Below are 57671 nucleotides of genomic sequence, written 5' to 3'. Positions count from 1 at the left end.
ATAATCGTATTTATTTAACGCGATATTTCGTGTGATCCTCCCCAGAAAAGATGATAGCTTTGCAGGTGATTTCGGCGGTATCGCTTCCCACGCCCCTAAAAAAGTATCGTTCACGCATTCTTCCGAATCTTCAATATTAGATAAAATGTTATGAGCGATCTTAATACAATAGTTCCTATATTTTCGGGAGGTTTCTTCTATTGCTGATTCCTTGCGCGCAAAGTACAATTGTATGATTTCACTATCTTCCACTCCATCACTTCCGTTCAGTTTATTAAGGCCTCACTTATAAAGTAAGGAAAGAAGGGTTTAGGTTGCAAAAAAGTTTATTTTCTTAAGTAATCAAAGCAAGAAAACATTTTGGGTCTTCATAAGCTTCGACATTCCATGCTAAAAATATGACGCGTGAAAAAAAGCCGGTTTACCCTTTAATAGGCAACACCGGCTAATCTATTAAATTTTCCCTTTTTTATTTATAGTTGTTTTACAAACCAGGGCTTAATCAATGGTAACACCACGGCTGGCTGCATAGCTTTGGTATGATCCATTTGGGTTCCCCTTAGAATTTCAACATCCCAGCCTAAATCAGTCAATTGTTCTTTATTCTTTTTTAATATCCCGCCGATGTCCACAGTAACATTCCCAAAATTCTCACCATATACGATAGTATCATTTTCTCCTGCAAAAGCTAATTTTGGGAGACTCAGCAAATGGTGAATACTACGATCATCAAAAGCGGTAAGGCTCTCGTATAAGGCAACAAATTGAGCTGTTACACGGGTATCCATTGATACTTTGATGTTGTCCCAGTCTATCTCATCAAGATTCTCTGTTTCGATAGAGCTTTTTTCAGCTGCCTCATTTTGATTATTCAAAGCTTGGGTATGTGTTTTCTGAGTTACAATCAGCATCTCTTGATAGGGACCCTTATAAGGCGGAAAACCTCCCATGACCAAGCTTTCCAGACGATTTGTTCTGATACCCAATTGTAGACCAATTAAAGCTAACCATGAATATCCGTAGTAGCTAAAGCTCTTAACGTTCATTTCATCAGCAATGAGGAGCAGATCCTTCACAATATGGTCTACAGTTAAGTTGTCCACTGGATGTTGAAAGAGATGACCTTCATAATCAAAGTAAAGCACTTGAAAGGTATCCGAAAGACCTTCAACAAAATGTTTACCTATTTCAGGATCTACGCCCCAAAGCTTTAGATTTTCTGCTTCCTGATTGTACACGGATTTTTTAGCGATAGGTAACATGATGGTTGGACGATCTGATCCTCCTGTTAATCCTACTTCTATTGCTGAATGGTTGTTTAATCGTATGATTTTTTTCAAACAATCCTCTCCTTAGTGTTTTATAGAAATATCATATAACATTCATGCAATCTTTCGGTTTATCCCATTCTAAACCTTGATATATGTCGTTAAATTAGATTTAATATTGTTGTAGCACTTGAAGGTTTAACTTTAATGTTTTGGGGGCGATGGCCATTATGGGAGATATTTATACACCAACAATGATAGCTAAGAAATTAAATGTAAGTACCACTACTTTAAGAAGATATGAAGATCAAGGCTTAATTCCCGAAGTCCCGAGGACTGCTAGCAATCGTCGATGTTATACAGACATTCATATTCAAGCTTTTATTACGATTCGGACACTTTTACAAGGATATGAGATTCCAGTTGTGTACGATGTGATGAGAAAGATTAAAGCCCGGCAAATGGAGTATGTACTTTGGTCAATCAATCAGGAACAGTATAATACACAAACGGAAAAACATAGGTTAGAGGATGTATTAAGCATGTTCCGAAACGCAGATATATCAAAATACAATGATTTAGAGGAAATAAACGCAATGACAATTGGTGAAGTTGCACAAATAGCAGGCGTTAAGCCATCAGCCATTCGACATTGGGAACAAGAAGGACTAGTTACCTCGAATAGAAACAAAGACAACGGCTATAGAGTTTATACGCTAACGGAATTAAGAAAGATTATCCTCATCAGCAGTTTAAGGAAGACCGTGTATTATATCGAGAATATGAAACAACTCCTGAATGAAATAGAGACACAAAACTACAAGAAAGTTGAATTGTCTTTCGAGCTTGCGTTACAAAAATTAAATAGTCAATTAATGAAGCAGTTTTTAGGAATTTCTGAGCTTATGAAATATATGAAATACTATTGAGTGAGCATAGATTTTTGGAGGACCTAATCACGCTTCCTTAAAATCATTTATAAGAACGCAAAAAACTCCGTCCCTAAAAGGACGGAATTGATTCCGATAGATTAACAATCTAGATCTCTGCACGATGTGACCGTTTATCTAATGTCCATGAGCAAGGATGTTGATAAGTTTGCCAAATGGGTCGCGTACATAGAATCGCCGGACTCCCCAAGGCTCATCAACAGGTCCATATTCTATCGTGTATCCAGCATTCTTCATACGTTCAAACACCGCATCGACATCATCAACTTCAATTGATAGATCTGGAGTTGGCGTATTGGAGCCGCCCTGTGAGGCGAAGCTTATTTGAATGTTCTCCTTCCCTAGTAAGCCGTATGTTTCGATCCAACCATGATCCATCAATAAATCAAGCTCGAGGACGTCCTGGTAAAAGCTTTTTGCTGCTGAAGCATTCTGTGTTTTAATATTGGTTACAATTCGCTTTACTCTCATTCTCAGACCTCAATTCCAATGGTATACTTTTTTAATTTTATTCAATTATCCTGTCCGTGAGCGGAATATTTGATTTTTATATCCAATCTTCGAAATGATCTGTTACAAAACGTATCTCACTCTCATAGTGGGCTAAGTGACCCTCGTCAACCATTTTCTGAAAGGCAGGATTCCCTTCGGCGGCACCATTTCGTAGCGTATCACACAGTACTATCAAACGTTGTATAATCCACTGTCGCAGATTATTTGGGACGGGAATTCCATAAGCTTCAAAAAACAAATGAATTCGCCGACGTCGCTCTACGGCATGGATTTCAAATTGATATGCTTCTGTGGTTCCAGAAGTATGGTTAGGTGCGAAACTCGCAAGAGGAACAGAAGTGTAAAGGGTGTACGCAATGTCCCACATCCGCGGACCTGGACCTGCCATGTCAAAATCAATCAACGCCACAGGAGCCTCCTTTTGAAAGACAACATTATACAACGCTGCGTCATTATGACAGATCACTTCGTGTTCGGCATCATCGGCATAGCTAAGCTGCCATCTGTCCTCCATATTGGGCCGGAACACTATAGTCACATCATGGAAACGACGCATAAGATGTGCCAAACCGGCAAGCGTTTCGTCCGTCCACATATACGGTTCAAGGTTTGGATAATTATTCCCTGGAACTTCTCCGGAAATAAATGTCAATATTTCACGGCCAGAATCATCGATTCCGAGAAATTTTGGTGCTCCCTCATAGCCCTGATGTTCCAAATGTTTGAGTAGTTTATGAACATTTGGACTCCAATAACCTATAGGGCGGCGAACAGTGTCCGCCATACGGACTATATGATTTACATTACCGCCTTTTAACACTTCTTCCTTAGGCATTCGGTTCATTCCTTTTCTTTTCAGTGCATTACCTATTGCAGATTTTTGAAAACTCCCTCTCTAATAATAACAATATTTACAAGTTATTGTTTATAAAGAACAATTATAACTATACTGGCCGTTAAGATCATGCTGGTATTTGCTCATCTTAGATTAATAAATCCATTTTAGATTCTAAATTAGAATTATTTGCTATAATGTTCTCATGAAAAATAATACTATCTTAAACAAATTAGCAATCATTCTACTTTTTATCAGCATTCTCTTTGGCCTACGCTGCATTTGGTTCAACATATTTAAGGTTTCCAACAATGTACCTATGATTAGAAACGGTGTACTGGATTTACGTGGCCAGGATCTGGAGAAGGCGAACTTATTCAGGCTAGATGGTGAATGGAGCTTCTATCCTTCGCAATTTGTTTCGTCCAAGACTTCCACTATCCCAAGGCAATCCCAAGCGCTTCAAGTTCCTGGGAATTGGAGCAATGCTATCGGAACTGATCACACAACATCATATGGATATGGGACGTACCGCCTGCGTATTTTGGTAGAACCGCTTCAGCAGCCTATCTCGTTCTGGATCAAACAAATTTATTCCGCCTCCAGTGTGGAAATTAACGGCAGCCCTATTCACAATAATGGGATAATTTCTCTCGATACCAATACATATGCACCAAAAACCACCTCATTTACAGCATCATATTTTTCGGAAAATATGACAGAAATAGATGTACTTATTCAGGTAGTAAACTTTGATCACCCCTATAAAGGCGGTATTAGCGGGCCTATTTTATTTGGCTCTCAGGAAGTGGTTAACCGGACAAATTTTTATACCGTTGGATTTCAAATGCTTACTGCAATCATCCTGCTACTACATGGGCTGTATGCCTGTATTCTGTATTTATTTAATCCTAAAGAACGTGCCCTGTTCCTTGTAGGGCTAATGACATTATCTGTAGCCGTCATCCTTTTGGCCCGAAATGACAATTTAGTTCTAGTATTACTGCCGATTAATTACACTTGGTCTTTAAAAATCCGTTTAATCGCCTTCTTATGGCAGAACCTTTTTATTCTGCTTGTTTTCAGGAAATTCACCTCAGGTGCCGAAGTCAACAAGTGGTTACGCGCTTACACGTGGTGTCTTTTCCTTTATACCTTATTTATATTTATCGTTCCTGCTTATTTGGTCAGTACATCGATTCACTGGGGTATCATTCAAGTGTTTCAGTATATTCCCTTTATCTGGTTGATCTATAGCTTGGGACGCTTATTGTTCAAAAGGCAAGATGATAAAGATATTGTTTTTCTACTGATATCAGGTGCGGCCATCATCTCTAATTTGTTATGGAACTTGTGGGATAGTAACGGCCACTATTCAATTGTCTACTATCCTGTGGATATTATTGCCGCCATCGTAGGCTTCTCAGCTTATTGGTTTAAAAAGTATTTTCAGAATGCCAAAGAGAACATGGAGTTAAATGAGCAGCTGAAAAAAGCAGATAAACTTAAGGATCAGTTTCTTGCCAATACCTCTCACGAGCTGCGAACACCAGTTCATGGAATTATGAATATCGCGCAAAATATAATAACGAAGGAAAAGGACAGGCTCAACGAGAGTAGTCGGCAAGATATGGAGTTACTGATTACCATCAGCCGCCGTATGTCCCATATGCTTGGTGATCTACTGGATGTAGTACGTCTTCAAGAGCATCGCGTTATTTTGCATCAGGAGCCTATTTTAGTTCAATCGGTGGTTCCCGGAGTCATCAATATGCTTCAATATATGATTGAAGGTAAACCGGTACGGTTATCCATGAACATACCAGAATCTATACCTCCTATTCTTGCGGATGAGAAACGACTAGTACAAGTATTATTAAATCTAGTGCACAACGCGCTCAAATACACCGAGCAAGGACTTGTTTCTGTTTCAGCTGAGGAAAAAGACGCTCATATCTTTATTTATGTAACAGATACCGGAGTAGGCATGACCGAAGAGACCATGGCGCGGGTATTCCTCCCCTATGAGCAAGGCCCTCACGGAATAAATGACGGGCGTGGAATTGGACTGGGACTTAGCATTAGCAGGCAGCTGGTAGAACTGCATGGTGGCAGCTTGAGCATCCTTTCTGAATTCGGCAAAGGTTCAACTTTCAGTTTTGCACTCCCCCTTGCTGATCCCTATAGCGAACAGATAGTAAGAGAGGCTGCACCTATAACAACGTATACACCAGATGAGATTTATAAGCAGATGGCTAAATGGGGGATTTCCGAACAAACTAATCAACATACTGACAAAATCCCGCCACTCTTTACAGACGCCAAGGTGAATCTCTTGGTGGTAGATGACGACCCTGTTAATCTGAATGTGCTAAAGGGCATTCTTGAAAACGAACCTTATCTCATTACGACGGTGAACTCAGCGCAAGAAGCACTGGATTGGCTAGATAAAAAGCGTTGGGATTTACTGATTAGTGATGTAATGATGCCGCATATGTCAGGATATGAATTAACGCAAAAGGTTCGCGCGCGTTATTCGTTATATGAGCTCCCAGTAATATTGCTGACTGCCCGCAGTCAACCTGAGGATATCTACACAGGATTCTACTCCGGCGCAAATGATTATGTTACCAAACCTGTGGATGCAGTTGAACTCAAATATCGCATTCGAGCCTTAACAGCGATGAAAATTTCTTTTAATGAACGGGTGCGTATTGAAGCGGCTTATCTACAGGCACAGATTCAACCCCATTTCTTGTTCAATACATTGAACTCTATTGCGGCACTCAGTGATATGGATACTAAAAAGATGCAAGAGCTCATTACTGCATTTACTTCCTTTTTGCGAATCAGCTTTGACTTTTTAAATATCGGAGAACTCGTGAACCTTTCTCATGAACTAGAGCTGGTAGAATCTTATTTGTATATTGAACAAACACGATTCGCAGAACGAATTTCTGTTGTTTGGGAGGTGGATCCAGACATTAATATCCTGTTACCCCCTCTATCCATCCAGCCCTTGGTAGAAAATGCTATTAAGCATGGTCTGCTCAAGCGTCAGCAGGGTGGTACCGTTTATATTCGGGCCACACGTCTGAACAATGCTATAAAGATCGAAGTGGAGGATAATGGGTTAGGTATGGATCATAGAACGCTTGCGTTGTTGCTGGAACCGACCATGAAAGCTAAAAGCGGCATCGGACTGGCTAACACCCATCGAAGACTGATGCAATTGTATGGTCAGGGTCTTTTTATTCAAAGTAAACAAGGTGAAGGTACTTTGGTATCCTTTGTTATACCGGAGGACAGTGAATAATATATCAAAAAAAGCCATTCCATAAGGCGTGGCTTTTTTTGTATCGATACTACATTTAGAAAATAGTAGGTACCATGCCCCCATCCATCCGGATCGGAGAGCCTTTAAATGCAGAGGCATAGGGACTGCTCATAAATGCTGCTAGTCTACCTATTTCATTAGGTTTAATAAATCGCTGTATTTCAGATTGCGGTAAGTTTGCAGCCATGAATTTTTTCTCTTTTTCTGAAAAAGTCAACGCTTCATCTGAATACATTCCATCAATGATTTGGTGCACATTTTCAGAGAGTGTTGGTCCTGGCATGATAGTATTGACGGTAACTTCTGTTCCGATTGTTAATTTAGATAAGCTTTTTGCCAACGATAATAGCATTGATTTTGTCATTGCATACTGTGGCATTTGAGCTGACGGCATTATTGCTTCTTCACTAGCGATGAAGATCACGCGTCCAAAATTGTTTTCTAACATTTTTGGCATATAAAATTTCGTTAATCCATTTGCAGCAAGAACATTCGTACGGATGTATTTTTCAAATATTTCATCATCAACGTCGTCATAGCTCATCAGTTCATAAATCCCCATATTATTAACTAAAATATCGATATGGGGGTATTTTTCAAGTAAAGCTTCTCTCTGTCCCATATCTACAATATCGGCAGCAGCATTCTGAGGAGAAGTTTCCGGAAATTTTGCTTTAATTTCATTTACTGTTTGTTCTACCTTTTCATAATTCCGTCCATTTATTAGTACATTAACGCCTTCGTTGGCAAGTTCAAAGGCGATAGCTTTACCAATACCTTTTGTTGATCCTGTAATTAAAGCTATCTTATTGTTTAATCCCATATCCATATTTCATTTCTCCTTTTATCATGGCGAGTTAATTAGCAGTTTCCCAAGCGCTGTACTGTGTACCGGCTAGTAATTATACTATCTTACCGGGATTATTCAGTAACTAGCGTCTTGCGCCAAACTTCTTGTTTAACACGCCAATTTGAAGGAGTATCTCCTTCCCAAAGTCGGAAGGCACGGTAGAACGAGTTCTGATCTTCATATCCGATCAAGAAAGCCACCTCTTTAACATCGAGGGAAGGATCTGCTAAATACGCTCGCGCCTGCTCATGTCTAGCTTGTGCCAGCAAATGCTTGAAGCTCGTATTTTCTTCAGTAAGCCTCCGTTGTAAGGTACGAGCACTCATCCTTAGCTCATTTGCAACGGTTTGAATCTCGGGTTTCCCTCCGCTAAGACTGCGTTTCATAATCCATTTGACCCTTTCCGTAATGGAGTGACTGCCCTGTTGTTCAGCAAGTGTCTGATCCAAAACGGGAGTCAGAATCTCTAGCAACTCTTCGTTATACGAGATAAAGGGCAGATCCAAATCACTTCGGCATAGTGTTAAACGGTTAGTCTCAGCACCGATCTGAATTCGACAGCCGAAATAAGCTTCAAGAACCTGTAAATCCCCTATGGGTTGTGAAAATTCTACAAACTGTGCTGTCATAGGTATACCTGTTCCCCGCCGCCCAAGCTCCAGTAAAAACGCCAGGGTAAGGCCAAGCAGCAGCGGTGGACCGGAATACTCGGGATGCTGCCAATTCAATTCGATTGTACATAGCTCTCCCTCCTCGAGAATATGCAAGCTTTCTGGAGGACACATTCGTTTATAGCGCACCATTCGGTTTAGAGCGTCACGATAATCTTTAGCATGATAAGTAGCTAAGACGGTCGGCGGATATTGTGTAGTTTCAAAAACGGTTGCTAGCTTGATGATTCCCTCAGCAGTATCTCCAACGAGATCCGAATATGCCTGCCAGATAGCGAAATATTGGGCTGTGCTGACTACTGACTCCGTGATAAGGTTCAGGGGAAGACCTGCTTTACTGGCTATATCTTGAGCGGTTATCCCTAATTGAATTAATCCAGCCCAAAATCCGGGAGGGATTTTAATGGAGTCAGAGGGATTAGTCTGCATCTATGTGGACCTCCTTAATTGCATGAAGAAAGGGCTAGTTAGAATCCAAGCAAGCACGGGCAAGCAACTCAAACGAATGCAGCCGTTTCTCATAGTCTGGAATCATAGTAACGATAATGAATTCTTCAACTCCATACAAGTGAGATAACTGTTCCAGCTTTTTTTTAATGCTTTTGGGTGTGCCTATCAGCAGTTTGCGTTCCAAAAGTTTGGATTTTTCTTCGGCTGAGCCTTCTTGTTGAAATAATGTCATACTGGAAGAGGCTAGCTGCATTGCTTCTTCCTCTGTCTCGGCGCAAATGACGCCAACTGCTACGATGGCCCGAGGCATAGCATTAACTGAAGAAGGCGCAAAGGCTTCTCGATAAGCTTGCAAAATTTCTTCCCCGGCTACATCGCTCATGAATTGACCAAACACATAGCCTGCACCAAACTCGGCAGCATATGCTGCACTCTTCTTGTTAGTGCCCAGCATCCACAACTCTGGCGATTCGGGTGGAGTCGGACGGGCGGTTATCTGACGTCCTTCATATGAATAGTTCCCCTGCAACAATTCGGTAACTCCCTTAAGCAGCTCTGGCATTTTCCAAACATTTTCGAGAAAATTCCCGCTCAGCGCTAAACTTACTTCAGCAGCACCACCAGGAGCCCGGCCTAATCCAAGGTCGATACGTCCAGGATATAAACTTGCCAGCAAATGAAATGATTCTACCACTTTTAACGGCTTATAGTGCGGCAGCAATAAAGCTCCCGACCCGATGCGGATATGCTGTGTTCTCGCTCCAATATGCGATAAAAACACCTCTGTGGAGGTACACGCTAAGCCCGGCATATCATGATGTTCGGCAACCCAATAACGAGTATATCCCAGTCTTTCAGCTGTTTGAGCCAGTTCCACTGCTTGTCCTAAAGCAAAGCTTGCATCCACATCATCAAATACAGGCACAAGGTCCAATACACTAAGCTTAATGGCTGTCATGGTCATAGCTACGTCCTACTCGAGGGTTTCGGTAAAATTCAATCATATCAATAAAAGTAACCATGTAATGGCCAGCAACCGCTGCCAGATTATACATTCGTCCATGGCCGTCTTCTTTGGACGCGAACACAACATCGTGCCGCAGCTTATCCATAATCACTTTGCCGATGAACTGGTGCTCGTATTCCGCATATTTCTTTTTAAACGCTTCGTTAAATTCCAGCAGGTCCTGGTAAGAACGCTCAAGCATTGCATTTACCAAGGTCAGTTCATTGTCCTCTTTGTGTACCGCTACGTAATAATTCCCACGTTCATCCTTGATCAAATCCTTATACAACTCAATGTTCAAAGTTTATTTCTCCTCTCTGATTCCTAAGGGATAACTACTGCTTTAGAACCTATCCTTACATACTTGATGTCAGCACTGTTGGCTGTGTAGTAATTTGTACGTTTCCTGCTACAGCTCTGGAGATCATGCAAGAGCCTTCCGCTTTATGGGCAATATGGATAGCTTTATCGATATCGACTTGTGACGCGTCTTTAGAAAGTGTGATTACAGGTGAATGTTTGATGGCTTCATATGTAAAAATATTATTTGTTACATCCACCGTCGCCTCTGATGTTAAGGTCAGATTTGAAGTTATAAGCTCGGATCGCTCCAGCATGGCTGCAAGTGTAATGAGATAGCAGGTTGCTGCTGCACCCAGAAGCATCTCATCTGGATTCGTTCCAATTCCGGGCCCGCCCATTTCCTTCGGAATGGAAATTTGTGTCTTGAGCTGTCCGGCTTCAATCGTTCCATCACTATTACGTCCGCCGTTCCATACGGCATTTAATATAAATGGGTGTTTCATTTCTAGATGCCCTCCCTATCTTGAAATTGCATGACATATTTTTAATCGAATACTTTACATGCTAACATAGAAGAATGCGGGGAACAAACAGGCTCTGGCCTGCTGTTCGTGAGATTTATCTATTAATCAAATTTCAGGAGGCCTGATATCAAACATCTTCAGCGTTGTATTGAACTTACCCGAATTGTACTTGACGAGGGTAAGGATTCGACAAGATCAAGAAAGCAACATCTAAACTTTGTGGGGTATAAACTATAGTTGCTATATATACAGAGCCTTAAAGTTCTTATACCATTAGCATTGTAAGCGATTAACTTTATAGGAGGAAATGACTTGACAAAGCCTGCGCAACCCAATGTGCCTCTCGTAACTCATATTTATACTGCGGATCCTTCCGCTCATGTATTTGAAGGTAAAATTTATATTTATCCCTCTCATGACCTGGATCACGATATGATCTCTAATGACAACGGTGACCAATATAATATGGAGGATTACCATGTTCTATCTATTGATGGAGAGGGCTCCCCTTGTATCGACCACGGTGAAGTGCTTCATGTGAAGGATGTCCCATGGGCCAAGCAGCAAATGTGGGCTCCGGATGCAGCATACAAAAACAATACCTACTATTTGTTTTTCCCAGCCAGAGACCATGACGATATTTTCCGAATCGGGGTTGCTACCTCAGCTTCACCTTCCGGACCGTTTACACCTGAACCAAACTATATTCCCGGCAGTTATAGCATTGATCCTACTGTTTTCGTTGATGATGATGGCAAATCATATATTTATTTTGGTGGTCTTTGGGGCGGTCAACTTGAAAAATGGCAAACTGGCTCATTTGTTGCGGATGCCGAAGGCCCGGCTGAGACGGCGCCAGCACTTGGACCTATCGTGGCGGAGCTGAGCGAGGACATGATGAGCTTTGAAGGTGAACCTAGAGAAATATCCATCATCGATTCGAACGGAAATCCGATTCTTGCTGGAGATGAAGAGAGAAGATATTTTGAAGGTCCATGGGTACATAAATATAACGGATATTATTATCTTTCTTATTCCACGGGAACTACCCATAATATTGTATACGCTATCAGTAAAGATCCGTTTGGGCCTTATGTATATCAAGGAATAATACTTTCACCCGTCCTGGGCTGGACAACACACCATTCTATTGTTCAGTTTAAAGAGAAATGGTATCTATTTTATCATGACAGTTCTTTGTCTGGTGGAGCTGACAATAAGCGTTCTGTAAAATATACGGAGCTGAAATACAACGATGACGGCACTATTCAAACTATCCATCCTTAGTTTTTTAATGAAATAGGCGGCATGCTGTAGTTCACTGGAGGGGATTCTGATGTCAATAACACAACAAGGTGCTTTTTATACGGGGGAATATCGAAATTTATTTAAGGAGCTTGGCTTCTCTGAAGATGAAATCAACGCTAAAATTGATATAACTTGGAATGATTTATTTTATGGAGATCCGAACGTACGAATCTACTATCCGCAGGACGAGAATAAAAGCTATATTCTGGATACAGGTAATCTAGACGTACGGTCAGAAGGAATGTCGTACGGGATGATGATGGCCGTTCAAATGAATAAAAAAGATGAGTTTGATCGTTTATGGAACTTCTCAAAGACGTTTATGCAGCACAAAGAAGGTCGTTATGCCAATTACTTTGCTTGGCACTGCAAGCCTGACGGTACAAGGATCTCTCATGGACCTGCACCGGACGGGGAAGAGTTTTTCGCCATGGCCCTGTTTTTTGCCTCAAAACGTTGGGGGAACGGTCTGGAACCATATAATTATTCTGAGCAGGCCCGAACGATATTGCGTGCTTGTGTACATAAAACTGAAATAGGCGCTGGTGACTCAATGTGGGATGCGGAAACGAAATTGATTAAATTCGTACCGGAAGCCACCTTCAGTGATCCATCTTACCATCTCCCCCATTTCTATGATTTGTTCGCATTGTGGGCGGATGAAGATGACCATATGTTTTGGCGAGAAGCGGCGGAAGCCAGCCGCACATATCTACACACTACATGCCATCCTATAACTGGCCTTGCTCCCGAATATGCTAATTTTAACGGAACCCCGGCAGAACCCCAGCCGCATGGTGATTTCAGCCATTTTTTCAGTGATGCCTACAGGGTAGCGGCTAATATCGGTTTAGACTGGGCTTGGTTCCAAAAAGACAGCTGGCAGGTCGATCAATGTAACCGGATTCAAGCTTTTTTTAGGAATATCGAAGTTTCCGATTACCGGCGGTATACCATTGAGGGACAGCCCTTCGACGAACTGGCGCTGCATCCGGTAGGTCTTTTGGCGACCAACGCCATGGCTTCCCTTGCTTCTAATGCCCCGGAGGCAGAGCATTTTGTCCGTTTGTTTTGGAATACGCCTTTGCGCACCGGACAACGTCGTTATTATGATAACTGTCTGTACTTCTTTAGTTTACTGGCCCTTAGTGGAAATTATCGCATTTATTGAAAGAATGATAAGTTGATTTTCACGTAAAAAAAGAACCTTTTGATAAGGTTCTTTTTTTTACTATTTTAAGATACATAGAGCTTTATTATTATTTAATAACTACATATTCCAAGTTAACAAGTTTTGCGTAAGCAATAATTTGGTCTGTTGTAAGAGTTAATGATACAACGGTGTGATGACCGCCACCATTTTCGATCCATGCTTTAACCCCGTCTTGGAAGTTTGGTTTAACATTCCAAAGGACACGAGCTACTGGAAGGTTTGGAGCTGGAACAGTTGGTTCAAAAGCAGTAACTTCATTGATCAAAAGTTTGTAATGAGTACCGAAGTCAGCCATGGAAACTACGACACCGTCTCCTGCTTTACCATCAAATACTAAACGTGCTGGATCGTCTTTACCACCAATACCTAGCGGTGATACGATGATTTTTGGTTTGTTGCTTGCCAAAGTAGGGTCTACTTCAAGCATGTGGGATTGAAGGATCGATTCTTGTCCAACCGTCAATTCATATGTGTAATCTTCCATAAAGCCGGTGGATTGATTATGACTCATCACTTTAAGCAAACGATCAAGTGCTGCAGTCTTCCAATCGCCTTCCCCAGCAAAACCATAGCCTTGTGCCATTAGACGTTGAACAGCAAGTCCAGGAAGTTGTTTCATGCCATGCAAATCTTCGAAGTTTGACGTGAAGGCATTATAACCACCTTGGTCTAGGAAACGTTTAATAGCGATTTCATAGCTTGCTTGAACTCTTACGCTAGCTTCCCAAGCTTCTTTGCTGTTAGTACCATAATCAAACTCATACAGCTCCGCATATTCAGCGAACAAAGCGTCGATTTCTTCTTCTTTAACATCATTAATAATTTGCACTAGATCGCCAATACCAAAATAGTCCACAGTCCATCCAAATTGAATTTGGGCTTCAACCTTATCTCCTTCGGTTACGCCAACGTTACGCATGTTATCACCAAAGCGAGCGACTTTGATATTGAAGCTTTCATTATAAGCAACCGCTACGTCCATCCATTCTGCAATTTGCTTTTGGACTTCAGGACGTTCCCAGTAACCTACTACCACTTTGTTTTGTTTGTTCAACCGTGCATTTATGAAACCATATTCACGGTCACCATGTGCCGCTTGGTTTAGATTCATGAAGTCCATATCAATTGTTGCCCAAGGAATACTTTCATTATATTGCGTAGCTAGATGAAGCAAAGGCTTTTGCAGCATCTTAGTTCCGCGGATCCACATTTTTGCAGGTGAGAACGTATGCATCCAAGTGATGACACCGGCAACTTCGTCACGGTAGTTAACTTCTTTCATGATGTTGGTGATTTTATCTGCGCTGATAGCCAAATCCTGTAATACTAGTGGGTAAGGCAAAACTCCGCTTTTATTCAAAGCATCTGTCATCGTTTGTGCGTGTGCTTTAACTTCAGCCAATGCTTCTTCCCCATAAAGATGTTGCGAACCTACGACAAACCAAAATTCTTTTGCTACCGCTGTTGACATATTCATCCTCTTTTCGTCATTTTGTAGTTTTATTATTTTTGTCCGTAATAAGCGCCTTTTCCATGTTTGCGCAAGTAATGTTTATCTAGAATACGTTGTGGCAATTCCTCTGCAAAATGGTTCAGTTCTCTTGCATATAAATTCATTTTGGATACTTCATCCAAAACTACGCTGTTCATTACCGCCGATTTCGCATTTTTTCCCCACGTAAAGGGTCCGTGGCCTTTTAACAAAACACCAGGAACCGCCATAATATCTATCCCGCGTTGTTCAAAAGTCTCGATGATGACATTACCCGTTTCCGCTTCGTAACCACGATCGACTTCTTCTTGCGTCAAGAAACGCGCACAAGGAATGGAACCATAGAAGGTATCTGCATGCGTCGTTCCCATGACAGGAACATCTAGTCCTGCTTGAGCCCAGATGGTCGCCCAAGTAGAATGCGTGTGCACGATTCCGCCGATTTCAGAGTAATGCTTATAAAGCACTGCGTGAGTAGGTGTATCAGATGAAGGCCTCATATCCCCTTCAACCACATTCCCATCGAGATCAACAACAACAATGTCGCTGGCTTTCATTGTTTCATAGTCTACACCACTAGGTTTGATTACGAATAATCCACTTTCACGATCAATCGCACTTACATTTCCCCATGTATACTTAATAAGTCCTTGTTTCGGCAATTCCAGATTGGCTTGAAAAACCTCTTCTTTAAGTTGTTCTAACATCTTGCCACCTCCATTTTCACACTAAATTGTCAACAGCGGACTGCTCGATCGCCAGACCCTTTTTATAACGTTCGATAAAGGTTTCAAATCCTTTAATGTCGGTTTCCTCTGGATGAATTTCTTCACCCTTAACATCTTTGAACACTTTTTGATCGAGGAAGTCTTCTAAACTTTCTTCCTGATTGTTATTCATCATGTAAGCGGCAAGAATAGCCATTCCCCATGCACCGCCTTCACCGGCTGTCGACATTACGGATACAGGAACATTCATTGAAGCTGCCATTATTTTTTGACCCACTACCGGAGTCTTAAATAAGCCGCCGTGGCCTAAAATACTATCAATGGCTACATTCTCTTCCTTCGTCAAAATGTCCATTCCAATTTTCAAAGCACCAAAGGCGCTGAATAGATGCGTACGCATAAAGTTGGACAGATTGAATTTGCTCTCCGGCGAGCGGACAAATAGCGGACGACCTTGTTCTAACCCAGTAATATTCTCTCCTGAGAGATAACCATAGCTTAGTAAGCCTCCGGCATCAGGATCTGCATCCAAAGCTTTATTTAAAAGCACGTTGTACAATTTATTTGCATCCACTTTGTGTCCCATGGCTTCATAGAACTCGCGGAATAACCCGAGCCAGGCGTTGAGGTCACTTGAACAGTTATTCGCATGAACCATGCCCACTGGACTTCCGTTCGGAGTAGTAACCATATCGATTTCCGGATAAACTTTGGAAAGTTCTTTTTCTAACACAATCATGGCAAAAACAGAGGTTCCTACAGAAACATTTCCGGTGCGTTTTCTTACGCTATTCGTTGCCACCATCCCGGTTCCGGCATCTCCTTCTGGAGGACTGAGCGGAATGCCTGCCTGTAAATGTAACAATGGATCTAGAATTTTAGCTCCCGCTTCGGTTAATACACCTGCTTGCTCCCCTGCAACATACACCTTAGGAAACAGATCACTGGTCTTCCACGGATAACCTTTGCTTGCAACAAGCTCATCGAACTGCTGTATCATCGATTCATTATAATTTCGTGTGGATTCATCAATAGGGAACATGCCCGAAGCATCCCCAACACCAAGTGCTTTATTTCCAGTCAATAGCCAATGAATATATCCTGATAATGTCGTAACAAAACGGATCTGTGGCACATGTTCTTCTTTATTCAAAATCGCCTGATAAAGATGAGCAATGCTCCAGCGTTCTGGAATATTAAACCCAAACAGATCAGTCAATGCATTGGCAGCCTTACCTGTTGTTGCATTACGCCAAGTCCGGAATGGAACAAGAAGTTCATTGTGCTCGTCGAAAGCCATGTATCCATGCATCATTGCAGAAAAACCGATTGAGCCAACCGTTTGAAGGGTGATTCCGTAGTTTTGTGCAACTTCTTCCTTCATCTCGCGATATGCGTCTTGCAGACCTTTGATAATATCTTCCAAGTTGTACGTCCAAAAACCGTCCTTCAACTGATTTTCCCATTCGTAACTTCCAGAAGCGATCGTTTGAAAGCAATGATCAATAAGTACAACTTTGATGCGCGTGGACCCAAATTCAATACCAAGCGAAGTTTCTCCCTTATTAATCGCTTGTTCGATGCTTAATCGATTCGATATCACGTTTGTCACCTCTCTGAGAGCGCTTTTTTAAACGGTCAGGATAAGAATTAACTTTCTTAATTGACAGCTACAGTATAATTTTTTGTACGTACATTTGTCAATTAAATTGTTATATATACATACAAATGTGGAGATAATAATGATTTAACTGTATAAAAAAAGAGCCCCTTTCTATTTTTTTCGCAGTCATGCTATAATTTGTACATACAAATTCACCAAATACACGAATAACTTAGCGAACAAGTATGGAAAGAGGAATTACATGAAACCAAAGTATCAATTGATATTAGATGACATAAAAAGCAAAATCCTTTCGGGAGATTACAATGTTGGTGAACAAATCCCTACTGAGTCTGCTTTACAGTCCATGTATGAAGTTAGCCGGCAGACTGTTCGAAAAGCAATTTTAGAACTTTCCAATGAAGGCTTCCTGCGAAGCGAAAAAGGGTCTGGTACTTATGTTAGCAACCACTATCGTTCGAAGACCGGCGGGAGTTCCCATAAGAAGACAATCGGTGTAATCACGACCTACATTTCCGACTATATCTTTCCTTCCATTATCCGTGGGATCGAGAGTCGGCTAAATGAGGATAATTATTCTTTACTATTAGCTAGTACCAATAACGATGTTGCTCAAGAAAAAAAGGCGCTGGAAATGATGCTGTCCTACGGTGTAGATGGTTTAATTATTGAACCGACGAAAAGCAATCTATATAACCCCAATATTGCTTACTACCTCTCTTTTAAGGAACAGGATATTCCGATAGTAATGATTAATGCCTTTTATGAAGAAATAGAACTGCCGTACCTTTGTCTTGATGACGTGCAGTCCAGCTATTTGGCAACAAAAGAGTTGATAACCAAAGGCCACACCCAAATAGGACTCATTGCAAAAATGGATGATTTACAAGGAAAGTATCGGATGAAGGGGTATATTAAAGCGCTCGGAGAATCCAAATTACGATTTTATCCTGAGCAGATTTTTTCATTCAACACGGAGACAAAACAGACGTTATCTACAGACTTGAAGGATTTTCTGAATAAAAATAGAGATACGCTCACTGCTATTGTTTGTTATAACGACGAGGTTGGATTGGAAGTGGTCCATGCCTGCAGACAGCTGGAAATCACTATTCCGGAGGAATTATCGATTATTGGACAAGACAATTCTTATATTGCCAAAAACGCGAACATCAAACTAACCACCTTGACACACCCACAAGAAGCCATGGGACGAGATGCAGCAGATTGGGTCATTAAGAAACTACAAGGAAAAAAAGACCTGCCCAACAACACTTATTATCAGCCTGTGTTAATTGAAGGTGAGACTGTAGTTGAGAGATAGATTACATTTGCAACCCACCAGTCATGGCTGGCAGGTTGCTTTTTTCATTTTGTCTCTACATTAAGCAGTCCGTCTCCAACTTTCATGTGTGAAATATTTACTGGATTTCCAGATAATCAAGGTAAGCATCCCATGTTCCGTTATCAGCTGTTACGACGAGCTGGATCTCTTGATTTCCGGTTCCATGACTGACATTGTTTAGCGTATAAACGGCTGGAATGCTTCCCCCGAAGTAAAAGGTACCCTTGGTTACTCCCCCAATTTTCAAATCGACCCTCGCCATAGTGGAGTTATTCGAAGCCCCGCGTAGTGAAAAATTATGGGTACCGCTCGAGAAATTTTGTGTGTATTTCACTAAATCATTGTTGGCGTATAAAGCAACTCCGGAGAACGGTGAGCTTATATTGGCAGTATACTGACCACCTTTGGTCATGTTTTCAGCTTCAATCTTTGTGCTTGTGCCAGGACTTGGTGTAGATGATGGCGTTGGTGTTGGAGTAGGTGTCGTACCTCCGCTATCAGGTGCGACTGCCCGGCCTGTGCTCGTCGAGATCATACCAGAGCATAGACCGCGGTTCTTGAGATTCTGTGCAATCTGTGGAATCGCTTGAACCGTAGTTTGGTACTGATCGTGCATAAGGATCACGTCGCCATTTTGCATTGTACCTACAGCATTTAAAATCTGAGCGGTACTGGCTCCATTCCAGTCCTGGGAGTCAACGTTCCATAACACTTCAGTGAGACCATTTTGGGCCTCAATGGACTTTAAAGTTGCGTTAGTCTCACCATATGGCGGACGAAACAACTTCGGAGCCGTGCCCGTTATAGACTGTAGTGTCGTTTGCGTGTTTGTAACCTCTGATGACATTTGTGAGGTGGTCAGTTGGGTCAAATGCGGATGAGACCAGGAATGATTCCCAATCCACATGCCTGCTGCCTTCTGCTGGTTTACTAGGGACGGATTATTTTGGGCATTCTGTCCAAGGTTGAAGAACGTTGCACGCAAGCCGTTTTGTTGTAGTGCATTAAGTAGTGTTACAGTGTTGTTAGGGTTCGGACCATCGTCATAGGTTAATGCTACATAGCCGTTCGAACAATCGGCTGCGAGAGCCTTGTCACCAGTCATCGTCAGTGAGCCTGTAAATAAGAATACGACTAGCGACGCAATGGCCGTCCATTTTATTACGTTGGCTCTAATCATCTTTTCATCCCTCCTAGCAACTTTACCTCTTCAAATCTTTCCATTAAATAAACGCATTCTCTTTGGTCTCATTTGCTTTCCTCCTCTTGGTTGTACTGCAACTAGTCTTACTAAGATGCTGTGCAACCCGTTTGACCAACCTCCTTTTTATTCCATATTTATAAATGTAAGCGGAAACAATAAAATCTAACATTGTCCCAATTTTTTCATATGCATAAACTAAAGCTTATATCGTGAAAAGTTTAGATCTTTTGTAGTTGGAAATACACGAAATTAAATAAGCTGCTTCCGGTTGAGTACCGGAAACAGCTTATTGGTAAGAACATTTTAATCACTGTCATGGAGTCCAAACTTAAAAGAAAATAACCTTCCCGCCGTTTACTCACCACGACTCACACGAAAACCTTGATCAGGTCCCATGCCATTTGCCTCAAACTTGCCCTGAAAAGATATCTCGTTGTTTGTGATGTTGCCGATCCAACCACCACCCTTTACAACCCGGAAAGAACCGATATCACTTCCCATGTCCCCGTACCAGTTCCAACACCATTCCCTGACATTTCCAGACATATCATAAAGTCCTAACTCATTGGGCTTTTTGACACCGACGGATTTTGTTTTATTATTGTTGTTTTCAATGATAGGCCAGTTCCATTCACCCGTTAAGTATTTATCTCCAGCATTTTTCCAATACCAAGCTACCTCATCTGCATTATTGCTTCCACTGTATGTGTAACTCTTGCTTAATTGACCTCCACCTGCAGCATACTCCCACTCTGCTTCTGTCGGTAAGCGATAACCATTAGCTCCCACATTGATCGTTACGGTCCATTTTATAATATCATTATCGCTCTTATTATTTGTGTCTTTCTTATTCTTATCTATATTGTAATAGGGTTTTAAAGCCTCTTTTATACTCCGCTTATTACAGTACTCAACAACGTCATACCAGCTAACCATTTCAACCGGCAAATTGTCGCCCTTGAATTCTGAAGGATTGCTTCCCATTACCTCGATCCATTCTTTTTGAGTTACCTCATATTTACCAATATAAAAGTTGGATAAGGTTTCACCTCCCTCTACAAATACATTGTCATTACTCGTTTCAGGCTTTTCTTGTGAGCAAGCGCTGATAACAACTACTGTTGCTATGAATAGGAAGCTCAATAGTTTTCTCATTGATTTATCTCCTTTGAACGGATAGGAAAATAATAAGTCGTGACGATGATCTTAGTAGTATGTAAGTAATCTTTTGGAATAAATAAGGCCGCCGGTTGTGAGACCGGCAGTCCTTATTACTTTCATCGATTAAGAGCCTGCTGTTTATTGGTTACCACACGGTTACGTTAGAGCTCCCACTACTTTGATATCCCTCAGTAGCTAACACTTGGTAAGCCCAACTACTACCCAAATTCATTCCATAATTCTTCCATGCATTAACGTGGTTGCTAAAAGTGATAGCGGCATTGCTTCCAGTTGCTCTCTTCGACTGTCTTACACTCCAGAACTGGGTGAATGTAGCAGTGCCGTCAATGGAAGGTGCGTTGGTTCGCGTAGTGGTATAAATATCATAGGTGCCTCCATCACTGGTCACGGTGCCTTTAAATGTTCCAGTTGGTCTATAAGTGCCCCAGCTATCAACAACGTAATACTCTATGAGTGAGTTTCTCGTCCATCCATAGAGTGTCAAATATCCATTACCGGACGGAGCCCAGACGCCGGCATTGTAGTTTATTGTTCTTGTAGGTGATCCGGTATTCCAGCCTTTACCAACAACAAAATTCCCGGTATTTGACCATGTAACACTGTAATTACCACCTGATCCATTGGTAGCATTTACTGTTCCACCACCATCGGTCCAATTTTGCCAATAATCTGTCGCTGCATTTGTGGTTGCTGCGAACAGGCTAAAGCTCATAGTTGCTGCGAAGAATACAGTCAAGATTTTCTTATTCATCTTAAACATAATCTACCTCCTAAGATTTTTTTGACTACATACTACTTGACTGACCTCTAATATTACAAGCAATCGTCTGAGGTTTACTTTGTTGTTTGGTGAAAATCTTGGTATCCCACATCCTTCCATTTATATAATTGTAAGCGATTTCAATTAGAAGTTTATCATAGCTTACTTACATTTTATCTGTTCAAATTAAAGGTTTTACCCCAAAAAGTATTGTTCTTTTGTATTTGTAAATGGGGATATAAAGCAGTTGCTTACAAAAAGGGAGGACAGAGCCCCCCATTTCAAAACTCCATAATAGAAGACAATAAATCCCTAAATGATCACATATAATGGAAGTTCGTTTAACGATATACTTTTATGTAAGCGTTAACATTCTGTTGCTGGAGGTGGCTCTTATTCGTGTATGCTCGTATCATCACCCTAGTGAATAATCTTAAACTCAGAACGAAGTTATTTCTGTCATTTGGCTGTGTTGTGCTTATTCCGGTCTTAATTGTAGGACTGTTCCTCACTATTGAACTACGGAATATGGCAATGGCTAATGCGCTGGAACAGATTACCGCTAACGTGGATCGGGTGAAGAAACGGACAGGCGAAATGCTTAACGTTCCGATCGACATCGCTTACCGTCTATCAAATGACAGCCGACTTGAAGAGGTAGCTAATCATCATTATGAATCTGTCTATGATGTCGTGGAAGCTTACTGGAATTATCCTGATTTCCGTGATTTTGTCCGACTGTACAACGAAGTTTCCAGCATCCGCTTGTATATTGATAATCCAACGATTCTAGACAACTGGGAGTTTCTACAGACGAGCGAGAATGTTACACAAGAGCAATGGTACCAAACTGCGCTCAATCAAAGGGGACTGGTGTGCTGGAATTATATACGGGATAACCGTAATGGACGTTATTATCTAAGTTTAATCCGAAAGGTCAATTTTTTTAAGGAGAGAACCACTGGGGTTCTAGTTGTGAATGTAAATACGAATAAGCTCAATGCTATCCTTAATCAGGAATCCTTTGAAACACTTATTATGGATGAGAACGACAATATTGTCGCCTCCAATCGGGTAGATACACAAGATAAATCACTGACGAACATTGACCTTATAACCTTATCTGCTACAGGTCAAGGTCCCCACAATGTAACCATTGACGGTAAACCATTCAAAATGGTAATCGATCACTGGCAGCCAGGCGGAAGCTCGAACAGCCTGCGTATCATCTCTATTTTTTCTGTTGCAAGCATTGTCGATGAGCCCAACCAAATTATTTTCCTTGCTTCAATTGTAGTTCTTTCGGCATTGTTTATGGCTATTCTCTTAATTTATTATGTCTCCCGACTACTCACTGGAAGGATACTGCATCTTAGCAAGCATATTTCGAAGGTCGCTTCGGGTAATTTAGAAGCCACGCTTGTTATTGACGGCAAGGATGAAATTGGTCAGCTCGCCAGACAATTTAATCATATGGTAAGGAACATTAAAGAACTAATGAGTGAGGTTCAAGAATCCAACCGTCAGAAAAATGCGATCCAGCTTAAGCAAAATGAGATTAAATTCAAGATGATGGCCAGCCAGATCAACCCCCACTTTCTCTTCAATGCCCTTGAATCAATCCGAATGAAAACCCTTGTCAGGGGACAAGCGGATATTTCTCAAGTCGTTCGACTGCTTGGGAAAATGATGCGTAAAAACCTTGAGGTTGGCAATGGGATGATCAGTCTGCAAAGTGAGCTTGAAACCGTAAGCTGTTATCTAGTCATCCAAAAATTCCGTTATGATGACAGACTCACGTATGAGCTTCATGTGGACCCAAGGGCGAACCCTTTACAAATCCCTCCTTTGATTATTCAACCTCTGGTAGAGAATTGTGTCATCCACGGACTTGAGAATCGAATAGATGGCGGCATGATCCGTGTAGAAATCCGCTTAGAAGACCATTATTTAAAGGTTCAGGTATCTGACAATGGAGCCGGTATCTCAAAAGCGCGAATACAAGAAATTATCAAAATGCTAGATCATAATGATGACTATGAAACTAATAGTATTGGGATTCGCAATATTCATTTACGGCTCCAGCTGACCTACGGCCCGCAATTTGGGCTAACTTTAACAAGTCAAATCGGATTTGGAACGCAAATCAGCTTTGCAATCCCATTAAGGAGTGATTCATATGTATAGCGTGTTGATTGTCGATGATGAGCAGGCGATTCGTGAAGGACTTGTTGCTTTGCTAGACTGGGAGAGTCTTGGATATCAGGTCGTTGATTCCGCAGCGAACGCCTTAGAGGCAAAGCATAAATATGACCTTTACTCCCCTGATTTAATGATCGTAGATATCCGTATGCCCGGTAGAGATGGTCTAGAGCTTGTTGAAGAGCTGAGAGCTCTCGATCCTGAAATGCATATCATTATCCTCAGTGGCTATGCTGATTTCAGCTATGCCAAGCGTGCGATGTTTTTTGGAATTGATAACTATTTGCTCAAGCCGGTGGATGAAGCTGAATTGCAGTCATACTTAGAAAATCTGTCCATTGAGCTGCATGCACGTATAACCCATCATAAGAAACAGGCTGCAGTTAAGGAATGGAGCCGGGAAATGCTGGTTCAATCCTTGCTATTGGATCGAAGCATGCAGACTTTACCCATATTGGAGGCAACCGTACGCGAAGCAGGACTCCTTTGGGATTCCTATCAGGTGGTCCTAATTCGGCTGCTACTTCAGGACAATTCAGACCACGGACCTTCAACGGTCATAAAGACAAGACTTACAAATAGTTTTGAAGAACATGACTGGGGCATAGTATTGTTGCTAGATTCTTATTTGGGAGTTTTGCTGCAGCCCTCATTTCAGAAAGAGCTTGTACGTAAATTAATGGTTCAAAATATACAGGAAGTAGTATTTGAACATGGACTTGAATGTATCATCGCTGCAGGTGATATGGTGAACAACTTAGAGGATATCTCGGTCTCCCACCAATCTGCTCTTACAAGGATGAAGGAGCATTTTTTCTACGATGAACCGGAGATGATTGGACCGGATTCCATAAAAATAAAGAAAGAGCTGATAGTTAGTCCAGAGGAAATAGAGAACAGGCTGGAGTCCGTTGTGGAACGAATATTTTTTTGTATGGATACTGGCAGCAGTGCGTTACTCTTTACCCTGATTCAAGAAGCTGGAGAGCTTATGATTACCGCCGATTATTCCGAGATGAGCGTGAAATCGCGTTATGTGCGTATTGTCTCTCATCTACTAAATAAACTCTCTCTTCAATATAAGGAGCAGAGTCCTCTCCACAACGACATGGATGAGCAAATTGAACAAATATATAAACATACCTCTCTGCCTCAATTGCAACGGTATACCACCACTCTTCTGGAGCATTATGCAAAAGATATTGCCCGTGACGATATGGAGGTCTTCCTAAAGCGAATGCTGGACCTCATCCATCGGCATTATAATGAGAATCTTAAGCTTGATACGCTTGCGGATGTATTCAGTTACAGTAGCGCTTATTTGGGGAAGCTTTTTAAGAACAGCACGGGGTATTCCTTTAACAGTTATCTGGATAAAGTCCGCATGGAAAAGGCCAAGGAGCTATTAATTCAAGGCTACAAAATCCATCAGGCCGCAAACGAAGTTGGCTTCAGCGATGTGGATTATTTCCGTGAAAAATTTAAAAAGCTTGAAGGTATCTCTCCCTCAGACTACCGCAGAAAGAACTTGATTTAATTTTACTTTTTCAGAAAACGCTTACGAAAATGACGGATTCCCCCCTGTTTTTTATATGAAATATTCGGGTGTTTCCTACACTTTCTATAGATTATGATTATGGCATATCGAAGGAGGGACACAAATGAAAGCGATTACCTCAAAAGCTCAATCTGAGCCGAAGAAGTCAACCTCACGCTTTTGGCCAACTTTTTTACAGCAAAAATACCTCTATATGATGGCCTTTCCATTTGTACTCTGGGCATTTGTATTCAATTATTTGCCTTTATGGGGATGGACAATGGCTTTTCAGAAATACAAGCCCGGGAAATCCTTTTTCGAGCAAAAATGGGTCGGCTTACAGTACTTCAGAGAGCTTATTCAGGATGATCAATTCTTCAATGCACTTCGCAATACGCTCGCAATGAGCATCATGGGCCTATTGGCCGGATTCATCATTCCCATCCTCTTTGCCATCCTTCTGAACGAGTTGCGACTACAGTTTCTAAAACGGTTTGTGCAGACGGTCTCGTATCTCCCCCACTTCGTATCATGGGTGGTGGCTGCCGGGATTATTACCAAAATGCTCTCTACCGATAACGGTGCGGTAAACGACCTACTGCTGGGTCTTCATCTAATCAGTGAGCCTATTCAATTTATGGCTAAAGGTCATTTATTCTGGGGAATCGTCACGGCTTCGGACGTTTGGAAGGAAACCGGATGGAACACCATCATTTATCTTGCAGCCATCTCAGGCATTGGTCCAGAGCTTTATGAAGCAGCGCGGGTAGATGGTGCAAGTCGCTTGCAGCAAGTGCGAAACATTACACTTCCAGGTATCCAGACAACGATCATTATTTTGCTCATCATTTCCATCGGGCATTTAATTAGTATTGGGTTCGAGAAGCAGTTCCTGCTCGGTAACAACCTGGTGCGCGATTATTCTCAGACACTGGATTTGTACGCGCTGAACTATGGTCTGGGCATGGGTCGATTCTCCTTCGGTACGGCCATTAATATCTTTAATTCTGTAGTGAGCGTGATTCTGCTGTTTGTCGCCAACGGGATATTCAAAAAAATAACAAAGGAAAGCATCATATAGGAGGCCCTTATGCTAAGTAAAAAACTGGCCACCGTATCATGGTCGGACCGTATCTTCGATCTGGTAGTCTATATAGCGATCACTGTAGTGACCATAGTTACGCTATATCCTTTTCTGAATGTGTTGGCCATTTCCTTTAATGACTCCACAGATAGCATTAAGGGTGGAATCACGATCTATCCTCGCGTCTTCACTTTTAAGAACTATGAGACGATCTTTGCGTATTCTGGTCTGATGACCGGACTCAAAATCTCGATTTTGCGTACGGTGATTGGCACGATTCTTGGGTTGGTCAGTGCATCCATGTTAGCTTTCACTCTGAGTCGGGTAGACTTTCAAGCCCGAAAGTTCGTCTCTACATTTCTCGCGCTTACAATGTATGTCTCTGGGGGTCTCATCCCTGGTTACATCTTAATCAAGGATCTTCATATGATAGGAACCTTTAGTGTGTATGTCCTCCCCGGTCTTGTCAGTGCATTTAATGTATTTGTTATCCGTTCCTTTATCGATGGCTTGCCCTATGCGTTGCAGGAATCCGCTAAGCTGGATGGGGCTAATGACTTCACAATTTATTGGCGGGTTATTCTTCCGTTGACCAAACCTGCGCTAGCAACCATCGCTCTCTTTTTAGCCGTTGGCCAATGGAATTCATGGCTGGATACTTATCTCTACAATGGTTCCAAGGATGCGTTGACTACCCTGCAATTCGAGCTTATGAAGGTCATACAGAGTACGACAACTAATGCGGACAATTTCCGAGGTCGCAATATGACGGAGGTTATGGCACAAATTTCTCCGGAGTCCGTCAAAATGGCAATCACGATCGTAGTCACAGTGCCTATTCTAATCGTCTATCCGTTTTTGCAGCGCTACTTTGTTAAAGGAATGACTTTGGGTTCAGTAAAGAGCTAATACGCTTATGGTATCAGCAGGCTCAGCCTGTATACACAATAATTTTTTGACCAGAAAAAAGGAGGGTTTCTATTCATGACAAGAAAGACAGTAAAATCGCATGTGATATGGATGGTCATGACTTTACTGATCAGTGTACTGGCAGGTTGTAGCGGATCAAGTAACAAAACAGCAGATAACAACGCAGAAAATAAATCTAAAAATGAAGTCAGTGCCACTGCAGAAGCTACCGCGGAAGCAACTGCACAAGCCGAAGATTTAAGCCCGCTGACACTCTCCTTCTTCGCAGAAGATCCAAATCCGAACTGGAACAATATGAAAGACGACATCAGTAAAGTGATTACAGAGAAAACAGGCGTCACACTCGATGCTGAATTTGCGGTAGGTGATCCACAACAAAAAATCGCATTGATCGCTGCTGGTGGTGATTATCCGGATATTATCTCCGCCAAAGCGGATATCGGTAAACTTGTAGACGCTGGAGCAGTCATCGATCTAACCGAATTCATCGACAAGTATGCACCTAATATTAAACGTGTACTCGGCGACAACCTTGCTCGGGCAAAATATACGAATGAAGACCAATCCATTTATGCCATTCCGACCTGGGCGGCAGTTGATGAGAAGAAATTTGTGGCTGGCGGCGGTTTTGAGCTTCAACATCGTGTCTTGAAGGAAGCCGGATACCCTGAAATCAGAACAGTCACCGATTATGAGAATGTAATTAAAGCCTATCTGGAGAAGCATCCAACTGATGAAAACGGCAATAAGAACATTGGAGTCTCCCTGAACGCAGATGATTGGCATATGTATATTTCTGTCACTAACCCTGCTGTTGCTACATCAGGTGGTTCTGATGACGGAGAATATTATGTTGATCAAGAAACCCATGAGGCGATTTACCACTTCCGTCGTCCGGAGGAGAAAGAGTACTTCCGCTGGCTGAATCATATGAATGACATCGGATTGCTCGATAAAGAGAGCTTTGTGCAAAAGTATGACCAATACAAAGCTAAAGTAGCCACTGGACGGGTTCTAGGTTTGATTGACCAGGATTGGGACTATAATGATGCTCAGCAGGCGTTGAAGACGGCAGGCAAGTTCGAACAAACTTACGGTCATTATCCGGTAACTTTAACGAAAGAATACAAGGAAACTAGCTTCTGGCCTACCGGCTTCATGGGTGGCTATGGCATCTCGATCTCCAGCACAAACCCAGACCCGATTCGTACAATTAAGTTCCTTGATTTCCTCGCTTCTGACGAAGGACAAATCTTGAACAATTGGGGAATTGAAGGTAAGCATTATGTGGTGGAGAACGGCAAACGGGTCGTTCCAGCAGATGTACAAGAACGTATCAACAATGACAATACAGCCTTCACTAAGGAAACCGGAATCGGCTTCTACTGGAATATGATGGTTCATTACGGAGACGGCGCTAAGGATGCAAGTGGCAATTATTACACTAAAAACTTCCCCGAACAACTTGTACTTGGGTATAGCGATATCGAGAAAGAAACTTTAGCCGCCTACAAGGCAACAACTTGGAAGGATCTATTTCCGAAAGAAGAAGAATTCATTGAAAAAGCCTATGGTGCAGCATGGAATATCGCGATTCCAGGTGAAGATGAGGTCACCATTCTAGGCAACAAAATGAGAGATATTACATGGAAACGTATTCCGGAAGCCATTCTTGCCAAACCAGCAGATTTCGATAAAATCTGGGATGACTACATGGCAGCTTTGGAGAAAGCCGGCGTAGAAAAAATGGAGAAAGGTTACACCAAATACGTGCAGGATCGTGTTGCCTTATGGAGTAATAAATAAAAATACTCTGAGTCGTGCGGATGTCCGCACGGCTCTTTACGTTTCCCCCTACTCAACTTCCCAGAATAAATCACCTCCAAGAATGGCATTATAAGGTAGACGGTTCCGGTTTATTTAGGAGGATGAGGAAAATCAAAACAAATATTACGTTTATTCAAGCCATTATGATTATTATGCTGAGCACAGGCCTTCTAAATCATGTCATTATCATCCCCATCCTATTGGACGCGGCAAAACGTGACGCATGGATCTCAGTGCTGCTTGCTGGGGCATGTGCGCTAGTTTGGATCTTTATCCTGCACATTAGTACTACCAAAATCAAAAAGCAACATCTTTTCGCTTGGCTGGCAAAAGCTTACCCTCCTATCGTGAGCCATATTCTTTCGGTATTCGCTTGTGTATATTTGTTTCTCTTATGCATGCTTACAACTAGGGACACTGTCTACTGGGTGCATTTAACCTTCTCTCCAGAGACACCTATACTGGTCCTTACTTTCATATTGCTTTTAATTTCCGTAATAAATGCATATTTAGGTATTCACTCTCTCGCTAACACCGCTGGTATTTTGTTGCCTTTTGTTGTGATATTAGGTTTTTTTATAATGATCTCTAACACAACGCATAAAGATTATTCCTTGTTAAGGCCGATGCTTGAGCACGGTATGCAGCCCGTTTGGAATGGGACAGTGTACGTAGGCGCAGGTTTTGTTGAGGTCATCATGCTTTTCTTTATGCAACACCACATCAAATCACGATTGTCATATCTATCGTTTATGATCATGATCCTGCTTATCTTAGGCCTAACGATGGGACCGATTATTGGTGCAATTGTTGAATTCGGTCCGGATGAGGCTGATAAACTCAGATTTCCCGCGTATGAAGAATGGAGATTACTGACGATTGGACGATATATTGAGCATCTGGACTTTTTTAGCGTTTATCAATGGTTCAGTGGTGCTTTTCTGAGAATTTCCTTAACCATGTTCCTTATTCTCGATATACTCCAAATTCAAAGTAAAAAAGTGAAAATGTTGGTTCTTGGGAGCATTTCTTTAGCTATTGTAGTGTTCACAGCCATACCTTTTAGTGATCAATTTTTTCTGAGCATGTTAGCTCATTATGTACTTCCCTTTTCTTTATGGGGCGTACTCGCTTTTTCTGTAATTATTGCAGGGCTGATTAGCTTGGCTCAACGAAAGGGGAAAATAACATCATGAAAGAGCCTGAGCAAAAGGAGTTAAATACGTTCGAGAATATGTTCTCACGAATATTTGGTTCAAGCTCAGACATTAAGAGACTGACTCTCTCTTTGTCTGACTCTGACAATGCCGTTCAACTGGTTTATTGCCAGGGGTTGTGCGACGAAATCAAAGTAGAAGAATACATCATACCCGAATTAAAAAAGATTCCGGAATCTATCCTCACATCCCATGAACTCGATCTCATGCAAAAGGTTCCGTTTCACATGACCACCCTTCCATCAAGTGAAATTGAAATTGAAAATTCAATGATTGACACTGTGCTGAGTGGTGATCTTTTCCTTCTATTTACGCCATCAAATCAAAGTTATCTCGTGAAATTAGCTGATCCTCCTAAACGACAACCTGAGGAACCAAATACGGAAGTGTCCACACGGGGGCCTAAGGATGGCTTTACGGAAGAATCATTTACCAATATTGCCCTTATTCGAAAAAGGCTCAAGACCGAATTATTAGCGGTTGAAGAATTCACGATTGGAACCCAAACCTCGACTGAAGTTCATCTTTTATATCTCAAGGAAACGATTAAGCCTCATGTACTTAATGAAATCAAGTCAAAACTAAACAGCATTCAAATCCAAGGATTGGTGAGTAGTACCCAGCTTGAAGAAAGTTTGACTAGATTTTCATTCTTTCCATTATTCTCATATACGGGCAGACCTGACTATGCAGCGAATTCAATTCTTCATGGAAAATTCGTGCTGTTAACGAATGGTTCACCTACTGTAATTATTGCGCCAGTGAGCTTTAGCTTCTTATTGAATACTTCGGAAGATGCACATATGGTAAATATCTTTGTTGCTTTTACTAGGTTATTAAGAGTCCTAGGTGTGATGCTTTCCCTGTTTTTACCGGGCTTTTGGATTGCGCTTACTACGTTTCACCAAGATCAAATTCCCTTTACACTGCTAGCAACATTAGTGAATTCGAGACAAGGCGTACCTCTTCCGGCTCCTCTGGAAGCAATTGTGATGCTCATTTTATTTGAGATTTTTCGAGAAGCCGGGATGAGATTACCTACCGCTTATGGCCAGACCTTATCGGTAGTTGGAGGTTTAATTATCGGTCAGGCAGCCATTAGTGCCGGCATTGCAGGCCCAGGTACAATTGTGGTTATAGCCATTTCAGTATTAGCTACCTTTACATTGGTGAACCAGTCATTAGTTAGCGTCGTTAGCTTGCTTCGAATTATTGTACTCTTTATCAGTGGGTTTCTAGGATTGTTTGGTACAATGACATGTCTGCTTGCGCTGGTGCTCTTTATGGTCAATTTACGTTCTTTCGGCACCTACTATCTATCCCCTTTATCCCCGCCTCACTTGAAGGATTTTTATAAAGTTATTTTCAGAATGCCGTGGGGAAAAGGGAAATTTACAGACAATACGGGAACTAAAGGACGAGATCGATCATGAAATTGATCCGATGCATACTTATTACCGCTCTGCTCTCCACGCTGCTTACAGGTTGTTGGGGATCAAAAGAAATTGAGCATATGATCTATGTGAATACATTAGGAGTCGATTATGTAGATAACAAAGTCGTTGTTTATATTCAAATGGTTAACTTTAGTGGTATTGCGAAGAAAGAGGCGGGTCAGAGCCAGGAACAAAAAACTTTCATTGGAAAAGCCGATGGTGATTCGTTTGATAATGCGATATTCAATTTATATGCTACTAGTCCACAAAGAATTGTCTGGAGCAATGTGAAAACGATCGTATTTAGTGAAGCAGCGCTAAAGAAGGGCAATGTTGTTAATCAAGTCTTGGATGTTTGGGATCGATATTATGAATTTCGTTACACCGTTTGGACTATGGCGACCAGCGAACCCATGGAAGATGTGCTGAATACCCCTTCGATCGCTGATCTATCGGTGATTTACTCACAACTTAACAGTCCCATGCGAACCTATGAACAGAACTCGATTATCGCTCCGCTATATCTGTACAAATTTATATGGAAATGGAGAGAGAACGCCGAAACGGTACTATTGCCTTATCTTAAAATTGCGCCAGACTGGACCAATAACAAAGTGCCTTCTCCCAATATTAGCATGTCAGGAATCTGTTTTCTGCAAAATGAGCAATTCCGTGGATGCTTGAAGTCTAAAGATATTTTAGGGGTTCGATGGCTGGAAAAAAAGACACAAAGAACGCCAGTGATAATCAAAGATGACAAAAAAGTACTAGCTGTGATCGTCATGAATAAAGTTAAATTCTCTATTCGTCCAAAGATGAAGCATGGCAAACCTGTCTTCGTTATTAAAGTGTCTATGCAGGGCACACTTCCGGAGTTGAGCGCAAACCTTAATCGAAATGATCTTGAACTGAAAGCCATAAAAGTAATTGATGATCAGATTAGGGAAACTTACTTGAAAGGTTTAGAAATAAATGCCGATGTATATGGACTCTCAGGCATATTCTATCGTAACCTTCCAGTGGAATGGAACAAACTGAATGTTAAGGGAATCTTACCGCTCGATTCAAGCAGCATCGAAAAGATTGATATCAGAGTGAATCTGACCAGTGGTGGGATATCTAAGATTGAAAATCAATAAGACATAATTTCATTGCGAACTGCGTGCGGTTGATTAATATAAGAGATAAACGCTTCGGGTCTAACAACTCGATGCGTTTTTTCATTAATATGACTACAATAACTGTTTTTTTGCTGCACTAAAAAAGAAGATCCTCAGAAGAATAGGGAATAAACTCAATACCAAAAATAACACCCCACCTAAAACGATATATTGTGTACCCATTCCAGATATGAACATTCCACCTATAGCTGTACCAATGGTTATTCCTAAATTACAGCAAGATAGAAACAATCCATTAGCAAAATCAGGAGCCTCTGGAACCGCAGATGAAATCCAATGTTGACTGATCAAGTTTCCTATTGCATAGAATAAACCCCATAATAAAACTGTTATGATCATAGGTCCTGTGAAAGCACCCGTTAAGAATGATAAGAGATAAATGATACCTAATATAAAAGGGAATAATATTACAGTTTTTATCGCATTTTTTGAGAGCAACCTTCCTCCTGCGATGTTTCCAACCAAGCTGGCCAAACCATATAGTAATAACACCAAGCTTAATGTTTTCCCCGAAATATGTGTTACGGACTCAAGATACTCCGCAATGTAACTATTTACACTAGCACTCGCTGACCCTATAAATACGACCGCAACAATAGCAAGCCAAGCAATTGGCTTTTTTAATACACTTAATTGAGATCCGTAAGTAAGCCTCTCCTTAATCGGCATAGAAGGTACGAATAGTAGCGTAGCTATGAATGCCAGAGCGTTTACAATAGCAAAGAATAACATCGCCAACTCTACCGTGCCTTCGGTAGCAATATAGTTAGTGATCGGTACGCCGAGGACCATCCCTCCTGTCACGCCTAACATTACTTTAGAAACAGCCTTTGGAGCCTCTTCCTTACTGACCGATGTAGCAGCTATTGTCAAAGCCAATGAACAATACACTGGATGAAAAAAGGCTGGCAGCACTCGGGCCATGAGCAACACAGTAAAGTTTGATGTGAACATGGAAATGATATTGCCAAGTATAAAAATACCGAGTACAAGTAACATAACTTTTTTACGATTTAGACCTGAGAATAACAAAGGCATCGTGGGACCAGCGATAGAAACAGCAAGTGCAAAGAGACTAACTAACAGCCCTGCTTTGGAGACCGTGACATGGTAGTTTTCGGCTATTAGCGGTAATATCCCTATTACCCCCATTTCAGTTGTCAGAATGCCGAAGACTCCTATGACTAGGATAAATAGATACCATTGATTTTGTTTTGCCATATGAACCCCTTCAGTATCGAAAATTTGTTTTACACCGGATAGTAAACATTGATGCATTATTGCTCTAATGTGTATTATTAAAGAATGCTCGAATTTCTTCAATTATCAAATATTAATAATTCGTATATTAATTCACACGTGGCTTGAATCTGTTTATTATCTGAAGGAAAGTTTGGTGATTCCACTTGGCAAAGGTCGATAGAAGAATTCTTAAATCACAAGCAGCAATAAAAAAAGCAATGATTGAACTGATGTCTGATAAAAGTTTCGATCACATCACATTGAAGGATATTTCGGACCGAGCCGATGTTAGCCGCAGAACGATCTATCTTCATTATCAGGATAAGTATGATTTATTAGATAAGCTAATCGAGGAACATATCCAAGAACTTCGAGAATCCTGTGAATCAGATTCGGAAATTAGTGCTGCACATAGAAATTTGACCTGGTTCGAATACTTTGAAGAAAATTATTTATTTTTTTCTGCCATGTTATCTAGTAAAGGAGCCCCTTTCTTTCGGAGTCGGTTTCTTGAATTTGTCATCGAGGATATCAAGAATGAATGGGATATGGCAGCGGGGAAAAAACGGGGATTATACGAAGACGTTATAGTTCAGTTTATTGCACCAGCGTATGTAGGGATCGTAGAATGGTGGTTTACTAACGAAATGCCTTATCCACCTCATGTTATGGAAGCACAATTGGAGATTTTATTAGAAAGCAACCTATCATAAAAAGATCTTCCCTATTCTTCTTATCTCTATCCATTTTCAGGAGGAGGAATTCTTACTTACAACGAATAACAATATATCAAATTCTTTTTAAACTGGTGGGAGAGCTAAGATGCTGTATATAAAGGATTTTTTGTTACAATTACTGTTTGCCCTAACCCCCTTTGTCCTTTATACCATCTACTATCGTGACAAAGCTGAAAATTATTCAAGGCAATTTATTACCATAACCTGTATGATTTGTCTTTTCATGTCGATGTCATTTCCATTTACTGTGGAGGATGGAATTATATTCGACATTCGTTATGTGATCATGTTTTTCGGAATGGTGTATGGTGGTATGACTACTGGAGTTTTTCTTCTCGTTGAATTTTTAACCTATCGCCTGCTTATAGGTGGGCAGGGACTATTTTCAGCGATCATTATTCTTTCCATCACCTTTAGCTTATCTGCGCTTTTATCCAACGTATACCGTCGCCGTTCTGAATACCGAAAACTTATTACATTCGTTGCAGGTTTTAGCTTTTCCGTCATTCCTATAGCTACGATGTTTGTAACGGAATATCAATATTCGATTCAGCATTTAAAGTTTAACGTCCTGGTGATGCCAGTACTAAATTTCCTTGGAATTTGGATATTGATTTCTCTTTTTAATAAAGCAGTATCTGATAAGGAATTGTATTTGAGGTATCTACAAAGTGAAAAATCTGAAACGATTGCTCATGTAGCCGCTTCACTAGCCCATGAAGTCCGTAATCCACTTACAGCCGTTATGGGTTTCTTGAAATTATTAAAGGACGATTCTATCACCAGAGAAAAGAGTCAGAAATATATTGCTATTTGTCTTGAAGAAATAAAGCGGACTGAGGTTATTCTTTCTGAGTATCTTTCGATAGCTAAACCAAATCATGCAGTGGTAGAGAAAATTGAACTTGTGCAGCAGATCAACTCGATTGTAGAGATCATGACCCCGTACGCCAATATGAATAACGTCTCTTTGGAAATGCAACATTTGGAGGATAAACTATATATCTCTGCAAATCCTACTGAAATCAAACAACTGTTCATTAATTTTATAAAAAACGCGATTGAAGCTTGCGCTGTTCTCGCAACAGGTAATGTAAACATTCGTATCGAACGTCAATCCGAATATGCAAAAATAACAATCATTGATGATGGAGTCGGGATGAGCAACGAGCAGATGGAGCGACTTGGAATCATTTATTTTTCAACTAAAAGCAAAGGAACAGGATTAGGACTTACCCTTTCTTATCAATTCATCCGTTCGATGAACGGTGATGTAACTGTACGAAGTAAATCAGGAGAAGGAACTGAATTCATTCTCACTTTACCTTTGACTAATTAATATCGGAAAAATGTTCCAACAAAGCAAAAAAGACGCTCAGCTCAAACTTAGCGTTTGAACCGAGCATCCCGCTGAATCATTTAGTTCATAAACTTCAAGCATTGTAAAATTTGTTTAATCATCACCGCTGCCTCAGCACGTGTTGCTGCATCTTGCGGAGCAAATGTTGTTTCTGTTTTACCTTTGATAATTCCTTTGGCTGCTGCTTCTGTTACTGCTTGGCTAGCGTAACCTGAGATGCTAGCTTGATCGGTAAATGTAGTGCGCAATTGAGCTTCTGCTCTATGCTCTCCTTTTACCAATATTACTTTTTGTTGTCTCATCATTGCATCTTTGACCTTATTGTTCCAACCGCCAGTGATATTACCGAACCAGGCAACTGTTATCCATTGAGGCAACTGCTATCCGTCTCTAATTATGCTCTACGAATTGTAAATTCAAAATCCAAATCTTTTGATGGATCAATTAGATATTCATCAAGAACTGGCGCTCCCCAGCTGTCATCACCGCCAACGCCCATTTGCCGACCGGCAATCGTAACAACGGTATGATGAATGTTCGGCAGCTCATATTGATGCGTAGCACTCTCCAGCTCCATTGCCGAATATGGCGATATGTTGGCTTCAACAGGGGCTGAGACTGGTGAGGATATTATAATCCCTTGACCAAGATCGTTGGTTATCGATACTTCGCGTACACCTGTACGGTTGCCCGATTCCTGCGGTACCAAATAGGACGATACATTGTCCACCGCATGATTCTGAAAGCGACACAATCTCGCGCCAAAGGAACGGTCAATATAATTTTCTTCTGGTCCATTCGCATACCAATTCAGCTGGTAATAATCCGCTGGTACCTTAAAGGTTAAAGCAAAGAGGGGAAACTTCGGTAAACCCGGCTCTCCATAGTAGCTTGATTTCACCTTTATGCTCCCATCGGAGAACACCGTGTATGTCACACTTACTCGCACTCCCTCTGACACACTCAGTTTATATACATAGGTCACAGTCGCTTGGTCTTCTTCTTCCATAAGCTCGAAGCTTAAAGTTCTTCGGCTCAAACTTGCTGCATACCAAGCGGAAGAGTCGAAATGCATTCCCGCACCCTTGTCGTTATCTGTCATCGCTCTCCAGAAGAGCGGTGCCGGCGGCGAAGAGATCATTTCTCTTCCTGAATATTTAACGGAGATTAATGTACCAGCCTGCTTCGAGAACATTACGGAGAAGTCACGACCGTGAACGCCAATATTTACATCCCCTTCAACTACGCGAAAATCATTCAGGGCAGGAGTTACCTTAGGATGGATGGAGTTCATATCAGTCAATGTGCTCTCCACTTGAAAAACATGCTGTCCAAAAGCGATTTCATAACCAGCGTTCGCCCATAATGAATCTTCCTTGAGCACGAGAGAAACATCTAAACTATACTCACCAGACTGATTAGTCTCTGGTAAATCAAGTTCTACATAACTTTCTTCTCCGGGTTTCACCTGGACGTATACAATACCATGATGGAATTCCCTGCCCTCATAATTCAGACAATAGTTCAATTTATACGCATCCAAGTTAACAAATAAATTCTCATTTCTGATGGTAACGCCGTGGCAATCCGGGGACAGTTTGACGTTCTGATACAGAAATTTCACTTCTTGCATTTTCGGAGACCATCTCCGATCCGCATACACAATTCCGTTTCCGGAGAAGTTATAATCGGTTGAGCGGTCATCAAAGTCTCCACCATAAGCCATGTAGGGCTTGCCATATCGATCATTTTTTACAATAACCTGATCCATGAAGTCCCAGATAAATCCACCCTGGTACATTGGATACTTCTGCTCTAGCTCTGTGTATTTATGCAATCCTCCGACAGAATTACCCATCGCATGCATGTACTCACAGCTAATATATGGCTTTAATGGATTATCTTTTAAATACATTTCAATATCTGCTGCTTTCGCATACATCCTGCTTTCCATATCACTTGCATCATCATAATCCCGGTTATGGAACACCCCTTCGTAATGAACCAACCGCGTAGTGTCCTTCTCTCGAAAATAATTCGCTACATTCCGGATGACTTCTCCGGCAAAAGACTCGTTGCCACAGGACCAAATCAGAATCGATGGATGGTTCTTATCTCTCTCCACCATGGAAATCGCACGATCCATTACGATATCCTGCCATTCAGGCTTACTGCCCGGTATGTTCCAAGACGGTTCTACAATGCCCATTTTTTGCCATGATCCATGCGACTCTAAATTCATCTCGTCAATAACATACACACCGTATTCATCACACAGTTCGTACCAGAGTGTTTCATTTGGATAGTGCGACGTCCGTACAGCGTTGATATTCGCCTGTTTCAAAGTCTTTATATCCCATAACATATCTTCTTTCGTAATGCTGCGACCGAAACGGGAATTAAACTCGTGCCGGTTGACACCTTTGAATACAATACGTTTACCATTTAGATGCATAATCTTATCTATCATCTCGAATTTTCGAAAACCAACCTTTTGCGGCACGACTTCTACAAGATCCCCAGATAAGTTGAAGACAGATACGTAAAGGGTATACAAATGGGGATCTTCTGCACTCCACAGATGAACCTTTGATGCTTCAAGCATCAGCGAAACACTATCACCTGAAACACCTGTCTCACCACGAACTACAAGATTTCCTGCTTTATCCTTAAGCTCTAAAAGAACTTTCGAAGCTGGCCCACCCATCATCTGCAAATCAGCTATCAGCGTTCCCTGCTCAAAATTCTCATCCAGATCAGTTTGAACGTGGAGATCCCGCACATGAACATTCGGCACAGTGTATAGATACACGTCACGAAAAATTCCGGAAAAGCGCCAGAAATCCTGATCCTCCAACCAACTTCCAGTACTGCGCTGATACACCTCAACCGCAAGCTTATTCTCACCTGCCGTCAAGTACGGTGTCAGATCAAATTCACTAGGCGTAAAGCTATCCTCGCTATAGCCAATAAATTCCCCATTTAGCCAGATATAAAAAGCAGATTCAACTCCCTGAAAAGAGATATACACTGGACGTTGCTCCCAGCCCGCAGGCACTTCAAAATATTTCACATAGCTGCCTACTGGATTGTGATCTTCAGATATCATCGGAGGTCTAAGATGCTCATGACCATCCCATGGATACATCGTATTCACGTACTGAGGCTGCCCAAAGCCCTGAAGCTGGATATGCCCAGGAACCTCAATATCATCCCATCCTCTACAGGACACGTTCTCCTTATAAAAATGCGCCTGTCGTTCCATAGCATTGTGAGCATAGCTAAATTTCCAGCTTCCGTTCAGGCTATAGCGCCAATGCATTTCTCCGAGTCCTTCAGCTTCAAGTTCCGTCTCGTAATACCGATGATCGGAGTGCGCGTGTGTTCTGCCTACTGCATAAATGGAAGGGTCTGACAACCATTCCAGACATGGAGCGACGCCCTGTTCAACCTGCTGCTTCATCTAAATTTTCCTCCTTCTGCTGTAAAATGATCGCTAACTTATTTAACTGAACCCGTCATTCCAGCCACAAATTGTTTTTGCATCATGAAGAATACAAGTGCAGTCGGCAGCGTCGTAATGACAATCGCGGACATAATCAGACCATAGTCAGGCGCATAACCCGATCCAAGATTTGAGATTAAGAGTGGCACGGTCATATTTTCTTGCGATTGCAATACGATCAGCGGCCACAGATAATTGTTCCAGCTGTTTAAGAATGTGATAATCGCAGCGGCAGCGTAAGTTGATTTCATCGTCGGCATATAAATGCGGAAGAATAAACCGAATTCAGATAAGCCATCGATGCGACCGGCCTCCATCATTTCCTTAGGAAACATTTTTGTGTTTTGACGGAAAAAGAAAATTAGGAATGCTGTTGTAAATGTTGGCAGAATAACTGCTGCTGCTGTATCAATGCCAAGAAATGGGACAACGCTTGATACTTTGGCGAACATTTGAAATAGAGGTACCATGATCGCCGCAAATGGAATCATCATTGAAGCTAGCAAAATATTAAATACGATGTCTTTACTCCGGCTGCGGTACATTTCAAAACCATATCCAGCCGCCGATGCAACCAGCAATGAAAGCACAGTAGTCACCACTGAGATTTTTGCGGAGTTCCAAAGGGCTTGCCACATATCCACGGAATTGAACAGATTGTCAATATTTTTAAAGAGATGCGCACCTGGCAGTAATGTCCCTTTAGTTACATCAACCGACTGATTCGTGGCACTAATAACCATCCAGATAAATGGAAAGATAGAGATCAGCGCAGCGATGATTAGAAAAAGGTAAGTAAACATGCGTTTAGTTTTCATTATCTCTTGTCTCCTCCTACTTTGTTCTGAATTAGCGTCAGAATGAGTACCATTACAACAATCGAGTAGGAGACGGTTGCAGCGTATCCAAAGTCAGGGGTGTATTCAAAAGAAAGGTTATAAATATATTGGGAAATCGACATGGTTGCATTGCCGGGTCCACCTTTCGTGATGTTAACCACCTCATCAAACAACTGAAGGGTTCCAATGGTCGATGTTATCGTCGTAAACAAAATAATCGGCTTCAATAGAGGAATTGTAATTTTGAAAAACTGAGTAAATGCACTGGCGCCATCAATGTGAGCTGCTTCATAAATAGATTTGTCTACATTTTGCAGGGATGATAAATAGAAAATCATATTATAGCCAGTAAAGCGCCAAGTGATGGCAATGATGATCGTTACTTTGGCCCAGAAGGGGTCTGTAATCCATTGAATCGGTTCGCTGATTAGATGTAAACTCACTAGAGACTTATTGATGATTCCTTCGGCTCCAAACATGTACTTGAAAACAACGGAATACGCTACAAGCGAGGTTACCGTCGGCAGAAATATGGCCGTTCTGAAAAATCCCTTGAATTTCAGTCTTTCATCATTTAGCAGGACGGCGATGAAGAGCGCCAATATCAGCATCACTGGGACCTGAATAATCAAGTAAATAAATGTGTTTTTGACTGCTGTAAGAAACGTGGTATCGCTAAACAGTCGAATATAATTATCAAACCCGGTAAAATGAAGATTGCTACCTCTACCCGTCTTAAAAGATAGAATTAAAGCTTGGATCATTGGATAAAAATAGAAAATACTGATCATAATGACCGGCACAAGGACGAATAACCAGCCAGTCAGATGGATCTGCCGTGACCCTTTTGAACGCTTATGTTTTTGCGGGCTTAACCCTGTCTTTATAGTTTCCACTCCATTCCGCACCCTTCTGTCTTATATATTAGAGATGAAAGCCCCTGCTACCTATCCTTCTGTAGAAATCCAATTTACAGGAGAAGAAGGAGCAAGGGCATCGGTTGTACAGCCTAAGTGCGATTATCGAATTTGAGTGTCCGCTTGCTTCTGCGCATCTTTCAGAACAGTATCTACATCTTTGCCACCTAGATAAGATTGTACTGCTACAACCATAATGTCCTCGATGGCGTAAGTGTTCATGCCATAGTTGACGTTAGGAATTTGCTCGGTCCATGCTGCAAAGTCTGATACGACCTTTTGGCCTTTGAAAAATTCATCCGCAGCTGAGTATGCTTCGCCGCTCGCCGCAGCTTTCAAGGTGCCGATAACACCTACTTTAGTATTTAACGTCTGATACAGCTCAGCATCAGAGGCAAAAGTCTTAGATAGGAACTCTGCTGCTGCTTCTTTGCCATCTACGTTCATGACGTACCAGGAACTGCCTCCAAGGTTGGATGCGTGGACAGAGCCTTCAGTTGTACCTAACTTAGGCAGTGGAGCTACTGCCCATTTACCAGATTGGGAAGCTTCTGCTTTAATCGAAGGTGTAATCCAGTTACCTGTAGGTACACTAGCCACTTCCCCGCCATTGAATGCGCCTACAAACTGGCTCCAGTCTGAAATCACTTTTACAATACCGGAATCCATCATTTCTTTGTATATTACCAGTGCCTCTTTCAAAGCAGGGTTGCCTTCTATGGTCGGTGTCTGACCATCATCTCCGGTATACCATGCGCCCGTCGATTGAATCATCACTCGAATAAGTCCAAGATCGTTTGGATCAAGTGTTAGCATGCTTTTGCCGGTTTTCTCTTTTACAGCTTTACCGATCTCGATATATTGCTTCCAGTCGATATCCTGTAATGCATCCAGGCTGTAGCCTGCTTGCTCGAGATAATCTGTCCGTACATACATACCAGTTACGCCGGAGTCAAACGGAACACCGTATTGTTTGCCTTCTACACTTGTAGGGCCAATCTTATAATCCGCAAAGTCAGCAGCCTTTACAACATCCGTCAATTCATAAAAAGAATCCGGATACGCTTGTAAGAAGCTCTGAGCACGATAATCTTCGATCAATACAATGTTAGGCAAACCCTTTGTGGAACCAGAGTTTAATCCTGTATTCAGCTTTTGAACGATATCAGCTTGCGCGTTCTCAACAACGTTAACCGTTACGTCCGGATTAACTTTTGCATAAGCATCTTTGGCAACATTCATAGCAGCAATGTTAAACGCCGGGTCCCAAGCCCAAACTGTTATCTCTTGTGGCTTGGTACTACCTTCGGCTCCGGAGTTACCAGAGTTGCTCGTTTCATTTTTTGTTCCACCTGTGGAACATGCCGACAGTAGAACCACACTAGCCAGCATTACGGATAATAATTTCTTCACTACGTAAACCCCCTTATAATCTGTAAAATAATAAAGATGGAAGCGTTTTCCTGAGTACGCTTCCATCTTATCATCTTGTATCCGTTTTCTTTGGCAGTATCTTTATTAGCTTTGGTGTTATTATTGGGTCCTGTTGTGCCACTCTTATCGACTCTGGTATTATTTTTAGGTTCTTGTAAAATCTTTGGCATTCACCAATGGAAGCGTAATCTTGATGTTCGTACCTTCATGCCGTTTACTTGAAATGTTAATCCCGTAGCTCTCTCCGTACAACAATTTGATTCTGTCATCTACATTTCGTATACCGATCCCGGAGAACAATTGACGTTTATGCTTCGATGCTGGTAGCTGCTCCTCCTTCATCAAATCCGGATCAAGATCCATCCCATCGCCATTATCTACAACTTCACATACAAGTTGATCTTCCTGAACGGCAATCATGATGAGAATCCTTCCCTCATCTTTAAGATTGAATGCATGGAAGAATGCATTCTCTATAAAAGGTTGAAGAATTAGCTTCGGCATATGATAATCCAAGCTCTCGGGCTCCACAAAGAAATTCACACGGATCTTCTCACCATACCTTACATGATTGATGTATACATAATGCTCCAGCGACTCTAATTCTTGACGAACAGGTATGGTAGAGTGAACATCACTGACTGTATTCTGCAGAAGTGAGATTAGAGCGTTTATCGTTCCAGCTGCTTTTTCCTTGTCACCCTGCTGCACCAAAAATTTGATTGAAGCCAGCGTATTGTATAAGAAATGGGGATTGATCTGCATTTGAAGAGCGGCGAGCTCTGCATTACGCTGCTGCTTCTGGGTCTCCATCAATCGATCAACATAATCTTGTAGTGAATCAAGCATAAAATTGAAGGCGTTTCCCAGCTCCTTAACTTCATAACTACTATTGGCGACATCTACATGATTATCAAACTCACCTGTAGGGATACTAGACATCTGTTCAACGAGAACACGTAGAGACTTCGTCATTGTTCGGGTAATTAAAAATACAATAATAAGCGATATCGCAACGATAGCCATGATCGTCAAGGTTACTGCTTTGGCATTTACCATCTGTCCGATCACGGCGTTCTTATCGATGAGATTCACCAAATAAAAATCAAATTCAGGTAAGTATTCAGAAAACACAATTCGTTCATTCCCCATGAAATAGGTGGATTCACCATCTTTTCCGCCACCTTGCACTTCTTGCAACAATTGCTTATCGAGGACCCCAATCATCTCAGTCTTGCTACTGGATACAATTAACCCCTTCTCATTTAGCAGTACAACATCATTACCTTCACTCGTAAAGTTAGCATAAAAGGGCTTGAAATCGCGATCACTAATGGCTACGTACATGGTGCCATAGATTCTACCAGTCGAATGATCAAATAAAGCTTTGGAAGCCACCAACATAGGTTCTTTTCCGTTCGCTTTATTATCCCTTAGATCGAGCTGGTACAAGATTTGCTCAGGATGGGCTTTGGTCTCCTTCGTAATCGGATGATCCTTCAGTTCCTCTGCGGAAATGGACCAATACCAAGGATCAGTTGAATAACTCCTGCCATTCACGCCCACAATCATGATCCCAACATCAAAAGCACTGAGGTTAGAACGTATTGCCCGCATGCCTTCTGTCATTTGATATGTTTTGATGGCGAGGTTTACTGTGTCCGTCTCTCCGCTAGATAAGTAGTTTCGAATGGCTTCATTCTGAGCCATCATAGTGGCACCAGTGGCTACAACATTGTTGTAAGATTCCAGGTTTGTCTTCATCTGGTTCAGAAGTTTACCGTTGGTTATGCTGAAGGTCTGCAGAAATAATTTCTCTGACATGCTGATGGTAATAGACAACGTCAGGAGCGATACTGTAACGATGCTAATAAGTGTAACGAGAAATAACTTGAGGAATAGCCCCTGCTTTCTAATCTTGTTCTTGATGTTTTTAATCATGCTCCTCTACATCCCGTCTCCGGTACCGGCTTGGAGAAATGCCCGTCTGCTTTTTAAATACCTTGGTAAAATAACTCTGATCTGAATAACCCACGCTGGCACTGATATCGGAAATAGAATGTTCTGTTGTCTCAAGCAGCTCCATAGCTTTTTCCAATCGAACTTTGTTTAAGTACTCACTAAACCCTTCACCATTATGAGCAGTAAAATAGCTGGATAGATAAGAAGCGTTAAAATGGAACTTCTTCGCTACCTCTGTAAGCGTGATTGGATCTGCATAATGTTCCTGAATATAATCAATTAGCATTGTCATATTTGGATTAACTGATGTATTCGTCTCTCCTATAGTGCGCTCAACTTCTCGAATGAACGCTTCAGCAACAGCTATTGCATCCCCTGCATACAACGCTTCATCTATTCTTCGGAAGTAATCGTATTTAGCTTCCTCCAGCCCACCGATTTCATACTTCATTTTTCCAAGTGTGGTCGCTACGTTAAATATAAAGTTCCCTAATAACGATTTGAATTCGAAAATGTCGATGCGATAATCCATCGAACGCAGATGAACATTTTCAAGAAAAGCTGTGAATGCCTTCTGGTACTGCTTACGTCTAAGCTGTTCCATTAATTCTCCGATGTCTAATTCTTGGTACGCCCCTGGAAGACCCGGTAAATGATCATTTTCTATTAGGTTTCGTTCCGGCAAATAGAAACTGTAACGTGCAAGCTTTAAATAATTGTCACGGTAAATCTCACCAAGTCTTTTAAATTCCATGAAACTCTGACTAATAATAAAATGCGATTCTCTTGCCCCTTGCGCCAATTCGGAGACCAGGTATCTAAGCTCAATTACAAGTTCGTCCCATGGCTCCGGATTAGCATTAAGTAAATAAATAACCGAATCGTTGACAAACTTTAGCCGAATAAACACAACATCGTCCAAAGCTAACTTTTGTATTCCTCTTTCGATTTCATTTGCGAACGTTAACTTATCACTAGAATCTTTAATATGTCTCATATCCGTTCCGAAAAACGCGAACTGTCTGTAAGGAAACATCGATTGAAGCAATGTGGGCTCAACCACAGACTCATAACCTGTCATTAGCTTCTCGATGACTAGCAAAAGCTGTTTATCCCCAGCATTGGAACCTTGATCAGTCGTCTTCATTCCTGTCATTTTGGCAGTAACTTTATTTAAGATAGACAACAGGTAATCGGCTTCTAGCTTAGGCTTTAGAATGTAGTCCGCAACACCACTCTGAAATGTGGATCGAACGTAATCGTATTCACTGAAACTGCTTAAGACGATGATTTCAATGTGAGGATACTTCTCCTTTACAATCTTGACCAGTTTCTCACCGCCCATAACAGGCATTACGATATCTGTAAGTATGATATGAGGACTGACCTCGTCGATCATATTTAGTGCTTCAAGACCGTTAGAGGCCTCACCGACGATTCGATACCCTTCTTGTTCCCAATCCCAAAGATGTTTAATTCCCTGTCTAACCAGCATTTCGTCATCCACAATCATAATCTTAAATATTGGTTTCATATCTGCCCCCTTGCAGCTGTTAAAAAGTCATACCAATGATCAGAACGCCGTTCCTTCATTCTATCGAAGCATTGGATGTAATCGTTTTCTATTTATCTGTTACTGTTCAATCCATCCTACTTGGAGCGACCTTCTATACAAAAAAGCCTTGAGACTTACATGAATTTGTTTAAACCAAATAATAGTCCTCGCCAGCAATTATGGTCAAGTCCCCTTTTTCAAATCAAATTCTAAGCACAAGTTAATTCATTTGAATCACAATAATGATATATCGATTATCAATAAATTAATATTGATTTACGAGTTTGATTTGTGTATTATAGGGTTATTAAGAAAAGGAGAATGTCATATGAAAAAGAAATATCTATTAGCAGCTTCACCATTATTATTAAGCATCATCAGTTTAATGATCTCACGTATGGTCGGTTCAAGCGTGGGACCGGATGGAATCTTGCATGAGCCGGTTTTTTTCTTAATTCCGCTTAGTTACATATTTTTTCTCTGCAGTATTGTAGCATTCCTATTCGTAGGTCTCGGGTCAGTCGTCAATAATAGAAAAAAAATTTCGTAATAGCGTTGTGTCGGGACATTAACGGTTATAGCAAAAAGAAAGAAGCCGCAATATTTCGCGGCTTCTTCTGCGTTGGATGTTCATTTTAAATTTGACATAGTCTCTATAAACTCAACTTCTGCTGGAGTAAAACTACCAGCTCTTCAGCTGTATCCCAAACGATAGGACGGATATTTTTCACTTGTACGAAAAGATCATTAGCATCGCTGCTGTTTACAGTCCAAATTACTGGAATGTTCAACCCGAGTGCATATCCTGCAGTAAAATACACTTCAGGGGATTGGCCGGTTAAATCAGCGATAATCAGTTTGCTCTCCTCTATAAGCTCCAAGGAATACGGTTCACGGTTTTGCGTTGACGTATGCCTTAGTAGCCGTGGAATATAACCAAACTGCTCGATTTTAGGAAGCAGCTTATCTACCCACTCCGTGTGCAAATCCTCCGCTTCTGACAATAGAACGATACAGGGTTTTAATTTTTTTCCTCCTGCGATTGCGGCAGCTTCATTCCATCCCTCATCCGTCAGCTTAAAGGTCATGCCCTCCCTGATCATAAACTGCTCGTTTATCAGCTTATCTATGATATATACGAGTTCTTGCAGATTAGGTGAATACGTTAGGTTATAGCTACTGGAGAGTGGCTGAATAACAACGGATTCCCCTGGGGCTTCAGAATGTCTGTATAAGTATTGCAGTAAACGGTTTCCTTTATCTTCAATCGTCACTGGAATTTTCGAGGAATTTACAATGGATTCTAAATCACCGGCCGATAAACTGACCTTTTCTCCAAGATCTGTCAGCTCCCGTATATAAGCCGATATCACATGAAACATATCGCGTTTCTTTGGATGCGCGAGAGAATTTATAGGCTCATAGCTGTCTCTCAATAAGTTATAGAACCCGTCAGGAGAACAATTACAGCCTAAAAATCTATCGTAATCACCTTCCGATGTAATGGATACCATCTCATCACAGAACAAGCAGTATTTCTTAATCATTACAACTCATCACCTCTTATTCATTGATATCCCCTTACCTTACCAAGAATATCTTAAAAAGTAGACAAGAAGATATTTCCTTTAGCACTGAACAAAGAAGTGAAATATCATAAATGTCCACAAAAAGACACTGACTTGTATCAGTGTCTTTTTATGGTCCGATGAGTATTTTTTTGGTTTTTGATGTGCTCATTTAAAGCTGTTGATAGTATTATTTTTATATAAATAGCGAAAAAAATCATATTGATTCATTATTTGATATTAAAGTATATTCTTAGCAAATGAACCATTATTTAATTATATTTTATCTATTTACTTTTGAGGATAGAGTCCTTTTTCAAATTCTATCAAATGACAGGCATTATATTTACTGATTTAGGAGGTGATTAAATTGTATACATAAAACTTGTTTTTAAAATGGACAGGTCGCAAGTTAAGAAATTAAATAAAATTCAAGAAGGAGTGTATTTCCATGAAGCGAGCTCTAATTAGGCACGGGTTGAAAACGATATTGGCACTTGTGTTAGTTGTAACTGCATCATCACTCGCACTACCTTCAACAACACATGCTGGAGTGCCAATTGCTTACAAAATTATCAATGAAAACAGCAATAAGGTGCTGTCAGTCAGCGGAGGAGATCCACAAGCGGATGGTGCGCTTATCCTACAATACGTAAATCAAGGATCATCGTATCAAAAATGGAATGTCGAAATTGCAGAGACAGGATATTATAGTATCATAAACGTAGCTAGCGGAGATTTTTTGGATGTCAACGGAGCGTCTTCATCCGATGGTGCCAGTATTATTCAATGGCCGAGCAATAACGGGTGGAACCAACAGTGGGAACTTATTCCAACTGGTGAAAAAAACTTGTATAAAATTAAAAATCGAGCTAGTGGCAAGTTATTGGATATATCGGGACAATCGACATCCGACGGAGGACAGGCCATTCAATGGAGTGATAACGGCGGTCACAATCAGCACTGGTATATATCAATAAATTAAGCTGTTACCGAATACAAGAAATGGCATGGCGGTGCAGGATAACATCCTGAGCACCGCCTCTTAATTTAACATATTTTTAGATTGTCATTCCTTTTGATAGCGGAACCAATCATAATATGCGATTGTTCGGTTGGTTGAGTAGTTATACATTCCAAAGAACACTCCGGTAAATCCGCCTGCCACTTCTGTAGAGATCAAGTGCGTCTCCGCTTCACCAAGTGGATGCCATAACTGATCTTCACCTCGATAAAAGAACAAATATTTCTCAGGTAATGCTTGAATCCTCAATTCTACGACTGTGCCTTCAAATGGAGAAGAATATTTCACATCACTTATGCTACCCACTTGTCTTCGCAGCGTAATCACATTTTCACCCTCTACCTGGGTTAGCCCGATTGCGTAGTGATACATCCGATCCATAAACACAACAAGACCTGCTTCATCACCATCTAGTGGGTTGAATTCCATTTTAGTAGAGATTTCACAATCCAAGTGGCGCTGTCTACAGCCAATAAATGCAGGCGTTCCCTGTTCGCTTAATCTCGCATTCGCTCCATATAATGCTAGCCACCCTGGTCGCTCTTGCAAAGACCAATCGACTTTTTTAGCATTGCGGATAAAGTTCCAGCTCATTCTTAAATCAGATCGATTAAAATCATCGGTCTCAGGCTCCTTTTCCCATAGCACTGGTGGTGGAGTGTCAGCTTCCATTTCTAATCCAACAACACCGTGATCTCCAATCATCGGCCATCCATCTTCACTCCAATGGACCGGAGCAAGGAATGTCTCTCTACCAAGATGATGTCGATATGGATATCCTACTGGTCGTATCCCTAACAATACCGCCCACCAGCTGCCATCCTGTGCTTCTACCAGATCGCCATGTCCCGTAGCTTGAATAGGGTAATCCGAGCTCCGGTGAGTCAAAATGGGATTCCAGGGAGAGGATTCAAAGGGTCCATAGGGTGATTTACTTCTTGCTATGGTCTCCATATGTCCATATTCTGTCCCGCCTTCAGCACACATTAAATAATAGTAGCCATTTATATTATAAAGATGTGGTCCTTCAGGAAATTTACCGCCACTGCCTGTCCATATTAAGCGAGAATCGCTCAGCTTATGGCCCGTTTCAATATCAATCTCACATTGGTAGATTCCCATACCATCTTTGGTGCCAGTGCTTGTAAAATACACTTTTCCACCGTCAAAAAATAAGGAGGGATCAATCCCTTCCTGATCCACGTAAATAGGATCCGACCACTCACCTGCTGGGTCTACCGTCCAAACGTAAAAGTGTCCACCGCTATCCTGATTTGTCGTCACCATGTAGAATCGACCGTTATGATGACGAATGGTTGGTGCCCACACCCCTCCAGACACGACCGAAGTATCAAATTGAAGCTGGGAATCACGCGTTAAGCAATATCCGAGCTGCTTCCAATGGACTAAATCTTTACTATGCCAAATAGGTATTCCCGGAGAGTAAGCAAATGAACTGTTAACCAAAAAGTAATCCTCGCCTACTCTGCAAATGCTTGGATCTGGATAAAAACCTGGTAATATCGGATTGTTATATTTCATGAAGCATTCTCCTTTTATTGAACATTTGCATCTATGTCAAGGATTATACTCCACTAGCTAAACGATAAACCTTGATTATCCAGTCGTAAAATAGCATGATATAGACATTCATCTAGACATTCTTTTGGAGGGTTACGGATTGAGCGAATTTTATTTAAATTGGTTTACATCAGATCAGAAATTCCCATTTTTTATTCAATACGGCTTCCACGACAATGATACTGACCTTCATAGACATGTGGACTTTTCAGAGCTCGTGATTGTCTTGAGTGGTACTGCTACTCATATTGTGAATACCGAAGAATCATTCATCAAAAAGGGGAATGTCTTTGTTATTAATGGTTCAACCCCGCATGCTTTTAAAGATCCTCAGGATTTTAAGATCTGTAATATTATGTACAAGCCTGAAATGCTGTCGACAGCTGGATCAGATCTGCGAACTTCGAACGGCTTTCAGGCGCTGTTTGTATTGGAGCCGTTGTATCGTCATAAACACGCCTACACAAGTAAACTAAGCTTGCCAATTCCCATGCTGGAATTTGTCACTACACTCATTGCCGGTATGATTGAAGAATATAGCCACAAACTTCAAGGATATCAGACTTTGCTCGTCTCACGATTTATGGAGCTGGTTGTCTATTTATCAAGGCATTATGAAAAACAGGATAAAGGCAGCCTGGATAATCACCTAATACATTTAGCGAAGTCGCTCTCTTTTATGGAAGACCATTATCTTGAAGCGTTGTCGCTGGATCAAATCGCCGCACACTCAGGGGTATCCGTTAGACACTTAAACCGGATCTTTCGCTCTTACTATCAAACGACTCCTATTTCCTATCTCCATCGATTGCGTCTGGAACGGGCTTGCAGCTTGTTGAAGCATTCTGACTTCAGTATTACTCAGATCTCACATGAAAGCGGGTTTAGCGATAGCAATTACTTTACACGACAATTCACCAAAACCTACGGTATGTCTCCCAAAGCTTATCGGAAGAATCTATAAAAGAACATCCTTAACACAACAATAAGCCCTCAAAAGAGGACTTATTGTTTACTCAATCGTTCAATTTTTGCATCCATCCGTTCCATTACTCTGTTCATCTCTTCCATTCTAGATAAAAGCTGCTTCCGCTGATCAATCAAGAGTTCTACTCTAGCATGATTAGCCTCATCGCCCTGTCTATACAGCTCGACATACTTAATCAAGATTTCAACAGGAAGCCCAATGCCTCGCATACACTTGATATGTTCAATCCACCTGCAGTCTTCTTCCGAATAATCTCTATTTCCACTTTTATTGCGATTCACGTGTGGAATAATACCGATGCGTTCATAATAGCGGAGCGTATCCGGCGTAAGATTAAATTTTCCACTTACTTCTGTAATGGTCATACTTTCATTATCCTCCGATCCTCAATATTAATTAAAACCAATGATTGGATGCGGTGTATAGGGTTCTTCCAAGAACGTAATTTCTTGAGGTGTTAACGTAATGGATAACGCTCCTACAGCATCTTCGAGATAAGACATTTTCGTAGCACCAATAATTGGAGCAGTTACCGGTTCTTTTTGAAGCAACCATGCAAGAGCAATATGAATCCGCGGAACACCATGCTTTTCGGCAATTGCAGCTACCCGCTCCACAACTAAACGATCAGCATCTGCAGTTCCATCATATTTGGATTTTTGTATTTGATCGGTCTCTGAACGATGTGTTGATACTGTCCAGTCGCGAGTTAATCTACCGGAGGCCAACGGACTATACGGAATAACACCAATTTTTTCTTCCTTACAAAGTGGTAACATCTCGCGCTCTTCTTCACGGTAGATAAGGTTGAGGTGATTCTGCATGGATACAAACCGGGTCCAGCCATTCTTCTCCGCTACATATAAAGCTTTCTGAAATTGCCAAGCATACATTGCAGAAGCACCAATATATCTTGCCTTTCCCGCCTTAACCACATCATGAAGTGCCTCCATCGTTTCCTCGATAGGTGTGTGATAATCCCAGCGATGAATCTGGTACAAATCCACATAGTCTGTTCCCAATCTTTTTAGACTCTTATCGATTTCACTCATAATTGCTTTTCGGGAAAGTCCGGCACCATTGGGTCCTTCATGCATACGATTATAAACTTTAGTGGCCAGGACAATTTCATCTCGATTAGCATAATCCTTGAGTGCCCGTCCAAGAATCGCCTCACTCGTTCCGTCAGAATACACATTAGCCGTATCAAAAAAGTTAATTCCGAGCTCTAGAGCTTTTTTTATGATCAGCCGACTCTGCTCCTCATCAAGCACCCACTGATGGATCCAGCGTTCTGCTACCCCATAGCTCATACAGCCAAGACACAGCCGGGATACTTCTAAGCCAGTATTGCCAAGTTTCACATAGTCCATTTACAATGATTCCTCTCTTTCAATAGAAGGTAAGGTTCACTAGCAGTTATCTGTTATTATTTCACTTGGAGTTCACTCCAAGTCAAGCTATTTATAAAGTTGACTGCTTTTAACGCTGTTCACTCGCCCTTTTCAGAAGGAATGGTGTCGTTAAGTTCTTTGTTCCATAGAATAGCTTAATGATGTTTCTAGAGTTCTACTTGGCCAAAAGAGGTGAAACGATGAGTTTTTCTGTGAACGGGGGAACGCCCTCTGGATATTACCGGAGCATCTTGGAACTTGAAGCAGAATGGGGACAAAAAAGAACTATCCATGAAGCTGGACAGGTTATTCCCTTTGATTTCGGTAGAGCTGCCCATTTCATTGCTCCTAAAAGCACTGAATCGAGCATTCATCCTGCACTGACACCTTATTGTTTACAGCCTATTGGCGGATACGTAGCCACTATCTCGAGTGGAAGGGTATGGGGAGAATCTGGTGCTGTTCTATCTCCGGAAGGAAAGCTGATCTTTGATCTGTCACAGGAATATGACGCCATGCAAAATAGAATGCTAGAAGCAGAGGAACACCCTGTATTCCACCGGTGGAATGATCCAAAACTTCAATATTTAGAAGGAACTGTGGCTGTGTTGACGTTTTGCGGAAGCTATAACTATTTCCACTGGTTGTATGATGTGCTCCCTAGGTTGGCGATGCTCAAAATGAGTGGAATTCCTTATACCTCCATCCTCATGAATCCAAATCCATATGGACCATTTGTGGAACAAACCTGGGCTATGCTCGGGATATCAGAGTCTTCAGTAATCCGGACAAATCCTGAAGCTTTCTTTGAAGCTGATCAGCTACTTATCCCTTCTTTGATGATGAATTCCCACTATCCCCCGTGGACCACGGATACGCTACGTAAATTATTACTACCTCATAGGGAATCAACACTCGCTACACCTGAGCGCATTTATATTTCTCGAAACAAAGCAAGCACCAGGCGCTTGGTCAATGAAGAGGAAGTTATACGCTGCCTTGAAGAATATAGCATTCAACCTATTCACCTTGAGGATTGGACGGTTGCACAGCAAATCCAGTTATTCGCTTCGGCTAAGCTAATCTTGGGAGCGCATGGCGCTGGACTAGCCAATTTGGCGTTTTGTCAACCTGGAACACAAGTTATCGAAATTGTTCATAAACAGCATGTCGTTCCAACGTATTGGATGATCAGCAACCATAACGCTCTTGATTATTACATGATGTATGGTCAAGGCTGGCCAGATCCTGCTATTCGTTTTCCGGGATTCGAAGATATCTATGTGGATATGGATCGTCTGAAGCAGATTTTGCATTTGGCAGGATCGGTTACAGGAATTTATAGCTCCATTATCGGAAATCCGATAGATCCACAAAGCACCGCCTGATAAATTCTTCAGGCGGTGCTTCGCTTTTATTTTTCCGCAGAACGGTTCTTATTTCCGGTAATTTTTCGTTCTTGCATCCTCTATAACACCATTCCAATTCATTCCAAAGGCAAAATCATATACATGTCCTTCTGAATCCACATGACATTCCATGTCACGCGCCACATCTTCCAGCTGCTCTTCTACCGTTTGCATACCTGATGGCATTTGTACTGGAAGCAATCCAGAAGGCTCCTCCGCACCCGTTAAAACCTCCATAAGTGCTTGATCCTGCAACCCAAAGTTAACAAGGATAACATCAGCCTCTCCCTCAAATTCTGCAACAACCGAAGGATTGGACAGCAACATTGACACAATTACCGGTTTGTCTTTCATCAGCTTGCGAGCTTCCAGGACATGATCCAGATCGCTCTCATTATGCGTAACAACGGTTTTTCCTTTATAAGAACGGTTAAGTACATCGTTATCCCGCGCATCTCCAGCTAAGCTCTGCTCCCGAGCATGTTCCGCAGTGTACGGTCTATACTGCAAGCTGATTGGCACGTAGCCGTTACCGCCTTGATCAGAATCTTCCTGACTAAAGCCTACTCCTGATTTGGGACTGCTTATGATGACGAGAGCAAAATCTGCTTTATCCGGCTGATCTGTCACATGATAATATTTAGACACAACCTCCAGGTTCACCGGATATTCTGTCTTTTCGGGCGTTGGGTTGCCGAACCAATCCTTTCCTGCTGGAGTATAACGCTTCGGAATAAATACGGTTTGTTTCGCTACCAACGGCAATACCCGATTTTTGTTCTTCAGCAGCACGATCGACTTCAGCTGTGCATCATAGCCTGATTGCATAAACGCCGGATTCCCAACAATCTGAGCGCTCGCCTCAGGCTTTAAATACGGGTTCTCGAAGAGACCCAGACGGAAAATATTAAGTAGAAGCCGAACAGCTGACCGCTCAAAGCGATTCCGCATCCATACCTCTCCATGCTCAGCTACTCCCATTCGGTATGCTTCAAGGACTGGCTCCATCTCATTGTTGCCGCCGAATTGGTCAACGCCTGCCATCAAGAGCTTGTAATGCCGTTCTGCGACGGACCTACCCTCCACTCCCCAAGGTTTACCACTGAGAAAGGAATCCTTACTATCTGATTCGTCTGCTGTAATGAGCCAATCTGTGCACACAACACCATCGTAACCGTATTTTTCCCGAAGCAGATCGGTAATAAGATAGGAATTATAAGAATTTCCGACATTCTCCCCGTTCAACTGATCTTGATCTGTAGAAATTGTGTAATATGGCATGACAGCTGAAGACTGCTTGGTTGGGCCATCCAGCTTAAAAGCTCCTTCTGTAAAAGGAATAAGATGTTCTTCAAAGTTACCGCCCGGATAGACGGCATACTTGCCGCAAGCATAATGCGCATCCCTTCCGCCTTCCCCGGAACCACCGCCAGGCCAATGTTTTACCATAGCGTTCACACTATCATATCCCCAGCCTTCGTGAATCTCCCGCTCATCTTCCGAGCTCTGGAAGCCGTCGACATAGGCTCTTGCCATGTCAGCAGATAACTTAGAATCCTCACCAAATGTGCCGTTAAAGCGAAACCATCGCGGATCTGTAGCTATATCTATTTGCGGCGATAGCGCCGTACCTAGACCCAGTGCGCGATACTCACGCGAGGCAACTTGCCCGAACTGAAAAGTGATCTTCGGATCGAAGGTAGCCGCAAGACCCAGCGTCTCCGGCCACATGGAGATTTGTCCACCAGCTCCAGCATTGAACTCCGAGCTTGAATCTGAGCCATGGCGAGGGTCGGAGCTGTTGTTGGCTGGAATCCCTAGACCGCTTCCTTCTGCAAATGCTTGTACCTGGTTGTTCCACAGGGCGGCAATTTCCGGAGTTTCCACTGTGGTCACCAGAATATGTCTTAGATGGTCCTGTGCCAGAAATGCCAGCTGTTCATCGGTAAGCTCCCATGGCTTGGCTCCGCTCTCCTCATAGGATTTACCGTTATACGTTCCTGAGAACCAGCTGCTACTAAGTGCTGGGATGGATTGATGACGACTATACAGCATGAGTCCAGCAATTTGTTCAATACTCATCTGTGAAGCCAAATCTTCAGCCCGCTCTTGTGGCGTCAATCGCCAGTCCTCATATTTATCCAGCTTGCCATTACGATTTAAATCTTTGAAGAACAGTCCGTCCTGCTGGAGAATCTGCACTCCAGATTCAGGGGAATAACCCAAGGTTGGACCGCCCTTATTGCTTACGTAAGAAATGGTATGATGGCTTTTAGTTTTAATAGTCTCTCTCTGATTCATTTGGTTTCCCTCCACTGTTTTCTTGTTTGTTTTTTCTTAGACCAAATTGGCTTTTTGTGATTGTGTTTCGACAGCCGTCAGTTCAGCAGTTTGAGCTCTTTTCTCTGTTCCCACTTCTGGAAGTGGCTTCACTGCCAGCATACCGAATATGGTGCAGACGGCAAGGAAGATATAAAAGAAGGTCCAGCTGCCAATGCCTAACAGCACGGGAGCAATTGCTGGAACAATGGACTGAGGCAACGCATTAGCTACGTTCATAATCCCAAAGTCTTTGGCTGAATCCTCTTTACTTGGAAGAATCCGTGCAACGAGTGCCATATCTACGGCTGAGAAGCAGCCAAAGCCCAATCCGATCACTGCAGCTCCGGCAATGTAGGCCGCATAACTTGGCACAAAGGCAAACAACAGAACCCCAATAGCAATGATGAACCCTGAAACGATCAGGAATGTTTTTTGCTTACCAAATTTATCTGACAACACCCCACCGAAGATACTTGTAATTGCAACACCCACTAGCATAACGATATTAATCGTAGCAACCTTTGCGGTAGCCAGCTCTTCCGTAAGTCCCATCCGGTTTACCAGCATGACTGTGAGGTATAAAGTGCTACAATATCCCATCATGATCAGGAACTTGGATACGAAAGCCCAAGAGAATTCCGGGAATTTGCGTGGACTAGGAAAAATCGTACTCAGCTTCTTACCCAGCGATATTTGATTATTTGTCTTGGGAACAAGTTCTACTTTACCTTCTTTAATAATCAACGTACTGAGGAGTGGACCTATGATGCCGATTACTCCGAGCAAAAGCCACTTAATTTCTGAAGAAACTGAGGTCATCACTGTCATCATGATCATCCCTACCGTCATAGCGATTG

The 57671-nt window shown here is 41.8% G+C and carries 48 protein-coding genes (2 of these 48 running past the window's edge); 19 read left to right on the top strand and 29 right to left on the bottom strand.

Annotated features, from left to right (window positions below; genetic code table 11):
• Positions 1-252, bottom strand: the start of a protein-coding gene (locus M2444_RS02740) for an RNA polymerase sigma factor (protein WP_094874963.1). 306 nt of this gene lie to the left of the window's left edge; the window shows 252 of its 558 coding nt (coding positions 1-252); it begins with the start codon at positions 250-252; its stop codon lies off the left edge, out of view.
• Between the two features lie 221 nt (positions 253-473).
• On the bottom strand, positions 474-1340 hold the full coding sequence (locus tag M2444_RS02735) for an alpha/beta fold hydrolase (RefSeq protein WP_094868789.1): 867 nt from the start codon (positions 1338-1340) through the stop codon (positions 474-476).
• Between the two features lie 158 nt (positions 1341-1498).
• On the opposite strand from M2444_RS02735, the gene M2444_RS02730 reads away from it, so the two are divergent.
• The gene (locus M2444_RS02730; protein WP_094868788.1) at positions 1499-2197 is read left to right on the top strand and encodes a MerR family DNA-binding transcriptional regulator; all 699 of its coding nucleotides are present in this window, start codon (positions 1499-1501) and stop codon (positions 2195-2197) included.
• Between the two features lie 138 nt (positions 2198-2335).
• Here M2444_RS02730 and M2444_RS02725 read toward each other — a convergent pair whose 3' ends face one another.
• The gene (locus tag M2444_RS02725; RefSeq protein WP_094868787.1) at positions 2336-2689 is read right to left on the bottom strand and encodes a VOC family protein; all 354 of its coding nucleotides are present in this window, start codon (positions 2687-2689) and stop codon (positions 2336-2338) included.
• 76 nt (positions 2690-2765) lie between these two features.
• On the bottom strand, positions 2766-3566 hold the full coding sequence (locus tag M2444_RS02720; protein WP_094874961.1) for a phosphotransferase: 801 nt from the start codon (positions 3564-3566) through the stop codon (positions 2766-2768).
• Positions 3567-3885: 319 nt separating this feature from the next.
• Between M2444_RS02720 and M2444_RS02715 the strand changes: the two genes are divergently transcribed.
• A complete protein-coding gene (locus M2444_RS02715) occupies positions 3886-6882 on the top strand; it encodes a hybrid sensor histidine kinase/response regulator (protein ID WP_280786193.1) in 2997 nt (998 codons plus the stop codon).
• A 55-nt stretch (positions 6883-6937) separates the two neighbouring features.
• Here M2444_RS02715 and M2444_RS02710 read toward each other — a convergent pair whose 3' ends face one another.
• From M2444_RS02710 to M2444_RS02690, 5 genes are all read right to left on the bottom strand, one after another.
• Complete coding sequence (locus tag M2444_RS02710) at positions 6938-7732, bottom strand: SDR family NAD(P)-dependent oxidoreductase (protein WP_094868784.1); 795 nt, start codon at positions 7730-7732, stop codon at positions 6938-6940.
• Positions 7733-7824: 92 nt separating this feature from the next.
• Positions 7825-8853, bottom strand: coding sequence for an AraC family transcriptional regulator (locus tag M2444_RS02705; protein WP_280786192.1), 1029 nt, complete (start codon positions 8851-8853; stop codon positions 7825-7827).
• Positions 8854-8887: 34 nt separating this feature from the next.
• The gene (locus M2444_RS02700) at positions 8888-9838 is read right to left on the bottom strand and encodes an LLM class flavin-dependent oxidoreductase (RefSeq protein ID WP_179281497.1); all 951 of its coding nucleotides are present in this window, start codon (positions 9836-9838) and stop codon (positions 8888-8890) included.
• A complete protein-coding gene (locus M2444_RS02695; RefSeq protein WP_094874957.1) occupies positions 9819-10181 on the bottom strand; it encodes a hypothetical protein in 363 nt (120 codons plus the stop codon). The genes M2444_RS02700 and M2444_RS02695 overlap by 20 nt, the downstream gene beginning before the upstream one ends.
• A gap of 55 nt (positions 10182-10236) precedes the next feature.
• Positions 10237-10686, bottom strand: a complete 450-nt coding sequence (locus M2444_RS02690; RefSeq protein ID WP_280786191.1) for an OsmC family protein — start codon at positions 10684-10686, stop codon at positions 10237-10239.
• A 333-nt stretch (positions 10687-11019) separates the two neighbouring features.
• Here M2444_RS02690 and M2444_RS02685 point away from each other — a divergent pair, with 333 nt between their 5' ends.
• A complete protein-coding gene (locus M2444_RS02685; RefSeq protein WP_280786190.1) occupies positions 11020-11994 on the top strand; it encodes a glycoside hydrolase family 43 protein in 975 nt (324 codons plus the stop codon).
• Between the two features lie 49 nt (positions 11995-12043).
• Positions 12044-13186 (top strand): family 8 glycosyl hydrolase, encoded by a 1143-nt coding sequence (locus M2444_RS02680; protein ID WP_280786189.1) that lies wholly within the window; start codon positions 12044-12046, stop codon positions 13184-13186.
• Between the two features lie 88 nt (positions 13187-13274).
• On the opposite strand, the gene araA is transcribed toward M2444_RS02680, so the two are convergent.
• Genes araA through M2444_RS02665 form a run of 3 tightly spaced genes read right to left on the bottom strand, consistent with a single transcriptional unit; the run spans position 13275 to position 17051 of the window.
• Complete coding sequence (araA, locus tag M2444_RS02675) at positions 13275-14699, bottom strand: L-arabinose isomerase (RefSeq protein ID WP_280786188.1); 1425 nt, start codon at positions 14697-14699, stop codon at positions 13275-13277.
• Positions 14700-14731: 32 nt separating this feature from the next.
• On the bottom strand, positions 14732-15427 hold the full coding sequence (locus tag M2444_RS02670) for an L-ribulose-5-phosphate 4-epimerase (protein ID WP_280786187.1): 696 nt from the start codon (positions 15425-15427) through the stop codon (positions 14732-14734).
• Between the two features lie 16 nt (positions 15428-15443).
• Positions 15444-17051 carry a xylulokinase gene (locus M2444_RS02665; RefSeq protein WP_280786186.1) on the bottom strand — a complete coding sequence of 536 codons (1608 nt, stop codon included), beginning with the start codon at positions 17049-17051 and terminating at the stop codon, positions 15444-15446.
• Positions 17052-17313: 262 nt separating this feature from the next.
• Here M2444_RS02665 and M2444_RS02660 point away from each other — a divergent pair, with 262 nt between their 5' ends.
• Entirely contained in the window at positions 17314-18396 is a 1083-nt protein-coding gene (locus tag M2444_RS02660) for a GntR family transcriptional regulator (protein WP_094868774.1), read from the top strand.
• 97 nt (positions 18397-18493) lie between these two features.
• On the opposite strand, the gene M2444_RS02655 is transcribed toward M2444_RS02660, so the two are convergent.
• The 3 genes from M2444_RS02655 to M2444_RS02645 all read right to left on the bottom strand — a co-directional run bounded on the left by M2444_RS02655 (position 18494) and on the right by M2444_RS02645 (position 21563).
• On the bottom strand, positions 18494-19597 hold the full coding sequence (locus M2444_RS02655) for a polysaccharide deacetylase family protein (RefSeq protein ID WP_280786185.1): 1104 nt from the start codon (positions 19595-19597) through the stop codon (positions 18494-18496).
• A 378-nt stretch (positions 19598-19975) separates the two neighbouring features.
• On the bottom strand, positions 19976-20776 hold the full coding sequence (locus tag M2444_RS02650; RefSeq protein WP_094874950.1) for a formylglycine-generating enzyme family protein: 801 nt from the start codon (positions 20774-20776) through the stop codon (positions 19976-19978).
• A 151-nt stretch (positions 20777-20927) separates the two neighbouring features.
• Entirely contained in the window at positions 20928-21563 is a 636-nt protein-coding gene (locus M2444_RS02645) for a glycoside hydrolase family 11 protein (protein ID WP_094868771.1), read from the bottom strand.
• Positions 21564-21962: 399 nt separating this feature from the next.
• Between M2444_RS02645 and M2444_RS02640 the strand changes: the two genes are divergently transcribed.
• From M2444_RS02640 to M2444_RS02605, 8 genes are all read left to right on the top strand, one after another.
• Positions 21963-23750 (top strand): cache domain-containing sensor histidine kinase, encoded by a 1788-nt coding sequence (locus M2444_RS02640; RefSeq protein ID WP_094874949.1) that lies wholly within the window; start codon positions 21963-21965, stop codon positions 23748-23750.
• Positions 23743-25302, top strand: coding sequence for a response regulator transcription factor (locus M2444_RS02635; protein ID WP_280786184.1), 1560 nt, complete (start codon positions 23743-23745; stop codon positions 25300-25302). The genes M2444_RS02640 and M2444_RS02635 overlap by 8 nt, the downstream gene beginning before the upstream one ends.
• Positions 25303-25426: 124 nt before the next feature.
• A complete protein-coding gene (locus M2444_RS02630) occupies positions 25427-26383 on the top strand; it encodes an ABC transporter permease (protein WP_094868768.1) in 957 nt (318 codons plus the stop codon).
• Between the two features lie 9 nt (positions 26384-26392).
• Positions 26393-27295 carry a carbohydrate ABC transporter permease gene (locus tag M2444_RS02625; protein WP_094868767.1) on the top strand — a complete coding sequence of 301 codons (903 nt, stop codon included), beginning with the start codon at positions 26393-26395 and terminating at the stop codon, positions 27293-27295.
• 75 nt (positions 27296-27370) lie between these two features.
• Positions 27371-29122 (top strand): ABC transporter substrate-binding protein, encoded by a 1752-nt coding sequence (locus M2444_RS02620; RefSeq protein ID WP_280786183.1) that lies wholly within the window; start codon positions 27371-27373, stop codon positions 29120-29122.
• 122 nt (positions 29123-29244) lie between these two features.
• Complete coding sequence (locus M2444_RS02615; RefSeq protein ID WP_280786182.1) at positions 29245-30339, top strand: GerAB/ArcD/ProY family transporter; 1095 nt, start codon at positions 29245-29247, stop codon at positions 30337-30339.
• A complete protein-coding gene (locus M2444_RS02610; protein WP_280786181.1) occupies positions 30336-31793 on the top strand; it encodes a spore germination protein in 1458 nt (485 codons plus the stop codon). The genes M2444_RS02615 and M2444_RS02610 overlap by 4 nt, the downstream gene beginning before the upstream one ends.
• Complete coding sequence (locus tag M2444_RS02605) at positions 31790-32935, top strand: Ger(x)C family spore germination protein (protein WP_280786180.1); 1146 nt, start codon at positions 31790-31792, stop codon at positions 32933-32935. Before M2444_RS02610 ends, M2444_RS02605 begins: the two co-directional genes overlap by 4 nt.
• Before the next feature lie 93 nt (positions 32936-33028).
• Here the strand turns inward: M2444_RS02605 and M2444_RS02600 are convergent, their stop codons facing one another.
• A complete protein-coding gene (locus M2444_RS02600; protein WP_280786179.1) occupies positions 33029-34198 on the bottom strand; it encodes an MFS transporter in 1170 nt (389 codons plus the stop codon).
• A gap of 185 nt (positions 34199-34383) precedes the next feature.
• On the opposite strand from M2444_RS02600, the gene M2444_RS02595 reads away from it, so the two are divergent.
• The gene (locus tag M2444_RS02595) at positions 34384-34932 is read left to right on the top strand and encodes a TetR/AcrR family transcriptional regulator (RefSeq protein ID WP_280786178.1); all 549 of its coding nucleotides are present in this window, start codon (positions 34384-34386) and stop codon (positions 34930-34932) included.
• A gap of 109 nt (positions 34933-35041) precedes the next feature.
• Positions 35042-36295, top strand: coding sequence for a sensor histidine kinase (locus tag M2444_RS02590; RefSeq protein WP_094874940.1), 1254 nt, complete (start codon positions 35042-35044; stop codon positions 36293-36295).
• Positions 36296-36375: 80 nt separating this feature from the next.
• On the opposite strand, the gene M2444_RS02585 is transcribed toward M2444_RS02590, so the two are convergent.
• The 7 genes from M2444_RS02585 to M2444_RS02555 all read right to left on the bottom strand — a co-directional run bounded on the left by M2444_RS02585 (position 36376) and on the right by M2444_RS02555 (position 46507).
• Entirely contained in the window at positions 36376-36693 is a 318-nt protein-coding gene (locus M2444_RS02585; RefSeq protein WP_280786177.1) for an S-layer homology domain-containing protein, read from the bottom strand.
• Positions 36694-36710: 17 nt separating this feature from the next.
• A complete protein-coding gene (lacZ, locus tag M2444_RS02580) occupies positions 36711-39779 on the bottom strand; it encodes a beta-galactosidase, LacZ type (protein WP_280786176.1) in 3069 nt (1022 codons plus the stop codon).
• Positions 39780-39817: 38 nt separating this feature from the next.
• A complete protein-coding gene (locus tag M2444_RS02575) occupies positions 39818-40639 on the bottom strand; it encodes a carbohydrate ABC transporter permease (protein WP_094868759.1) in 822 nt (273 codons plus the stop codon).
• Positions 40639-41451: a carbohydrate ABC transporter permease gene (locus tag M2444_RS02570; RefSeq protein ID WP_256989697.1), complete on the bottom strand. Its 813-nt coding sequence runs from the start codon at positions 41449-41451 to the stop codon at positions 40639-40641. Before M2444_RS02570 ends, M2444_RS02575 begins: the two co-directional genes overlap by 1 nt.
• A gap of 228 nt (positions 41452-41679) precedes the next feature.
• Positions 41680-42990 (bottom strand): ABC transporter substrate-binding protein, encoded by a 1311-nt coding sequence (locus M2444_RS02565; protein ID WP_280786175.1) that lies wholly within the window; start codon positions 42988-42990, stop codon positions 41680-41682.
• A gap of 165 nt (positions 42991-43155) precedes the next feature.
• Complete coding sequence (locus tag M2444_RS02560) at positions 43156-44952, bottom strand: sensor histidine kinase (protein ID WP_094874934.1); 1797 nt, start codon at positions 44950-44952, stop codon at positions 43156-43158.
• Complete coding sequence (locus tag M2444_RS02555) at positions 44945-46507, bottom strand: response regulator transcription factor (RefSeq protein ID WP_280786174.1); 1563 nt, start codon at positions 46505-46507, stop codon at positions 44945-44947. Before M2444_RS02555 ends, M2444_RS02560 begins: the two co-directional genes overlap by 8 nt.
• A 349-nt stretch (positions 46508-46856) precedes the next feature.
• On the opposite strand from M2444_RS02555, the gene M2444_RS02550 reads away from it, so the two are divergent.
• Positions 46857-47078 carry a DUF3955 domain-containing protein gene (locus tag M2444_RS02550; RefSeq protein ID WP_280786173.1) on the top strand — a complete coding sequence of 74 codons (222 nt, stop codon included), beginning with the start codon at positions 46857-46859 and terminating at the stop codon, positions 47076-47078.
• A 103-nt stretch (positions 47079-47181) separates the two neighbouring features.
• Here M2444_RS02550 and M2444_RS02545 read toward each other — a convergent pair whose 3' ends face one another.
• Positions 47182-48075 carry a hypothetical protein gene (locus M2444_RS02545; RefSeq protein ID WP_280786172.1) on the bottom strand — a complete coding sequence of 298 codons (894 nt, stop codon included), beginning with the start codon at positions 48073-48075 and terminating at the stop codon, positions 47182-47184.
• 472 nt (positions 48076-48547) lie between these two features.
• On the opposite strand from M2444_RS02545, the gene M2444_RS02540 reads away from it, so the two are divergent.
• Positions 48548-49081: an RICIN domain-containing protein gene (locus tag M2444_RS02540; RefSeq protein ID WP_280786171.1), complete on the top strand. Its 534-nt coding sequence runs from the start codon at positions 48548-48550 to the stop codon at positions 49079-49081.
• Between the two features lie 84 nt (positions 49082-49165).
• On the opposite strand, the gene M2444_RS02535 is transcribed toward M2444_RS02540, so the two are convergent.
• Positions 49166-50662: a glycoside hydrolase family 43 protein gene (locus M2444_RS02535; protein ID WP_280786170.1), complete on the bottom strand. Its 1497-nt coding sequence runs from the start codon at positions 50660-50662 to the stop codon at positions 49166-49168.
• A gap of 139 nt (positions 50663-50801) precedes the next feature.
• Between M2444_RS02535 and M2444_RS02530 the strand changes: the two genes are divergently transcribed.
• On the top strand, positions 50802-51665 hold the full coding sequence (locus M2444_RS02530; protein ID WP_280786169.1) for a helix-turn-helix domain-containing protein: 864 nt from the start codon (positions 50802-50804) through the stop codon (positions 51663-51665).
• A 41-nt stretch (positions 51666-51706) separates the two neighbouring features.
• Here M2444_RS02530 and M2444_RS02525 read toward each other — a convergent pair whose 3' ends face one another.
• Together M2444_RS02525 and M2444_RS02520 are read right to left on the bottom strand one after the other, a co-directional pair.
• Complete coding sequence (locus tag M2444_RS02525) at positions 51707-52054, bottom strand: MerR family transcriptional regulator (protein WP_094874928.1); 348 nt, start codon at positions 52052-52054, stop codon at positions 51707-51709.
• 27 nt (positions 52055-52081) lie between these two features.
• Positions 52082-53062 (bottom strand): aldo/keto reductase, encoded by a 981-nt coding sequence (locus tag M2444_RS02520; RefSeq protein ID WP_280786168.1) that lies wholly within the window; start codon positions 53060-53062, stop codon positions 52082-52084.
• Between the two features lie 221 nt (positions 53063-53283).
• On the opposite strand from M2444_RS02520, the gene M2444_RS02515 reads away from it, so the two are divergent.
• Positions 53284-54471, top strand: coding sequence for a glycosyltransferase family 61 protein (locus tag M2444_RS02515; protein WP_280786167.1), 1188 nt, complete (start codon positions 53284-53286; stop codon positions 54469-54471).
• Positions 54472-54519: 48 nt separating this feature from the next.
• On the opposite strand, the gene M2444_RS02510 is transcribed toward M2444_RS02515, so the two are convergent.
• Both M2444_RS02510 and M2444_RS02505 read right to left on the bottom strand, forming a co-directional pair.
• Positions 54520-56793: a glycoside hydrolase family 3 protein gene (locus M2444_RS02510; protein ID WP_280786166.1), complete on the bottom strand. Its 2274-nt coding sequence runs from the start codon at positions 56791-56793 to the stop codon at positions 54520-54522.
• Between the two features lie 36 nt (positions 56794-56829).
• A protein-coding gene (locus M2444_RS02505) for an MFS transporter (RefSeq protein ID WP_280786165.1) crosses the window boundary here: on the bottom strand, positions 56830-57671 show its 3' portion. It continues 472 nt past the right edge of the window; 842 of the gene's 1314 nt are visible here — the last part of the coding sequence; its start codon lies off the right edge, out of view — the gene reads right to left on this strand; the stop codon is at positions 56830-56832.

Origin of the sequence: Paenibacillus sp. PastF-3, from assembly GCF_029893135.1 — a bacterium.
Taxonomy (GTDB): Bacteria; Bacillota; Bacilli; order Paenibacillales; family Paenibacillaceae; genus Paenibacillus_AQ; species Paenibacillus_AQ nitricinens.
This window is presented reverse-complemented; position numbering and strand designations above follow the sequence as displayed.

What these genes read in the sequence shown, in the direction of transcription:
- M2444_RS02570 (WP_256989697.1), bottom strand. Translation starts at nt 41,451, where the DNA reads ATGATCAGTATTTTCTATTTTTATCCAATGATCCAAGCTTTAATTCTA.
- M2444_RS02720 (WP_094874961.1), bottom strand. Translation starts at nt 3,566, where the DNA reads ATGCCTAAGGAAGAAGTGTTAAAAGGCGGTAATGTAAATCATATAGTC.
- M2444_RS02590 (WP_094874940.1), top strand. Translation starts at nt 35,042, where the DNA reads ATGCTGTATATAAAGGATTTTTTGTTACAATTACTGTTTGCCCTAACC.
- M2444_RS02670 (WP_280786187.1), bottom strand. Translation starts at nt 15,427, where the DNA reads ATGTTAGAACAACTTAAAGAAGAGGTTTTTCAAGCCAATCTGGAATTG.
- M2444_RS02660 (WP_094868774.1), top strand. Translation starts at nt 17,314, where the DNA reads ATGAAACCAAAGTATCAATTGATATTAGATGACATAAAAAGCAAAATC.
- M2444_RS02540 (WP_280786171.1), top strand. Translation starts at nt 48,548, where the DNA reads ATGAAGCGAGCTCTAATTAGGCACGGGTTGAAAACGATATTGGCACTT.
- M2444_RS02645 (WP_094868771.1), bottom strand. Translation starts at nt 21,563, where the DNA reads ATGTTTAAGATGAATAAGAAAATCTTGACTGTATTCTTCGCAGCAACT.
- M2444_RS02700 (WP_179281497.1), bottom strand. Translation starts at nt 9,838, where the DNA reads ATGACCATGACAGCCATTAAGCTTAGTGTATTGGACCTTGTGCCTGTA.
- M2444_RS02725 (WP_094868787.1), bottom strand. Translation starts at nt 2,689, where the DNA reads ATGAGAGTAAAGCGAATTGTAACCAATATTAAAACACAGAATGCTTCA.
- lacZ (WP_280786176.1), bottom strand. Translation starts at nt 39,779, where the DNA reads ATGAAGCAGCAGGTTGAACAGGGCGTCGCTCCATGTCTGGAATGGTTG.
- M2444_RS02600 (WP_280786179.1), bottom strand. Translation starts at nt 34,198, where the DNA reads ATGGCAAAACAAAATCAATGGTATCTATTTATCCTAGTCATAGGAGTC.
- M2444_RS02715 (WP_280786193.1), top strand. Translation starts at nt 3,886, where the DNA reads ATGATTAGAAACGGTGTACTGGATTTACGTGGCCAGGATCTGGAGAAG.
- M2444_RS02630 (WP_094868768.1), top strand. Translation starts at nt 25,427, where the DNA reads ATGAAAGCGATTACCTCAAAAGCTCAATCTGAGCCGAAGAAGTCAACC.
- M2444_RS02610 (WP_280786181.1), top strand. Translation starts at nt 30,336, where the DNA reads ATGAAAGAGCCTGAGCAAAAGGAGTTAAATACGTTCGAGAATATGTTC.
- M2444_RS02690 (WP_280786191.1), bottom strand. Translation starts at nt 10,686, where the DNA reads ATGAAACACCCATTTATATTAAATGCCGTATGGAACGGCGGACGTAAT.
- M2444_RS02535 (WP_280786170.1), bottom strand. Translation starts at nt 50,662, where the DNA reads ATGAAATATAACAATCCGATATTACCAGGTTTTTATCCAGATCCAAGC.
- M2444_RS02710 (WP_094868784.1), bottom strand. Translation starts at nt 7,732, where the DNA reads ATGGATATGGGATTAAACAATAAGATAGCTTTAATTACAGGATCAACA.
- M2444_RS02615 (WP_280786182.1), top strand. Translation starts at nt 29,245, where the DNA reads ATGAGGAAAATCAAAACAAATATTACGTTTATTCAAGCCATTATGATT.
- M2444_RS02525 (WP_094874928.1), bottom strand. Translation starts at nt 52,054, where the DNA reads ATGACCATTACAGAAGTAAGTGGAAAATTTAATCTTACGCCGGATACG.
- M2444_RS02730 (WP_094868788.1), top strand. Translation starts at nt 1,499, where the DNA reads ATGGGAGATATTTATACACCAACAATGATAGCTAAGAAATTAAATGTA.
- araA (WP_280786188.1), bottom strand. Translation starts at nt 14,699, where the DNA reads ATGTCAACAGCGGTAGCAAAAGAATTTTGGTTTGTCGTAGGTTCGCAA.
- M2444_RS02575 (WP_094868759.1), bottom strand. Translation starts at nt 40,639, where the DNA reads ATGAAAACTAAACGCATGTTTACTTACCTTTTTCTAATCATCGCTGCG.
- M2444_RS02635 (WP_280786184.1), top strand. Translation starts at nt 23,743, where the DNA reads ATGTATAGCGTGTTGATTGTCGATGATGAGCAGGCGATTCGTGAAGGA.
- M2444_RS02510 (WP_280786166.1), bottom strand. Translation starts at nt 56,793, where the DNA reads ATGAATCAGAGAGAGACTATTAAAACTAAAAGCCATCATACCATTTCT.
- M2444_RS02620 (WP_280786183.1), top strand. Translation starts at nt 27,371, where the DNA reads ATGACAAGAAAGACAGTAAAATCGCATGTGATATGGATGGTCATGACT.
- M2444_RS02625 (WP_094868767.1), top strand. Translation starts at nt 26,393, where the DNA reads ATGCTAAGTAAAAAACTGGCCACCGTATCATGGTCGGACCGTATCTTC.
- M2444_RS02555 (WP_280786174.1), bottom strand. Translation starts at nt 46,507, where the DNA reads ATGAAACCAATATTTAAGATTATGATTGTGGATGACGAAATGCTGGTT.
- M2444_RS02655 (WP_280786185.1), bottom strand. Translation starts at nt 19,597, where the DNA reads ATGATTAGAGCCAACGTAATAAAATGGACGGCCATTGCGTCGCTAGTC.
- M2444_RS02650 (WP_094874950.1), bottom strand. Translation starts at nt 20,776, where the DNA reads ATGAGAAAACTATTGAGCTTCCTATTCATAGCAACAGTAGTTGTTATC.
- M2444_RS02550 (WP_280786173.1), top strand. Translation starts at nt 46,857, where the DNA reads ATGAAAAAGAAATATCTATTAGCAGCTTCACCATTATTATTAAGCATC.
- M2444_RS02545 (WP_280786172.1), bottom strand. Translation starts at nt 48,075, where the DNA reads ATGATTAAGAAATACTGCTTGTTCTGTGATGAGATGGTATCCATTACA.
- M2444_RS02520 (WP_280786168.1), bottom strand. Translation starts at nt 53,062, where the DNA reads ATGGACTATGTGAAACTTGGCAATACTGGCTTAGAAGTATCCCGGCTG.
- M2444_RS02605 (WP_280786180.1), top strand. Translation starts at nt 31,790, where the DNA reads ATGAAATTGATCCGATGCATACTTATTACCGCTCTGCTCTCCACGCTG.
- M2444_RS02705 (WP_280786192.1), bottom strand. Translation starts at nt 8,853, where the DNA reads ATGCAGACTAATCCCTCTGACTCCATTAAAATCCCTCCCGGATTTTGG.
- M2444_RS02560 (WP_094874934.1), bottom strand. Translation starts at nt 44,952, where the DNA reads ATGATTAAAAACATCAAGAACAAGATTAGAAAGCAGGGGCTATTCCTC.
- M2444_RS02680 (WP_280786189.1), top strand. Translation starts at nt 12,044, where the DNA reads ATGTCAATAACACAACAAGGTGCTTTTTATACGGGGGAATATCGAAAT.
- M2444_RS02515 (WP_280786167.1), top strand. Translation starts at nt 53,284, where the DNA reads ATGAGTTTTTCTGTGAACGGGGGAACGCCCTCTGGATATTACCGGAGC.